The organism is Bacillus sp. 01N42_2, from assembly GCF_056399565.1.
Window position 1 is genome coordinate 1 of sequence record NZ_JBFTRO010000011.1, and the last position, 55,144, is coordinate 55,144.

The window sequence follows — 55,144 nt, forward strand, 5'->3', positions numbered from 1 at the left end:
TATCTAGTTTTGAGAGAACACTCTCAATGGTTTGGTGGCGATAGCGAAGAGGTCACACCCGTTCCCATGCCGAACACGGAAGTTAAGCTCTTCAGCGCCGATGGTAGTCGGGGGTTTCCCCCTGTGAGAGTAGGACGCCGCCAAGCGATATAAAGGTAAAGACAGCTCATCATGAGCTGTCTTTTTTGTGTTTTTCTGCATACGTTATATAATATGAGAAAAGTAACGATATACCTTTTTGTAAAAGCAGGTTTTATGCTTGTGCAAAGTGGAAATAATAGAGATAGAGCGATACAGTTGAAAAATTTTGCGAAACACCTTATAGTAAGATTAAAGTCAAATATAGTCAAAGTCAATAAAGGAGGGGGTTGAGTGGGACATAATATTTCTGACATCATTGAACAGTACTTAAAACAAGTATTAGATCAAAATGGCAAAGAAATTTTAGAGATCAAACGCAGTGAAATTGCTGATAAATTTCAGTGTGTTCCTTCCCAAATAAATTATGTCATCAACACCAGATTCACAAGCGAAAGAGGATATATTGTTGAAAGTAAACGGGGAGGCGGCGGTTATATTCGTATTATCAAAGTTAAAATGAATAACGAAGTCGTCCTCATCAATAATATTATTTCGCAGATTCATACCCACTTGTCCCAGGCAGCCTCTGATGACATTATTCTCAGACTGTTAGAGGACGGGGTTATTTCGGAAAGAGAAGCTAAAATGATGGTGAGTGTAATGGATCGTTCAGTTCTATATATTGATTTGCCTGAACGGGATGAACTAAGAGCCAGAATGATGAAGGCGATGCTCACATCTTTAAAACTAAAGTAAGCGGGTGAAAAGATTGATTTGTCAAGAGTGCAATGAGAGACCGGCCACTTTTCACTTTACGAAAGTTGTTAATGGAGAAAAGCAAGAAGTTCATATTTGTGAACAATGTGCAAAAGAAAATAGTGATTCATACGGTATAAGTGGAAACCAAGGGTTCTCGATTCATAATTTATTATCAGGGCTGCTGAATATGGAGTCTTCATTTCAAAACACGGGTTCTCAAATGTTCGGCTATTCAGAGCAAGGCACGGCCTGTAAGAAATGCGGCATGACGTTTCAACAGCTGAGAAAAACAGGGCGGTTCGGCTGTGCGGAGTGTTACGATACATTTCACAGCCAAATTACGCCGATCTTGCGAAAAGTCCACAGCGGGAATACGGTGCATGCCGGGAAAATTCCGAAACGCATAGGCGGAAACTTGCATGTAAGACGGCAAATGGAAATGTTAAAAAAGGAACTTGAATCTTTAATACACCAGGAAGAGTTTGAAAAGGCGGCGCAGGTCAGGGATCAGATCCGGTCGTTAGAGCAGAAATTAAAAGGCACAGATAGTGAGGAGGAACAAGGGTAATGTCGCTCAAGCATTTTATTCAGGACGCATTAAGCAATTGGATGAAGCAAAAGGGGCCTGAAAGTGACATTGTACTCAGCAGCCGTATACGGTTGGCCAGAAACTTTGAAAATATAAAGTTTCCTGCCCGGTATACGAATGAAGAAGCCTCATCCATTATTCAGCAATTCGAAGATCATTTTTCAGGGAAAGAACTGCCTGATATCGGTCAATTTCATTTAATCAGAATGAGTGAAGCTCAGCCCTTGGAAAAACGGGTGCTGATGGAAAAGCATCTGATCAGCCCGAATTTAACGGAATCACCGTTTGGCGGCTGTCTGCTTTCTGAAAATGAAGAAGTCAGCATTATGTTAAATGAAGAAGATCATATCAGAATTCAATGTCTCTTCCCCGGCTTCCAGCTTCTCAACGCCATAAAAGCGGCAAACCAGGTTGATGACTGGATTGAGGAGAAAGTGGATTACGCTTTTGGGGAGAAGAGAGGATACTTAACAAGCTGTCCTACAAATGTAGGGACGGGACTAAGGGCTTCGGTCATGATGCATTTGCCGGGTCTTGTACTAACTAGGCAATTGAATCGAATTATACCGGCAATTAACCAATTAGGTTTAGTTGTTAGAGGAATTTACGGGGAAGGCAGCGAAGCATTAGGAAATATCTTTCAAATTTCAAATCAAATCACACTTGGAAAATCAGAACAGGATATCGTCGATGATTTGAACAGTGTGGCTGCCCAGCTGATTGAGCAGGAACGCTCAGCCCGAGAAGCGCTTTATCAAACCTCGAAAATTGAATTAGAGGACCGGGTATTCAGATCTTACGGAGTTTTATCCAACTGCCGAATGATTGAATCGAAGGAAACGGCGAAATGCCTTTCTGACGTTCGGCTGGGGATAGACCTGGGGATCATTAAAGGGCTATCAAGCAATATACTTAATGAACTGATGATTTTGACACAGCCCGGTTTTCTCCAGCAATATTCGGGCGGCGCATTACGGCCGAACGAAAGAGACGTGAGAAGAGCGGCTCTTATCAGGGAAAGGCTGCATTTAGAAATGAGTGCAAATAGACAGGAGGATGATTCGATATGATGTTTGGAAGATTTACAGAGCGGGCTCAAAAGGTATTGGCACTGGCACAGGAAGAAGCACTGCGCTTAGGCCATACAAATATCGGAACTGAACATATATTATTGGGGTTAGTCCGTGAAGGTGAAGGGATAGCATTTAAAGCTTTAGAAGCGCTTGGCCTCAATTCAGATAAAATGCAGAAAGAAGTGGAAAGTTTGATTGGCCGAGGGCAGGAAAGCACCACCTCTGTCCCTCATTACACGCCTAGAGCCAAAAAGGTAATAGAACTATCAATGGATGAAGCCAGAAAGCTCGGTCATTCTTATGTAGGAACAGAGCATATACTTCTTGGGCTGATTCGTGAAGGTGAGGGAGTCGCCGCGAGAGTACTGAATAATCTGGGTGTCAGTCTCAATAAGGCGAGACAGCAGGTTCTGCAGCTTCTCGGAAGCAATGAGACAGGGGCATCTGGAGCGGGAACAAATAGCAGCGCAAACACGCCGACGCTTGACAGTCTGGCGCGTGATTTAACCGCGATTGCGAGGGAAGACAGCCTTGATCCGGTTATCGGCCGAAGCAAAGAAATTCAGCGTGTTATTGAGGTATTAAGCCGCAGAACAAAGAATAATCCCGTTCTTATTGGAGAACCGGGTGTAGGTAAAACTGCGATTGCTGAAGGTCTCGCACAGCAGATCATCAATAATGAAGTGCCGGAAATTTTACGTGATAAACGCGTAATGACATTAGACATGGGAACGGTTGTAGCAGGCACGAAATACCGCGGAGAATTTGAAGACCGTTTGAAAAAAGTAATGGATGAAATACGTCAGGCCGGCAATATCATTTTATTCATTGACGAATTGCACACACTGATCGGAGCTGGAGGAGCAGAAGGCGCGATTGACGCGTCGAATATTTTAAAACCTTCACTCGCTCGCGGAGAGCTTCAGTGCATCGGTGCGACAACACTTGATGAATACCGCAAATATATCGAAAAAGACGCAGCTCTGGAGCGCCGCTTCCAGCCGATTCAGGTGGATGAGCCGTCAGTCGATGAAAGCATTCAGATCTTAAAAGGCCTTCGTGACCGCTATGAAGCGCATCACCGCGTATCCATTACCGATGAAGCGATCGAAGCGGCGGTTAAATTGTCTGACCGTTATATTTCTGACCGCTTCCTTCCGGATAAAGCGATCGATTTAATTGATGAAGCCGGTTCAAAAGTGCGTCTCCGTTCCTTCACAACGCCTCCGAACTTAAAAGAGCTTGAGCAGAAACTCGATGAAGTTCGCAAGGAAAAAGACGCTGCCGTTCAAAGCCAGGAGTTTGAAAAAGCGGCTTCTCTTCGTGATACGGAGCAGCGCTTGAGAGAACAGGTGGAAGATACGAAAAAAACGTGGAAAGAAAAACAAGGCCAGGAGAACTCCGAAGTTTCTGTAGAGGATATCGCAATGGTGGTATCCAGCTGGACCGGGGTGCCTGTATCTAAAATTGCGCAAACGGAAACAGATAAGCTTCTCAATATGGAAAGCATTCTGCACTCCCGCGTCATTGGCCAGGATGAAGCCGTTGTAGCCGTTGCGAAGGCTGTCAGACGTGCAAGAGCCGGTTTGAAGGATCCGAAACGTCCGATCGGTTCATTCATCTTCTTAGGCCCTACAGGCGTAGGGAAGACAGAGCTGGCAAGAGCGCTGGCGGAATCCATTTTCGGTGATGAAGAAGCGATGATCAGAGTGGATATGTCCGAATATATGGAGAAACATTCGACTTCACGTCTTGTCGGTTCTCCTCCGGGATATGTCGGCTATGATGAAGGCGGCCAGCTGACGGAAAAAGTGAGAAGAAAACCTTACTCTGTCGTACTGCTTGATGAAATTGAAAAAGCGCATCCTGATGTGTTTAACATTCTCCTGCAAGTGCTTGAAGACGGACGCTTGACTGATTCAAAAGGACGCACTGTTGATTTCCGCAACACGATCCTGATTATGACGTCAAACGTCGGAGCGAGCGAGCTGAAACGCAACAAATATGTGGGTTTCAATGTTCAGGATGAATCACAAAACCATAAAGACATGAAAGACAAAGTCATGGGAGAGCTGAAGCGTGCCTTCAGACCTGAATTTATTAACCGGATTGACGAAATTATCGTCTTCCACTCTCTTGAGAAAAAACATCTTACAGACATCGTGTCGCTTATGTCTGACCAGTTAACAAAACGTCTGAAAGAACAAGATCTCTCTATAGAGCTGACGGATGCTGCAAAAGCAAAAGTAGCAGACGAGGGCGTCGATTTGGAATACGGCGCACGTCCGTTAAGAAGAGCGATTCAAAAGCATGTGGAGGACCGGTTATCAGAAGAGCTTCTCAGAGGCAATATTGATAAGGGCCAGCACATCGTTCTTGATGTTGAAGACGGCGAATTTGTCGTAAAAACAACTGCTAAAACGAACTAATATAGTGACAAACATGAGGCATACGTAAGCAAGTGTATGCCTCACTTTGTTATATAGAGAAATATACGATAAGGAAGAGGTTTTACAGCATATATGGCTAAATCAAAAACAAAATTCATCTGCCACTCATGCGGTTATGAATCCGCAAAATGGATGGGGAAATGCCCTGGCTGCGGGGCTTGGAATACAATGGTGGAAGAAACCATCAAAAAAGCGCCGGCGAATCGGCGGGCGGCTTTCTCCCACTCCGTTCAAACCGTCCAGAAACCATCACCCATTACATCAATTGAAACATCAGAAGAACCCCGTGTTCAAACCAAGCTCGAAGAATTTAACAGAGTGCTTGGCGGCGGCGTTGTAAAGGGCTCGTTAGTATTAATCGGCGGCGACCCCGGCATCGGGAAATCAACGCTCCTTCTTCAAGTATCCGCACAATTAGCAGACACGGCCGGCAGCGTGCTTTACATTTCCGGGGAAGAATCCGTGAAGCAAACGAAGCTGCGCGCTGACAGGCTTGGAATCAACAGCCAATTGTTACATGTTTTATCTGAAACCGATATGGAGTATATTTCGTCTGCTATACAAGAGATGAAACCCGCATTTGTTGTCGTAGACTCCATTCAGACCGTTTACCAAAGCGACATTACCTCAGCTCCCGGCAGTGTATCACAAGTAAGAGAGTGTACGGCTGAATTGATGAAAATCGCGAAAACAAACGGCATTCCGATTTTTATCGTCGGACACGTCACAAAAGAAGGATCGATCGCAGGGCCAAGATTGCTTGAGCATATGGTCGATACCGTTCTATACTTTGAAGGAGAGCGGCACCATACATTCCGTATTTTGCGGGCTGTAAAAAACCGTTTCGGCTCAACAAATGAAATGGGCATCTTTGAAATGCGGGAAGAGGGGCTTACAGAAGTGCTGAACCCTTCGGAAATTTTCTTGGAAGAGCGTTCTGCCGGGGCTTCGGGTTCGAGTATCGTTGCGTCAATGGAAGGAACGAGACCGATCCTGGTTGAAATTCAGGCGCTCATATCACCGACCAGCTTTGGAAACCCGCGCCGCATGGCTACAGGGATTGACCACAACAGGGTGTCGTTAATCATGGCTGTGCTTGAGAAGCGGGTGGGGCTATTGCTTCAAAATCAAGATGCGTACTTGAAAGTCGCCGGCGGGGTCAAACTGGATGAACCGGCGATTGATTTGGCAGTAGCCGTCAGCATTGCTTCAAGCTTCAGAGATACACCGCCGAATCCTGCAGATTGCTTTATCGGTGAAGTGGGTCTGACAGGAGAAGTCCGCAGGGTGTCAAGAATCGAACAGCGCGTAAAAGAAGCGGCAAAACTCGGCTTCAAGCGTATGGTCATACCTGAGGCGAATGCAGGCGGATGGACAATACCAAAAGGGATTGAGGTTGTCGGAGTAGCAAATGTTGCAGAAGCGCTTCGTACTTCATTAGGAGGATCATAATAGATGGAAAAAGAGAAAAAAGGGGCGAAACAAGAGCTTGACCTGTCTGCAATTCTGCAGTTCGTTGCACCGGGCACGCCGCTCAGAGCCGGGATAGAGAATGTACTTCGGGCAAATACAGGCGGCCTGATTGTTGTCGGATACAATGATAAGGTAAAGCAAGTCGTGGATGGCGGTTTTCATATTAATACATCATTTGCGCCCGCTCACCTATACGAGCTGGCCAAAATGGACGGTGCCATTATTTTAAGCGATTCCGGCCAGAAAATTCTTTATGCGAATACACAGCTTATGCCGGAAGCGACCATTTCTTCTTCAGAAACGGGAATGAGGCACCGTACGGCGGAACGGGTGGCGAAGCAGACCGGCTGTCTCGTCATCGCCATTTCTGAACGCAGAAATGTTATTACGTTATACCAGGACAGCATGAAATACACACTGAAGGACATAGGATTTATTTTAACAAAAGCAAACCAGGCCATTCAAACGCTTGAGAAGTATAAAACCATTTTAGACAAAACGATTACGGCTTTAAACGCTTTAGAGTTTGAGGAGCTCGTGACATTCAGTGACGTGCTGTCCGTCATGCACCGCTATGAAATGGTGCTCCGTATAAAAAATGAAATCAACATGTATATTAAAGAACTCGGAACGGAAGGCCACTTAATCCGTCTGCAGGTGATTGAGCTGATTACGGATATGGAAGAAGAAGCGGCTCTTTTCATCAAAGACTATGTGAAAGAAAAAATCAAAGATCCGTTCGTGCTGTTAAAAGAGCTTCAGGATATGTCCAGCTATGATCTGCTTGATGATTCCATTCTGTTTAAGCTGCTTGGATATCCCGCTTCTACCAACCTTGATGATTATGTGCTGCCGAGAGGGTACAGACTGCTGAATAAAATTCCGCGTCTGCCGATGCCGATTGTTGAAAATGTGGTTGAGGCCTTCGGATTTTTGCCAAGCATAACGGAAGCCACTGTTGAAGAGCTGGATGATGTTGAAGGCATCGGCGAGGTGCGCGCCCAAAAAATCAAAAAAGGTTTAAAACGTCTTCAAGAAAAACACTATATAGATAGACAGCTTTAAGTATCGCTTAAACCTGTCAGAATCCGGGTATATTATTGTTAGTTTTTGTTTATTCTGATATTTGTAGGCTTTGACAGTCTGCTGAAAAATGTTACTTAAAAGGAGGTGGAGGTATGTTAAAACGAATAGTTCAGGCGTTCTTCATTATTGTGGGCGGCGTTGTCGGTATCTTTTTAATACCTGAATTGTTTGTACTGTCAAATATACAGGACATACCTTTAATAACAAACGCATATACGTCTGCTGCAATTGGTGCTATTATCTTTTTTCTCATCAGTATATGGACGACAGAATATGTGATTAATTGGGTGAAATGGATTGAAGATTCTTTGCTGAGAGCTCCGGTGCCGGATCTGTTATTCGGAAGTCTCGGATTGGTTTTTGGACTTATCATCGCATATCTCATTGTAAACGTGATTCCGCTGGACAATATTCCGTACCGTATATTTAGCACCATCATCCCGGTCTTTCTGGCTTTCTTTCTCGGTTACCTAGGCTTCCAGGTCGGATTTAAGAAAAAGGATGAACTGATCGGTCTGTTCTCCATTTCTGCAAGAATGCAGAAGAAAAAAGGAAGTGCCGATGAGGAGCAGGAGGAACAGGAGAAAAGGCTGAAAATCTTGGATACAAGTGTTATTATTGATGGGAGAATTGCAGATATTTGTCAGACGGGCTTTTTAGAAGGAGTCATTGTCATTCCTCAATTTGTGCTTGAGGAATTACAGCATATCGCTGATTCTTCAGATGTTTTAAAACGCAACAGAGGACGCCGCGGACTGGATATTTTGAATCGCATTCAAAAGGAACTGGATATTACGGTTGAAATTTATGAAGGCGACTTCGAAGACATTCAAGAGGTTGACAGCAAGCTTGTCAAACTTGCGAAGCTGACATCCGGTGTCGTTGTGACGAATGATTTTAATTTAAATAAAGTATGTGAGCTTCAGAAGGTTGCGGTACTGAATATTAATGACCTTGCAAACGCGGTGAAGCCGGTTGTGCTCCCGGGTGAAGAAATGAATGTGCAGGTGATTAAGGACGGGAAAGAGCATAATCAAGGTGTGGCTTACTTGGATGACGGAACAATGATCGTTGTGGAAGAAGGCCGCAATTATATAGGGAAACATATTGATGTGCTCGTAACCAGCGTGCTGCAGACAGCGGCGGGGCGAATGATTTTTGCCAAGCCTAAGCTGCTTGAGAAGGCTCTTTAAGAGGGAGTTAATGATGGAGTATGTCGTAGTCATTCCGGCTGCCGGACAAGGGAAACGGATGAAAGCCGGGAAAAATAAGCTGTTCATCGGCTTAAAGGGTGCGCCTGTTATTATACACACACTGCGGGTTTTTGAAAGCCACGCGCCTTGTCAGAAAATAATCCTGGTGATAAACGAGAGTGAACGGGAAGATTTTCGCCAGCTGTTTGCCCAGTTTCCGGTTAAAGCGGAAATTGAGCTTGTCATCGGCGGAGCGGAGCGTCAGCATAGTGTATACGAAGGATTGAAAGTGATTGATGAGGAGTCCGTCGTCCTTGTTCATGACGGGGCGCGCCCGTTTGTCACGCATCAGCATATCGATAAACTCGTTGAAACAGCAGAAGAGACGGGAGCGGCTGTCCTGGCTGTTCCTGTGAAAGACACGATAAAACGGGCGGAAGGCTCCCGGGTTGCGGAGACCTTTGACCGTTCAAGCTTGTGGGCCGTTCAAACGCCGCAGGCTTTTCGTCTTTCTTTATTGAAAAAGGCGCATAGGGAAGCGGAAAACAAAGGCTTCTTAGGTACAGATGACGCCAGTCTCGTTGAGCGTCTTGATGGCTATCAGGTGAGTATCGTTGAAGGCAGCTATACCAATATTAAGCTGACAACGCCGGATGATCTGATATCAGCGGAAGCAATCATGAAAGCGGAAAGTGGGAATCATAATGTTTAGAATCGGACAAGGATTTGACGTGCATCAACTAACGGAAGGCCGTCCTCTTATCATCGGCGGAATTGAAATTCCTTATGAAAAAGGGCTGCTCGGGCATTCCGATGCGGATGTATTGCTGCACACGGTTGCAGATGCGTGCCTCGGAGCGGTGGGTGAAGGAGATATCGGCAAGCATTTCCCGGATACTGATCCGGAATTCAAGGATGCGGATTCTTTTAAGCTGCTTCAGCATGTCTGGAACATTGTCAAAGAAAAAGGGTACGTACTCGGAAATATAGACTGCACGATTATTGCGCAAAAGCCGAAAATGGCGCCGCATATTGATGCGATGAGAAAACGAATAGCGGAAGGCCTTGAGGCTGACGTCTCTCAAGTAAATGTAAAAGCAACAACGACAGAAAAGCTCGGGTTTACCGGAAGAGCCGAAGGAATTGCCGCTCAGGCGACCGTTCTGATCCAAAAAGCCTGATCATTATTTTGATGCCCGGTCTATTTGGTGGTAGAATAGATACATATATTCGGCTAAAGGCTACAGACGAGATGAAAGGAAGTATTTGAACATGGGAAATGAAGTACGCGTCCGCTATGCACCGAGTCCGACCGGACATTTGCATATCGGTAACGCCAGAACGGCGCTTTTTAACTATTTATTTGCCCGCAGCCAAGGCGGAAAGTTTATTATCCGGATTGAGGATACGGACAAAAAGCGAAATATTGAAGGCGGAGAGCAAAGCCAGCTTAACTATCTGAAATGGCTCGGCATAGACTGGGATGAAAGTGTGGATGTCGGCGGAGAATACGGCCCGTACCGCCAGTCTGAACGGAATGACATTTACAAAGAGTACTATGAAGCGCTGCTTGAAAAAGGGCTTGCTTATAAATGTTTCTGTACGGAAGAAGAACTTGAGAAAGAACGTGAAGAGCAGATCGCCCGCGGGGAAATGCCGCGCTATTCAGGCAAACACAGAAACCTGACTCAGGAAGAGCAGGAGCAGTTTTTAGCCGAAGGAAGACAGCCGAGCATCCGTTTCCGCGTGCCGGAAGGAAAAATCATCACTTTTAACGATATCGTAAAAGGCGAGATTTCTTTTGAATCAGACGGTATCGGCGACTTCGTCATCGTTAAAAAAGACGGTACACCGACGTATAACTTTGCCGTCGCAATTGACGATTACCTAATGAAAATGACGCACGTGCTCCGCGGTGAGGACCATATTTCAAATACACCGAAACAAATCATGATTTTCCAGGCGTTCGGCTGGGATATTCCTGAATTCGGACATATGACGCTTATCGTGAATGAAAGCCGCAAAAAATTAAGTAAACGTGATGAATCAATTATTCAGTTTATTGAGCAGTATGATGAGCTGGGTTACCTGCCTGAAGCGCTGTTTAACTTTATCGGACTTCTCGGCTGGTCTCCTGTCGGTGAAGAAGAGCTCTTCACAAGAGAACAATTTATTGAAATTTTTGATGTGAATCGTTTATCTAAGTCACCGGCTCTGTTTGATATGCATAAACTGAAATGGGTCAACAACCAATATGTCAAAGCGCTGGATCTTGATCAAGTTGTTGAACTGACCCTGCCTCACCTGCAAAAAGCAGGAAAAGTCGGCACTGAGCTTTCTGCCGAAGAGCGGGAATGGGTGCGTAAGTTAATCTCTCTTTACCATGAGCAATTGAGCTACGGTGCTGAAATTGTCGAGCTGACTGATTTGTTCTTTAATGATGAAATCGAGTATAATCAAGAGGCAAAAGCCGTTCTGGCGGAAGAACAGGTGCCTGAAGTGCTCAGCGCATTTGCTGCGAAGCTTGAAGAGCTTGAAGAATTCACGCCAGAGCAGATCAAAGCCTCAATTAAAGCCGTTCAGAAAGAAACAGGCCATAAAGGCAAAAAGCTATTCATGCCGATTCGTGTAGCAGTTACCGGCCAGACGCACGGTCCGGAGCTTCCGCAGGCTATTGAGCTGATCGGCAGAGAAACAGCCGTAAAACGCCTGAAAAGCATTTAAATATACGATTGTTGACAGGGAAGAGTATAAAACAATGACCATTACAGAAAGAATCTTCATCGGCTGAGAGAGATTCATGCGTTATGTTTTAGAAGTGCGCCCTTAAGACCTTTGAAGAACATTTCTGCGGAAATCAGTATTTAAAGGCGGCCGCCGCCGTTACCGGCTTTAAAGTTGGGAAAACAGCGTTTTGTTTTTCAAACAGAGTGGAACCGCGCGGTAAAAGCGTCTCTGTCATGTTTACATGCAGAGGCGCTTTTTTTATAGGCGGAAAAACAGACTGGAGCGGGGAGAGAATGGGGGGAAGCATGTGTTTTTTAAAATGCTAAAAGAAGACATAGATACAGTGTTCGATCAAGATCCGGCAGCAAGAAGCTATTTTGAAGTTGTTTTAACTTATTCTGGTTTACATGCTATATGGGCGCATCGGATTGCACATGCTTTATATAAACGGAGATTTTTCTTCCTTGCGCGCCTGATATCACAGATTGCCCGTTTCTTTACCGGAATCGAAATCCATCCCGGCGCGACCATCGGGAGAAGGTTTTTCATTGATCACGGTATGGGGGTCGTCATAGGGGAAACATGTGAAATCGGCAATAACGTGACGGTATTCCAAGGTGTCACTCTCGGGGGAACGGGAAAAGAAAAGGGAAAGCGGCATCCGACCATTAAAGATGATGCTTTAATTGCAACGGGGGCGAAGGTGCTCGGCTCTATAACAGTCGGGCAAGGCTCTAAAGTAGGGGCCGGCTCCGTTGTGCTGCGTGATGTTCCCGACTTTTCAACCGTTGTCGGCATACCTGGAAAAGTCGTCATTCAGAACGGAAGAAAGATCAAACGCGATCTCAATCACCAAGACTTGCCCGATCCGGTTGCTGACCGGTTAAGAGCATTGGAGCAGCAGATTTTTGAGCTGCAGGCTGAACTGGAAGATAAAAAAGAAAGGATCAACCAAAAATGACCATTACACTTTATAATACATTGACACGGAAAAAGGAAACATTCGTTCCTCTTGAGGAAGGAAAAGTAAAAATGTACGTGTGCGGACCGACTGTATACAACTATATTCATATCGGAAATGCCCGTCCGGCGATTGTGTATGATACCGTACGCAACTATTTGGAGTATAAAGGATACGATGTTCAATACGTATCGAATTTCACTGATGTTGATGACAAATTGATTAAGGCGGCCAATGAGCTCGGTGAGGACGTTCCGACCGTTTCTGAACGGTTTATTAAAGCTTATTTTGAAGATGTGGGCGCCCTCGGATGCCGGAAAGCGGATCTTCACCCTAGAGTCATGGAGAACATGGACGCCATTATTGAATTTGTCAGCGAGCTGATTAAAAAAGGCTACGCTTATGAATCGGAAGGCGACGTCTATTTCAAAACAAGAGCCTTCGAAGGCTACGGCAAGCTTTCACAGCAATCAATTGATGAACTCAGATCGGGCGCTCGTATCCGTGTCGGTGAGAAGAAAGAGGATGCGCTGGACTTTGCTCTTTGGAAAGCCGCCAAAGACGGAGAAATTTCATGGGATAGCCCTTGGGGAAAAGGCCGCCCGGGCTGGCACATTGAATGCTCCGCAATGGTGAAAAAATATTTGGGTGACGAAATCGATATTCATGCCGGCGGTCAGGACCTGACATTCCCGCACCATGAGAACGAAATCGCCCAATCTGAAGCATTAACAGGCAAGACATTCGCAAAATACTGGCTTCACAACGGTTACATCAATATAGATAATGAAAAAATGTCAAAATCGCTCGGCAACTTTGTTTTGGTGCACGATATCATTAAGCAGTATGACCCGCAGCTTTTGAGATTTTTCATGCTGTCCGTTCATTACCGCCACCCGATCAACTATTCGGAAGAGCTGCTTGAGAAAACAAAAAACGCGTTTAACCGCCTGAAGACGGCCTACAGTAATTTAAACCATCGTTTGATTAGCAGCACGAATCTGACTGACAATGATGATGAATGGCTCGCTAAAATCGAAGAGCACCGCGCTGCATTTGAAGAAGCGATGGATGATGATTTTAATACGGCGAATGCGATTTCCGTTTGGTTTGATTTGGCGAAGCTTGCCAACTACTACATGCAGGAGGACAATACGGCGGATCACGTCATTAAAGCCTTCATCAGCATGTTTGACCGAATCGGATCCGTTCTCGGACTTACGCTCGGCGAAGAAGAGCTTGTCGATGAAGAGATTGAAGAATTGATCGAGAAGAGAAATGAAGCCCGCCGCAATCGCGATTTTGCTTTGTCAGACCTAATTCGCGATCAGCTGAAAAGCATGAATATCATTCTTGAAGATACGGCTCAGGGAACTCGCTGGAAGCGGGGAGAGTAAGCGGATGCTTCAATTTGAACAAATCAAAGATTCAAAGCAGTTAAACGGTCTTGCGCTCGCTTATATGGGTGATGCCATTTTTGAAATATATGTCCGGCATCACCTGCTTAAGCAGGGCCATACGAAACCGAATGACCTTCATAAGAAGGCGAGCCGGATCGTATCGGCAAAATCACAGGCAGACATTCTGTTCCGCCTTCAGGAAGAATCCTTTTTCACGGAGGAAGAGGAAGCCGTGGTGAGAAGGGGAAGAAACGCGAAATCAGGGACGACGCCTAAAAACACAGATGTACAGACGTACCGCCATAGTACAGCTTTTGAGGCTTTGCTCGGATATCTTTTTCTTGAGAAAAGAGAAGAAAGACTGAATCAGCTGATTACAGAAGCTATACAAGTCGGGACGTCAGGGAGGAAAACAAATGAGTCAGCAACATGATTACGTCATAGGAAAAAACGCGGTAATTGAGACGTTAAAGTCGGATCGCAAACTCTATAAGTTATGGATGGCGGAAAACACAGTAAAAGGACAGGCGCAGCAAGTTATGGAGCTTGCTAAAAAGCGCGGCGTCACCATTCAATTTGTGCCGAGAAAAAAACTCGATCAGATGGTGGAGGGGCAGCATCAGGGAGTTGTCGCTCAGGTGGCGGCATATGAATATGCACAATTAGACGAATTATATAAAAGAGCGGAACAGAGAAACGAACAGCCTTTCTTTCTCATATTGGACGAGCTGGAAGACCCTCATAATCTCGGTTCCATCATGAGAACGGCTGACGCTGTCGGCGCGCACGGCATCGTGATTCCGAAACGCAGAGCGGTCGGACTGACTTCGACGGTCGCAAAAGCATCGACCGGTGCCATTGAACATATTCCCGTCGTGAAGGTGACCAATCTTGCCCGGACACTTGATGAAATGAAGGAGCGGGGCATTTGGGTCGTGGGAACGGATGCATCCGCCCGGGAAGACTACCGCTCTATGGACGGCAACATGCCTTTGGCGCTCGTTATCGGAAGCGAAGGCAAAGGAATGGGCCGTCTTGTGAAAGAGAAATGTGATTTTCTCATTAAACTTCCGATGGCCGGAAAAGTCACGTCTCTGAATGCATCGGTAGCGGCCGGCCTTCTGATGTATGAAGTCTATCGGAAACGCAATCCTTTAGGGGAATAAAGACAAATGGACATCCTATTAGTAGACGGATACAACATGATAGGAGCTTGGCCGCAGCTAAAGGATTTAAAAGCGAACAGTTTTGAAGAAGCGAGAGATGTGCTGATTCAGAAGATGGCGGAGTATCAGTCGTACACGGGAATTAAAGTCATTGTGGTGTTTGACGCACATCTGGTAAAAGGCATAGAGAAAAAACACACGAATCACAGAGTCGAAGTGATTTTCACACGGGAGAATGAAACGGCGGATGAGCGGATTGAGAAGCTTGCACAGGCGCTGAATAATATTGCGACACAGATTCATGTCGCAACCTCTGATTACACGGAGCAGTGGGCGATTTTCGGACAAGGGGCTCTACGTAAATCCGCCCGGGAGCTGCTGAGGGAAGTGGATGCGATAGAACGCCGGATTCAAAGACGGGTTTCAAAGATCACTTCCGAAAAACCCCCGGGTAAAATCGAGCTGTCCGAAGAGGTTTTGAAAACGTTTGAAAAGTGGCGGCGCGGCGGCCTGGATTAGGTTGACGCTTTTTCGCCCATTAATGTATAATATTTCTATCTACGTGCGCCGGGGGGATCGCAGTGAATCTACAGAACAGCAAGGGAAAATTCAACAAAGTGCAGTTTTGCCAGTTGGAGGACGAGCAGGTCATTGAAAAGGTTCATGTTGGGGATAGTGATGCGTTAGATTACTTGATTACGAAGTACCGTAATTTTGTACGGGCGAAAGCCAGGTCTTATTTTTTAATAGGGGCCGACAGAGAAGATATTGTACAGGAAGGGATGATAGGCTTATATAAGTCTATCCGAGACTTTAGGGAGGACAAGCTTACTTCATTCAAAGCTTTTGCAGAATTATGCATTACCCGCCAGATTATTACCGCAATAAAGACAGCTACCCGTCAGAAACACATTCCTTTAAATTCTTATGTTTCTTTAGACAAGCCAATTTTTGATGAAGAATCAGACAGAACACTGCTTGATGTCATTTCAGGCGCAAAAACGTTAAACCCTGAAGAAATGATTATTAATCAGGAAGAATTCGATGATATTGAGATGAAAATGGGAGAACTGCTTAGCGATCTGGAGAGAAAGGTGCTTGTTTTGTACTTGGACGGAAGAAGTTACCAAGAAATTTCAGATGACTTAAACCGACACGTAAAATCAATTGATAATGCCCTGCAGCGCGTGAAGCGCAAGCTTGAGAAGTATTTAGAAATAAGAGAAATCAGCCTGTAGCGGGTTTCTATGTCATATTGACAGAATTTTTCTGACTGTGCTATTTTATTAAGATAAATGAATGTCTATTTAGGAAAAGGTGTATCGACATGAGAAAAAAGATTACGCTGGCATGCAAAACATGCGGAAATCGTAATTATACGACAATGAAAAGCTCTGCATCAGCGGCTGAGCGGTTAGAAGTTAAGAAGTACTGCAGCACTTGCAATTCACATACAGCTCATTTAGAAACAAAATAGTGTTCGCTTTTTAAATTGTGGAGGTCTTTTACATGCGCATGATGAGTTTCTTTAAAGATGTTGGGAAAGAAATGAAAAAGGTTAGCTGGCCTAAAGGCAAAGAGTTAACGCGCTATACGATCACGGTGATTTCAACGGTTATCTTTTTTGTTATCTTTTTTGCCCTCCTTGATACAGGAATTTCTCAATTAATTCGTTTAATAGTTGAATAATGATCAGCAATACGTGCTATAATAGATCATAATATCGTTTGCCAAAACCCGTTCAGCGGGTTTTTTATTGTGTTGAAAAAAGGATTCATAGGCTCTGAGCCTATTTTTTGTTTTACACTTCATTTTTAAATGCGGGGAGGGAAGGACTGCAGAGTCCTGATAGAATGGAAAAGAATTGGTATGTTGTTCATACGTATTCCGGTTATGAAAACAAAGTAAAAGCAAACCTTGAAAAACGTGTGGAATCAATGGGAATGCAGGATAAAATTTTCCGCGTGGTCGTTCCTGAAGAAGAAGAGACTGATATTAAGAACGGCAAGAAAAAAGTAGTCAAAAAGAAAGTGTTCCCGGGTTATGTGCTTGTTGAAATCGTCATGACTGATGATTCTTGGTATGTAGTCCGCAACACGCCGGGCGTTACCGGTTTCGTCGGATCAGCCGGTTCAGGCTCAAAGCCGACTCCGCTTCTTCCTGGCGAAGCGGAAACCATTTTAAAACGGATGGGCATGGATGAGCGGAAAACCGACATTGATTTTGAATTGAATGAGACAGTCAAAGTCATAGACGGGCCATTCGCCAACTTTACAGGATCAATTGAAGAGATTGATTATGATAAGAGCAAAGTGAAGGTATTCGTTAACATGTTCGGCCGTGAAACGCCGGTTGAACTGGAATTTACCCAGATCGACAAATTGTAATGTGAAAAAACTTGAAATTGCTATATATTAATGATAATATAGCAAAGGTACGTCTTGGACTAATCCAAGGCAGCTAGCTTGATATTTCGTCATTCATATAAAGAATGAAACCTTGAGTGGGAGGGTTTACCCTATTACCACATCACGGACTTAAGGAGGTGTGTCTCGTGGCTAAAAAAGTAGTAAAAGTTGTAAAATTGCAAATTCCTGCTGGAAAAGCTAACCCAGCGCCGCCAGTTGGACCTGCACTAGGTCAAGCCGGTGTAAATATCATGGGATTCTGTAAGGAGTTTAACGCTCGTACAGCTGACCAAGCTGGTTTAATCATTCCTGTTGAAATTTCGGTTTACGAAGACCGTTCATTTACATTTATTACAAAAACTCCGCCTGCTGCAGTATTGCTTAAAAAAGCAGCTGGAATTGAGTCTGGTTCTGGTGAACCAAACCGTAATAAAGTGGCAACCGTTAAGCGCGATAAGGTTCGCGAAATCGCTGAAACGAAAATGCCTGACTTAAACGCAGCAGACGTTGAAGCGGCAATGCGCATGGTTGAAGGTACTGCCCGCAGTATGGGTATCGTTATCGAGGATTAATTTGTTTCTTGTCGGGTTGCGAGTTTTCACAAGTTCGCAACCCTTATTCGTGGGAGGTTATTCCGCTATAACCACATAAGGAGGAAATTTTAAAATGGCTAAAAAAGGTAAAAAGTACGTTGAAGCTGCGAAGCTTGTAGACCGTGCAAAAGCTTACGACGTCGCTGAAGCAGTGGCGCTTACTAAAAAAACAAACACAGCTAAATTCGACGCTACAGTTGAAGTTGCTTTCCGTTTAGGGGTTGACACTCGTAAAAACGATCAGCAAATCCGCGGAGCAGTCGTGCTTCCAAACGGAACTGGTAAAACTCAGCGCGTGCTTGTATTCGCTAAAGGCGAAAAAGCAAAAGAAGCTGAAGCTGCTGGTGCAGATTTCGTTGGCGATACTGACTACATCAACAAAATTCAACAAGGCTGGTTCGATTTCGATGTAATCGTAGCTACACCTGACATGATGGGTGAGGTTGGTAAAATCGGTCGTGTACTTGGACCAAAAGGTTTAATGCCAAACCCTAAAACTGGTACAGTTACTTTCGAAGTTGAAAAAGCAATCGGCGAAATCAAAGCTGGTAAAGTTGAATACCGTGCTGATAAAGCTGGCAACATTCATGTTCCTATCGGTAAAGTTTCTTTCGAGGATGAAAAACTTGTTGAGAACTTCACAACAATGTACGATACAATCCTGAAAGCTAAACCTGCTGCAGCTAAAGGCGTTTACGTGAAAAACGTTGCTGTAACATCTACTATGGGACCTGGTGTCAAAGTAGACGCTTCAACTTTCAACGTAAAATAATATTTGACTTTAGATCAGCATTCTGATATGATTCAAAATGTTGTAAAATATAATATGTCATTTATACCGTAGACAGCAGGGGCCGCTGAGGCTTAATATCCTGCCGAGGTGTATATATATCACAGCTATTACGTTACGTATGCTTGTATATACAGCCTCCATGTCCACATGGAGGCTTTTTATATGAAATCGTCGTCACAGTCGTGATCACCTAGCGGTATAAGTGTTACACAAAATCTACAGGAGGTGTAACCATGAGCAGCGCAATTGATACAAAAAAAGTTGTTGTTGAAGAGATTGCTTCTAAACTGAAAGAAAGCAAATCAACGATCATCGTTGACTACCGCGGACTTAACGTTTCTGAAGTAACTGAACTCCGTAAACAGCTTCGCGAAGCTAACGTAGAGTTCAAAGTGTACAAAAACACAATGACTCGCCGTGCGGTTGAACAAGCTGAACTTGATGGTTTGAATGATGTCTTAACTGGACCGAATGCGATCGCATTCAGTACTGAAGATGTTGTCGCTCCGGCGAAAGTTCTTAACGAGTTCGCGAAAAACCACGAAGCTCTGGAAATCAAAGCGGGCGTTATCGAAGGTAAAGTATCTTCTGTTGAAGAAGTGAAAGCTCTTGCTGAACTTCCTTCACGCGATGGCTTACTTTCTATGTTGCTTAGCGTACTTCAAGCTCCAGTTCGCAACCTTGCACTTGCAGCTAAAGCAGTTGCAGACCAAAAGGAAGAACAAGGCGCTTAATCTGATTTTACCCTAAAATAAAACAAATGGAGGAATTTCAAATGGCTTTAAATATCGAAGAAATCATTGCTTCCGTTAAAGAAGCAACTGTACTTGAATTGAACGACCTAGTAAAAGCAATCGAAGAAGAATTTGGCGTAACTGCTGCTGCTCCTGTAGCTGTAGCTGGCGGAGCTGCTGCTGGCGGCGCTGCTGAAGAGCAAAGCGAATTCGACCTTATCCTTGCTGGTGCAGGTGCTCAGAAAATCAAAGTTATCAAAGTTGTTCGTGAAATCACTGGTCTTGGCTTGAAAGAAGCTAAAGAACTTGTTGACAACACTCCAAAACCACTTAAAGAAGGTATTGCGAAAGAAGAAGCTGAAGAGCTTAAAGCTAAACTTGAAGAAGTTGGCGCTTCTGTAGAAGTTAAGTAATCTTCACTTGCCTGTAGGGGAAGCTCGCTTTTATGAGGCGGGCTTTTTCTTTGCTTTTCTTTAAGCGCCATTAAAAAAGGAGGTTCTAATAATGAGTGAACACTATTATTCAGAAAAACCTTCAGTCAAAAGCGATAAACAGACATGGTCATTTACACTGCGGAACAGATCTTATACATTCACAAGTGACAGCGGCGTTTTCTCAAAAAAGGAAGTTGATTTCGGTTCGCGTGTCTTAATTGAAGCGTTTGAAGAGCCTGAGGTTGATGGTGACTTCCTGGATGCAGGCTGCGGCTACGGCCCGATCGGTCTGTCGCTCGCCGGTGAATTTACAGACCGGACCGTGCACATGATTGACGTGAATGAAAGAGCCGTAGAGCTGTCAAATGAAAATGCAGAAAAAAACGGAATAAAAAACGTTCGGATTTATCAGAGTGATTTATTTTCAAATATTGATTCTGCTCAAACATTTGCTTCTATTATTACAAACCCCCCAATCCGCGCCGGAAAAAAAGTTGTCCATGCCATTTTTGAAAAAAGCGCTGAGCATTTAAGGGCTTCAGGTGAGTTGTGGATCGTTATACAGAAAAAACAGGGCGGGCCTTCTGCCATTGAAAAACTGAAGGAGCTTTTTGACGAAGTTTCCATCGTTCAAAAAAAGAAAGGCTATTATATCATAAAAGCAAAAAAAGTTTGACTTGAATTTTCAGCTATGTTAATATTGTAAAATGCCAATGTATATATTTTGCATGATATGCTGAATAATCATAGTGCATGTATAAATTATACAAACATGGAAATGCTAATAAAATCGGTATTTGTTTTTGGATGTGGTTTTCTTAATTAGAAACCCTTTTTTCTTTTGTCTTGTAAAAGTATTTCTTCATCGTAAGGAATGCTTATTACACATATAATACGCATGATTTGAGGGGTGAATCAGTTGACAGGTCAACTAGTTCAGTATGGACGACACCGCCAGCGCAGAAGCTATGCTCGCATTAGCGAAGTGTTAGAATTACCAAATCTCATTGAAATTCAAACCTCTTCTTATCAGTGGTTTCTTGATGAGGGTCTTAGAGAGATGTTTCAAGACATATCACCAATTGAGGATTTCACTGGTAACCTCTCTCTTGAGTTCATTGACTACAGTTTAGGAGATCCTAAGTATCCCGTTGAAGAGTCAAAAGAACGTGATGTGACTTACTCAGCTCCGCTAAGAGTGAAGGTTCGTTTAATTAACAAAGAAACTGGAGAGGTAAAAGACCAGGATGTCTTCATGGGTGATTTCCCTATTATGACAGATACCGGTACTTTTATCATCAACGGTGCAGAACGTGTTATCGTATCTCAGCTTGTTCGGTCTCCAAGTGTATATTTCAGTGGTAAAGTAGACAAAAACGGTAAGAAAGGTTTTACCGCGACTGTCATTCCAAACCGTGGCGCATGGTTAGAATACGAAACTGATGCGAAAGATGTTGTGTATGTCCGCATTGATCGCACACGTAAGTTGCCGGTTACGGTTCTTTTGCGTGCTCTCGGCTTCGGTTCCGACCAAGAGATTCTCGATCTCATTGGTGAGAACGAATATCTCCGCAATACACTGGATAAGGACAACACTGAAAACAGTGACAAAGCGCTTCTTGAAATCTATGAGCGCCTTCGTCCGGGAGAGCCGCCTACAGTAGAAAACGCAAAAAGTTTGCTGGATTCCCGTTTCTTTGATCCTAAGCGATACGACCTTGCGAATGTAGGACGCTATAAAATTAATAAAAAGCTTCATATCAAGAACCGTCTGTTTAACCAGCGCCTTGCAGAAACACTGGTGGATCCTGAAACAGGTGAAATCCTCGCTGAAAAAGGGCAGATTCTTGACAGAAGAACACTTGATAAAGTATTGCCATACTTAGAAAATGGAATCGGCTTCAGAAAACTTTATCCTAACGGCGGCGTTGTCGAGGATGAAGTGATGCTTCAATCCATTAAAATCTATGCTCCTACTGATGCAGAAGGAGAGCAGACGATCAATGTGATCGGCAATGCTTACATTGAAGAGGCGATTAAAAACATTACGCCTGCTGATATTATTTCTTCTATCAGCTACTTCTTCAACCTGCTGCACGGAGTGGGCGACACTGATGATATCGACCATCTCGGAAACCGCCGCCTGCGTTCTGTAGGTGAGCTCCTGCAAAACCAATTCCGTATCGGTTTAAGCCGGATGGAACGTGTCGTACGTGAAAGAATGTCTATTCAAGACACAAATACAATCACGCCGCAGCAGCTGATTAACATCAGACCTGTTATTGCGTCTATTAAAGAGTTCTTCGGAAGCTCACAGCTTTCTCAATTCATGGACCAGACGAACCCGCTTGCTGAATTGACGCACAAACGCCGTCTGTCAGCTCTCGGACCGGGCGGTTTGACGCGTGAGCGTGCAGGTATGGAAGTACGTGACGTTCACTACTCTCACTATGGCCGTATGTGTCCGATCGAAACGCCTGAGGGCCCGAACATCGGTTTGATCAACTCATTGTCATCATTTGCGAAAGTAAACCGCTTTGGTTTCATTGAGACGCCATACCGCCGCGTTGATCCTGAAACAGGAAAAGTAACGCCTAGAATCGACTACCTGACTGCTGATGAAGAGGATAACTATGTCGTAGCCCAAGCGAACGCTAAGCTGAGCGATGACGGTTCTTTCTTGGATGACAGCATCGTAGCCCGTTTCAGAGGGGAAAACACCGTTGTAGCCCGCAACCGCGTGGATTACATGGACGTATCTCCTAAACAGGTTGTATCTGCTGCGACAGCATGTATTCCGTTCTTGGAAAACGATGACTCGAACCGTGCCCTTATGGGAGCGAACATGCAGCGTCAGGCTGTGCCTTTGATGCAGCCGGAAGCTCCGATCGTCGGAACGGGTATGGAATACGTATCCGGTAAAGACTCCGGTGCAGCCGTTATTTGTAAACACCCTGGTATCGTTGAACGGGTGGAAGCGAAAAACGTATGGGTGCGCCGCTATGAAGAAATTGACGGGCAAAAAGTAAAAGGCAACCTGGATAAGTACAGCTTGCTGAAATTTGTCCGCTCCAACCAAGGTACGTGCTACAACCAGCGTCCGATCGTCAGTGTCGGCGATGAAGTAGTAAAAGGAGAAATCCTTGCTGACGGCCCTTCAATGGAGCTTGGTGAACTTGCTCTCGGCCGCAACGTAATGGTCGGCTTCATGACATGGGATGGCTACAACTATGAGGATGCCATCATCATGAGTGAACGCCTTGTGAAAGATGATGTATACACATCTATTCACATTGAAGAATATGAATCAGAAGCACGTGATACAAAGCTTGGACCGGAAGAGATCACCCGCGATATTCCAAACGTAGGGGAAGACGCGCTTCGCAACCTTGATGACCGCGGAATTATCCGTATCGGCGCGGAAGTCAACGACGGAGACCTTCTCGTGGGTAAAGTAACGCCTAAAGGTGTAACTGAGCTTACGGCTGAAGAACGCCTTCTGCACGCAATCTTTGGAGAAAAAGCGCGTGAAGTCCGTGATACTTCCCTCCGTGTGCCTCATGGCGGCGGCGGAATTATCCACGACGTAAAAGTCTTCAACCGTGAAGACGGAGACGAACTTCCTCCGGGAGTGAACCAGCTTGTACGCGTATATATCGTTCAGAAACGTAAGATTTCTGAAGGTGATAAAATGGCCGGACGTCACGGAAACAAAGGGGTTATCTCGAAGATTCTTCCTGAAGAAGATATGCCTTACCTTCCTGACGGCACGCCGATCGATATCATGCTTAACCCGCTGGGTGTACCATCACGTATGAATATCGGTCAGGTATTAGAACTTCACATGGGTATGGCTGCCCGCTACCTCGGCATTCACATCGCGTCACCTGTATTTGACGGCGCGCGTGAAGAAGATGTGTGGGAAACACTTGAAGAAGCAGGCATGTCAAGAGACGCTAAAACAGTCCTTTATGACGGCCGTACGGGAGAACCGTTCGACAACCGTGTATCTGTCGGAATCATGTACATGATCAAACTGGCACACATGGTTGATGATAAACTTCATGCCCGTTCTACAGGTCCTTACTCACTTGTTACGCAGCAGCCTCTCGGCGGTAAAGCCCAATTCGGCGGACAGCGTTTCGGTGAGATGGAGGTTTGGGCGCTTGAAGCTTACGGCGCAGCTTACACGCTTCAAGAAATCCTGACTGTGAAGTCCGATGACGTGGTCGGACGTGTGAAAACATATGAAGCCATCGTCAAAGGCGACAATGTTCCAGAGCCTGGTGTTCCGGAATCATTCAAAGTATTGATCAAAGAGCTTCAAAGCTTAGGTATGGACGTGAAAATCCTTTCAGGCGATGAAGAAGAAATAGAAATGAGAGATCTAGAAGACGAGGAAGATGCGAAACAAGCTGACGGCCTTGCATTATCAGGTGATGAAGCGCCGGAAGAAACAGCATCTCCAGACGTTGAACGTGACGCAGTAACGAAAGAATAGTCTGTGATTGATAAAGGCAAGTGACATCGGTTAATCCGAAGATAAAAAGGGAGGTAGGCCCCTTGCTAGATGTGAACAATTTTGAGTATATGAACATCGGTCTTGCTTCACCGGATAAAATCCGTTCATGGTCTTTTGGTGAAGTGAAAAAGCCTGAAACGATAAACTATCGTACATTGAAACCTGAAAAGGACGGCCTGTTCTGCGAACGCATTTTCGGACCGACTAAGGACTGGGAATGTCATTGCGGCAAGTACAAGCGGGTTCGTTATAAAGGCGTAGTTTGTGACCGTTGCGGAGTTGAAGTAACGCGGGCTAAAGTCCGTCGTGAGAGAATGGGGCATATTGAACTGGCTGCCCCGGTTTCTCACATTTGGTATTTCAAAGGTATTCCGAGCCGTATGGGTCTTGTATTGGATATGTCACCGCGTGCGCTGGAAGAAGTCATCTACTTTGCTTCTTACGTCGTAACTGACCCGGCCAATACACCGCTCGAAAAGAAACAGCTTTTATCCGAAAAGGAATACCGTGCGTATCTGGATAAGTACGGAAACAAATTCCAAGCCTCTATGGGTGCGGAAGCCATTAATAAACTTCTGCAGGACATCGACCTTGTCAAAGAAGTTGATATGTTAAAAGAAGAGCTGAAAACTTCTCAAGGCCAGCGCCGCACACGTGCGATCAAACGCCTTGAAGTGCTTGAAGCCTTCCGTAATTCAGGAAACAAGCCGTCTTGGATGATTCTCGACGTGCTTCCGGTTATTCCGCCTGAATTAAGACCGATGGTTCAGCTTGACGGCGGACGTTTCGCAACGTCTGACCTGAATGACCTTTACCGTCGTGTCATCAACCGTAACAACCGTTTGAAACGCCTTTTGGACCTTGGTGCGCCAAGCATCATCGTTCAGAACGAGAAACGTATGCTTCAAGAGGCTGTCGATGCTTTAATTGACAACGGCCGCCGCGGACGTCCTGTAACAGGTCCTGGTAACAGACCGTTAAAATCTCTTTCTCACATGCTGAAAGGGAAACAAGGGCGTTTCCGTCAGAACCTTCTTGGTAAACGTGTAGACTACTCAGGACGTTCCGTTATCGTCGTAGGTCCGCATCTGAAAATGTATCAGTGTGGATTGCCGAAGGAAATGGCGCTTGAGCTCTTCAAGCCATTCGTTATGAAAGAGCTTGTTGAAAAAGGTCTCGCTCACAACATCAAGAGCGCAAAACGCAAAATTGAACGTGTGCAGCCAGAAGTATGGGATGTACTTGAATCTGTCATTAAGGAGCATCCGGTCTTACTGAACCGTGCCCCTACGCTTCACAGATTAGGTATCCAGGCTTTCGAACCTACGCTTGTTGAAGGACGCGCCATCCGTCTTCACCCGTTAGTATGTACAGCTTATAACGCTGACTTTGACGGTGACCAAATGGCGGTTCACGTACCTTTATCAGCTGAGGCTCAAGCTGAGGCCCGCATTCTGATGCTTGCGGCCCAAAACATCTTGAACCCTAAAGATGGTAAACCGGTTGTTACGCCGTCTCAGGATATGGTATTAGGAAACTACTACCTGACACTTGAGCGCGCCGGAGCAGTCGGCGAGGGTATGGTCTTCAAAAATACGGACGAAGCGCTTCTTGCTTATCAAAACGGTTATGTCCACCTTCATACGAGAGTAGCTGTTGCAGCGAACTCCCTGAAGAATGTGACATTTACGGATGAGCAGCGTTCAAAACTGTTAATTACAACAGTCGGTAAGTTGGTCTTCAATGAAATTCTTCCTGAGTCATTCCCTTACATGAATGAACCTACGAAGAGCAACATTGAAGAGAAAACGCCTGACCGTTTCTTCTTAGATAAAGGTGCTGACGTAAAAGCTGTGATTGCAGAGCAGCCGATCAACGCACCGTTTAAAAAAGGCATTTTGGGTAAAATCATCGCGGAAATCTTTAAACGATTCCATATCACGGAAACGTCTAAGATGCTTGACCGCATGAAAAACCTCGGTTTCAGATATTCAACGAAAGCCGGTATCACGGTAGGGGTTTCTGATATCGTCGTTCTCGATGATAAGCAGGAAATCCTCGAAGAAGCACAAAGCAAAGTTGATAATGTCTTGAAACAGTTCAGACGCGGTTTAATCACCGAAGAAGAACGATATGAAAGAGTCATTTCAATTTGGAGTTCAGCGAAAGATGTTATCCAAGGCAAACTGATGAAATCATTAGACGAAGTCAACCCGATCTACATGATGAGTGACTCAGGAGCCCGTGGTAACGCATCTAACTTTACGCAGCTTGCGGGTATGCGCGGTCTGATGGCCAACCCGGCTGGACGAATCATTGAATTGCCTATCAAATCAAGTTTCCGTGAAGGTCTGACGGTATTGGAGTACTTTATCTCCACTCACGGTGCGCGTAAAGGTCTTGCCGATACCGCCCTGAAAACAGCTGACTCAGGTTACCTTACACGCCGTCTTGTTGATGTTGCGCAGGATGTTATCATTCGTGAAACAGATTGCGGAACTGACCGCGGTATTCTTGCAAAACCGCTTAAAGAAGGTACGGAAATCATCGAGCGTCTGGAAGAGCGTCTGATCGGACGTTTCGCCAGAAAACAGATCAAACATCCTGAAACGGGTGCTGTGCTCATTAACGAAAACGAATTGATCGATGAAGATAAAGCGCTGGAAATCGTTGAAGCCGGAATCGAAGAAGTGTGGATCCGTTCCGCGTTCACATGTAACACTCCTCATGGTGTATGTAAACGATGCTACGGACGAAACCTTGCAACCGGAACTGATGTTGAAGTCGGCGAAGCAGTAGGTATTATCGCCGCCCAATCTATCGGTGAGCCTGGAACACAGTTAACAATGCGTACGTTCCACACAGGCGGGGTTGCCGGAGACGATATCACACAAGGTCTTCCGCGTATCCAAGAGCTTTTCGAAGCGCGTAATCCTAAAGGTCAAGCGACGATTTCTGAGATTGACGGTACAATTGCCGAAATCAATGAAGTCCGCGACAAACAGCAGGAAATTGTTGTTCAAGGCGCTGTTGAGACACGTTCATACACAGCACCTTACAACTCACGCCTGAAAGTGGCTGAGGGTGATCAGATTACCCGCGGTCAAGTGCTGACAGAAGGTTCTATCGATCCGAAAGAACTTCTGAAAGTCACTGACCTGACAACGGTTCAAGAATATCTTCTGCACGAGGTTCAGAAGGTTTACCGTATGCAGGGGGTTGAAATCGGCGATAAACACGTAGAAGTAATGGTTCGCCAGATGCTTCGCAAAGTCCGTGTGATCGATGCCGGAGATACTGATGTTCTTCCTGGCACATTGCTTGATATTCACCAATTCACAGAAGCGAACAAAAAAGTGCTGCTTGAAGGCAACCGGCCTGCTACAGGGCGTCCTGTCCTTCTCGGTATCACGAAAGCTTCACTCGAGACAGATTCATTCTTGTCTGCCGCATCATTCCAAGAAACAACACGCGTTCTTACGGATGCTGCGATTAAAGGCAAGCGCGATGAGCTTCTCGGCCTGAAAGAAAATGTTATCATCGGTAAACTGGTTCCGGCCGGTACCGGTATGATGAATTACAGAAAAGTAAAACCTGTTTCAAACGTTCAGCCTTCGGAAGATATGGTTCCGGCTGAATAATGGAAACTGCTGCAGGAAAGGCTGTCTCGACAGCTTTTCCTCAGTATTACAATTATTCTGGCGGCGGACCGCACTAAAAAATGTCATACGATGTTGACATCCGTTCCGCGGAGTGATAATATAACCAAGGTGCTCGAAATAAAACCTGTTACTTTGGAGGATATGTTTATGTCTTATGATAAAGTATCACAGGCCAAATCAATTATTATTGGTACGAAGCAAACAGTGAAAGCTCTGAAACGAGGTTCAGTAAAGGAAGTCGTCGTGGCAAAAGACGCGGATACAGTTCTTACGGCTAGCGTTATCCAGCTTGCAAAGAACCGGGACATCGACGTCTGTATGGTAGATTCCATGAAAAAGCTCGGCAAAGCCTGCGGAATTGAAGTGGGAGCAGCAGCTGTTGCCATTATGTTATAGCGTACTTTTTGTTTTTATATAAGATTTCAATCTTGTGTAAAGACATTGTTTTTTGCCTAATGATGAACCACCTGGGTATGTGGGTTATAAAACGTAATGAAGGGAGGAACACAACATGCCTACAATTAATCAGCTAATTCGCAAGGGACGCGTGAGCAAAGTTGAAAACTCTAAGTCACCTGCACTAAACAAAGGATACAACAGCTTTAAAAAAGAGCACACTAACGTATCTTCTCCACAAAAACGCGGGGTATGTACTCGTGTGGGTACAATGACACCGAAAAAACCGAACTCAGCACTTCGTAAATATGCTCGTGTTCGTTTGACTAACGGAATCGAGGTTACTGCCTACATTCCTGGTATCGGTCACAACCTGCAAGAGCACAGCGTTGTACTGATCCGCGGCGGACGTGTAAAAGACTTACCGGGGGTACGCTACCACATCGTTCGTGGTGCGCTTGATACTGCCGGAGTTGAAAACCGTGCGCAAGGCCGTTCTAAGTACGGTACGAAACGCCCTAAAGCAAAGTAATTAAATAAATCATTAAAACTATGAAGGGAGGATATTCAGATGCCACGTAAAGGTCCTGTAGCAAAAAGAGATGTTTTACCTGATCCGCTTTACAACTCTAAGCTGGTATCCCGCCTGATCAACAAAATGATGATCGACGGTAAAAAAGGTAAATCTCAAACAATCCTATACAAGTCATTCGATATCATTAAAGAACGCACTGGCAATGATGCAATGGAGGTTTTCGAACAAGCATTGAAAAACATCATGCCTGTACTTGAAGTAAAAGCACGCCGTGTAGGTGGAGCTAACTACCAAGTGCCTGTAGAAGTTCGTCCAGAACGCCGTACAACTCTTGGTCTTCGCTGGTTGGTTAACTATGCGCGTCTTCGCGGAGAAAAAACAATGGAAGAGCGCCTGGCTAACGAAATTCTTGATGCAGCTAACAACACTGGTGCTGCCGTTAAGAAACGTGAAGACACTCACAAGATGGCAGAAGCGAACAAAGCATTTGCTCACTACCGCTGGTAGGATTCATATAATCAAAATAATAATTCCCTAATAAGGAAGGAGAAATTACCCAATGGCAAGAGAGTTCTCCTTAGAAAAAACTCGTAATATCGGGATCATGGCTCACATCGATGCCGGTAAAACGACGACTACAGAACGGATCTTGTTCTACACAGGCCGTATCCACAAAATTGGCGAAACTCACGAAGGTGCTTCGCAAATGGACTGGATGGAGCAGGAACAAGAACGCGGTATCACAATCACTTCTGCAGCAACAACTGCACAGTGGAAAGGTTACCGTGTAAACATCATCGATACACCGGGACACGTGGACTTCACAGTTGAAGTTGAACGTTCACTCCGTGTACTTGATGGTGCGGTTGCTGTACTTGATGCTCAATCAGGTGTTGAGCCTCAGACAGAAACTGTATGGCGCCAAGCAACAACTTACGGAGTGCCGCGTGTTGTATTTGTCAACAAAATGGACAAAATCGGCGCAGACTTCCTTTACTCTGTAGGAACTTTAAGAGACCGTCTTCAAGCTAACGCTCACGCAATTCAATTGCCGATCGGTGCTGAAGACAACTTCGAAGGTATCATCGACTTAGTAGAAAACGTTGCGTATTTCTACGAAGATGACCTTGGAACTCGTTCAGATGCGAAAGAAATCCCTGAAGAGTACAAAGAACAAGCTGAAGAGCTTCGCAACAGCCTGATTGAAGCTGTAGCTGAGCTTGATGAAGAGCTTATGGAAAAGTACCTTGAAGGTGAAGAAATCACTATCCCTGAACTGAAAGCTGCAATCCGTAAAGGTACACTGAATGTTGAATTCTACCCTGTACTTGTTGGTTCTGCTTTCAAAAACAAAGGTGTTCAGCTTGTACTTGATGCTGTTCTTGACTACCTTCCTGCGCCAACTGATGTTGCTGCAATCAAAGGTGTACGTCCTGATACAGATGAAGAGATCGTTCGTCATTCTTCTGATGAAGAGCCATTCTCTGCACTTGCATTTAAAGTTATGACTGACCCTTATGTCGGTAAGCTGACGTTCTTCCGCGTATATTCCGGTACACTTGATTCCGGTTCATATGTAAAGAACTCTACAAAAGGCAAGCGTGAGCGCGTAGGACGTATCCTTCAAATGCACGCTAACAGCCGTGAAGAGATCTCTACTGTTTACGCTGGAGACATCGCAGCTGCTGTAGGTCTAAAAGATACTTCTACTGGAGATACTCTTTGTGATGAGAAGGATCTTGTAATCCTTGAATCCATGGAATTCCCAGAGCCAGTTATCGACGTAGCGATTGAGCCTAAATCAAAAGCTGACCAAGATAAAATGGGTATCGCTTTAGCAAAACTTGCTGAAGAAGATCCTACATTCCGCACACAAACAAACCCTGAAACGGGTCAAACAATCATCTCTGGTATGGGTGAGCTTCACCTTGATATCATTGTTGATCGTATGAAGCGTGAGTTCAAAGTTGAAGCTAACGTTGGTGCTCCTCAAGTTGCGTACCGTGAGACATTCCGTACCGGTGCAAAAGTTGAAGGTAAATTCGTACGTCAATCAGGCGGACGCGGTCAGTTCGGTCACGTTTGGATCGAATTTGAACCGAACGAAGAAGGCGCAGGCTTTGAATTCGAAAACGCAATCGTCGGTGGTGTTGTTCCTCGTGAATACATCCCAGCCGTACAAGCTGGTCTTGAAGACTCTCTTGAAAATGGTGTCCTAGCAGGATTCCCGCTAATCGACATCAAGGCGAAACTTTTTGATGGATCTTACCATGATGTTGACTCAAACGAAATGGCGTTTAAAGTCGCTGCTTCTATGGCATTGAAAAATGCAGTCAGCAAATGTAACCCAGTTCTTCTTGAACCAGTCATGAAAGTTGAAGTGGTTATTCCTGAAGAATACATGGGAGACATCATGGGCGATATTACTTCTCGCCGCGGACGCGTAGAAGGTATGGAAGCGCGCGGTAACGCTCAAGTTGTGCGTGCGATGGTACCTCTTGCTGAAATGTTCGGTTACGCTACTGCACTTCGTTCTAACACGCAAGGTCGCGGTACGTTCACTATGTTCATGGATCACTACGAAGAAGTGCCGAAGAGCATTGCTGAAGAAATTATCAAAAAAAATAAAGGCGAATAATTGATTTTGCCACTTAACTCAAGTATAACTACTATTGTAAGATGAGGAAGTGAAAGCTTGCTTTCACTTTCTATCACTCTATACATCACTAATTAAAAGCTCTTAAGGAGGATTTTAGAATGGCTAAAGAAAAATTCGACCGTTCCAAATCACATGCCAATATCGGTACAATTGGACACGTTGACCATGGTAAAACAACATTAACTGCTGCTATCTCAACAGTACTTCATAAGAAATCTGGTAAAGGTACAGCTATGGCGTACGATCAAATTGATGGTGCTCCAGAAGAACGTGAGCGCGGTATCACAATCTCTACTGCACACGTTGAGTACGAAACTGACACTCGTCACTATGCACACGTTGACTGCCCAGGACACGCTGACTATGTTAAAAACATGATCACTGGTGCTGCGCAAATGGATGGAGCTATCCTTGTAGTATCTGCTGCTGATGGCCCAATGCCACAAACTCGTGAGCACATCCTTCTTTCTAAAAACGTTGGTGTACCATACATCGTTGTATTCCTTAACAAATGCGACATGGTAGACGACGAAGAGCTTCTTGAGCTTGTTGAAATGGAAGTTCGCGATCTTCTTAGCGAATACGACTTCCCTGGTGACGATGTACCAGTTGTTAAAGGTTCTGCTCTTAAAGCTCTTGAAGGCGACGCTGAGTACGAAGAAAAAATTCTTGAACTTATGGCTGCAGTTGACGAGTACATCCCAACTCCAGAACGCGACACTGAAAAACCATTCATGATGCCAGTTGAGGACGTATTCTCAATCACTGGTCGTGGTACAGTTGCTACTGGCCGTGTAGAACGCGGACAAGTTAAAGTCGGTGACGAAGTTGAAATCATCGGTCTTCAAGAAGAAAACAGCAAAACAACTGTTACAGGTGTTGAAATGTTCCGTAAGCTTCTTGATTACGCTGAAGCTGGAGACAACATCGGTGCACTTCTTCGCGGTGTAGCTCGTGAAGACATCCAACGTGGGCAAGTACTTGCTAAACCAGGTACAATCACTCCACACAGCAAATTCAAAGCTGAAGTTTACGTTCTTTCTAAAGAAGAGGGTGGACGTCATACTCCATTCTTCTCTAACTACCGTCCTCAGTTCTACTTCCGTACAACTGACGTAACTGGTATCATCAATCTTCCAGAAGGCGTAGAAATGGTTATGCCTGGAGATAACACTGAAATGATCGTTGAACTTATCTCTACAATCGCTATCGAAGAAGGAACTCGTTTCTCTATTCGTGAAGGCGGACGTACAGTTGGTTCAGGCGTTGTTTCTACAATCACTGAGTAATCGACTCGTTCATACATGCGGGGTCCCTTATGGGGCCTCGTTTTTTTGTTTCCCGGCTGATTCAATGTATAATAGAGATTATACAAATTTTAGGAGCAGAGCGATGAATGATAACTTCAAGACAAACAAACGGATTTCAATGCTTCAGCAATTACTGATTAACGACAGCGAACAGACCATTATGATTAATGGCGACGACAGGGATAATCCGCTGCTTCTGTTTTTGCACGGCGGCCCCGGCACCCCTCAAATCGGCTATGCGAGAAAATACCAAAACAAGCTGGAAAAGCATTTCACTGTTATGAACTGGGATCAGAGAGGGGCGGGACTCTCGTATTCAAAAGATATTCCGGAATCATCTATGACTTTGGATCAGCTGACGGCCGACACCATTCATTTGACCGAACGTTTATGTAAGCAATTCGGCAGGCAAAAAGTATATATCGCAGGCTACTCGTGGGGATCAGTTTTGGCGCTTCACGCTCTCCAAAAGAGATCTGATTTGTATTATGCGTATATCGGTATCAGTCAAGTGGTTAATATTCAAAAAGAGGAAGCAGAAGCTTACCGGCAGCTGACAGCATGGAGCAGGGAGCGTAAACACCGCCTGCTGCAAAAGACGCTGGATTTTATCGGTGCACCTCCATGGAACGGACAGCTGCAGCGGTCGCTGTTTCTGCTTTGTATCGAGATGAAGGGAGGAGGCTTCACCCACAATCCGATCGGCGCTCTAAAAGCAGGCGGACGAATGCTGTTTGGGGAACCGTACGGTGTGAGAGGGAGCTTTTTGGCTGCGCGGGGACAAATGTTCAGCCTGAAACATCTGTGGGAGGATCTCATTTTCTTTGATGCCAGGGAATCAGTTTCTTCTATTGAAATACCATGCTGTTTTATGTCAGGCAAATTCGATTTGACGGTTCCGGGAACGACATCTTACGAATATTATCAGATGGTTGAAGCGCCGTATAAAGAATGGCACTGGTTTGAAAACTCAGCCCATTCGCCTCACTTGGAGGAGCCTGACCGCTTTGCCGAAGTTCTCAGCCGGTTCGCATCTTTCCATCTCTGAAAGAAAACAGGCATATCCTTGATTAATCAAGACATCACCTGTATAATAATCAAAGTGTGAAAACCACAAGGTTCTTCAAATAAACCTTGCAACATACGTCTATTTTCTGTATAATAGTGTATGTTGGTCTTTGACTGCGATGAAGTGAGAGGTTGCTGACACACCCGGCCGCTTTGCCATGGCAAGGTGATCAGGTTTTTCTCACGGAGAACTGTCTAACGTGATGTAGGCGAAAAGGAGGGAAAATAATGGCAAAACAAAAAATTCGTATTCGTTTAAAAGCATATGATCATAGAATCCTTGATCAATCTGCAGAGAAGATTGTTGAAACGGCAAAACGTTCTGGTGCCAGCGTATCTGGTCCGATTCCGTTGCCAACTGAAAAATCAGTTTACACAATCCTTCGTGCGGTGCACAAATACAAAGATTCTCGTGAGCAATTTGAAATGCGTACACATAAACGTTTAATCGACATTGTGAACCCAACACCACAAACTGTTGATGCTCTCATGCGATTAGACTTACCATCTGGTGTCGATATCGAAATCAAACTTTAATTCAAAAATATAGAATGATCTTAATAGGAGGTGTGACGAATGACCAAAGGAATCTTAGGAAGAAAAATTGGTATGACGCAAGTATTCGCAGAGAACGGTGATCTTATCCCGGTAACTGTTATTGAAGCAGCTCCAAACGTTGTTCTTCAAAAGAAAACAGCTGAAAACGATGGCTATGAAGCGATCCAGCTTGGTTTTGACGATAAGCGTGAAAAGCTTTCAAACAAACCGGAAAAAGGACACGTTGCAAAAGCGGAAACTGCTCCTAAGCGCTTCGTTAAAGAATTACGCGGCGTGGATATGGATGCGTATGAAATTGGTCAGGAAGTCAAGGTTGAAATTTTCTCTGCAGGAGAAGTCGTAGATGTAACAGGAGTATCTAAAGGTAAAGGTTTCCAAGGTGCAATCAAACGCCACGGACAATCTCGCGGACCTATGTCTCACGGTTCACGCTACCACCGTCGTCCTGGTTCAATGGGACCTGTAGATCCTAACCGTGTATTCAAAGGTAAACTATTACCTGGACGCATGGGCGGAGATCAAATCACTGTCCAAAACCTTGAAATCGTAAAAGTTGATGCTGAGCGCAATCTTCTTTTGATTAAAGGTAACGTACCTGGTGCGAGAAAAACTTTAATCACTGTAAAAAGTGCTGTTAAATCTAAATAAGTCTCTTAGGAAAGGAGGAAATTGATCATGCCAAAAGTAGCATTATACAACCAAAACGGTTCTACTGCTGGTGATATCGAATTAAACGCTTCTGTATTTGGAATTGAGCCAAATGAGAGCGTAGTATTCGACGCTATTCTTATGCAAAGAGCTTCCTTACGTCAAGGATCTCACAAAGTAAAAAATCGTTCTGAAGTACGCGGCGGAGGTCGCAAACCATGGCGTCAAAAAGGTACAGGTCGTGCCCGTCAAGGTTCAATCCGTTCACCGCAATGGCGCGGAGGTGGTGTCGTATTCGGCCCAACACCACGCAGCTATTCTTACAAATTACCTAAAAAAGTTCGCCGCTTGGCAATCAAATCAGTATTGTCTTCTAAAGTGAACGACAACAACATTATTGTTCTTGAAGATCTTACTCTTGATACGGTTAAAACAAAAGAAATGACAGCTATCCTTAAAGGATTGTCTGTTGAGAAAAAAGCTTTAATCGTAACTGCGGATGCAAACGAAGCAGTATCTCTTTCTGCACGCAACATCCCTGGAGTTACAGTTGTTCAAGCTAACGGAATCAACGTGTTAGACGTTGTCAACCACGAGAAGCTTCTGATTACAAAAGCTGCGGTTGAAAAAGTAGAGGAGGTGCTTGCATAATGAAAGATCCTCGTGATGTTCTTAAGCGCCCCGTCATTACTGAACGTTCTGCTGATTTAATGACTGAAAAGAAATATACTTTTGAAGTTGATGTAAGAGCTAATAAAACAGAAGTGAAAGATGCAGTTGAAAGTATCTTTGGAGTGAAAGTTGACAAAGTCAACATCATGAACTACAAAGGGAAATCAAAACGTGTCGGCCGCTATACTGGTATGACTAGCCGTCGCAGAAAAGCGATCGTAAAACTTACTGCAGACAGCAAAGAAATCGAAATTTTTGAAGCTTAATTATCTGTAAAAAGAAGGAGGGAAATTCAAAATGGCGATTAAAAAGTATAAACCGACCTCTAACGGACGTCGTGGCATGACAACTTCAGATTTTGCTGAAATCACGACTGACCAGCCGGAAAAATCCTTGCTTGCTCCCCTTCACAAAAAAGGCGGACGTAACAACCAAGGTAAATTGACTGTACGTCACCAAGGTGGCGGACACAAACGCCAATACCGTGTTATCGACTTCAAACGCGATAAAGATGGTATACCTGGACGCGTTGCTACAGTTGAATACGATCCAAACCGTTCAGCTAACATCGCACTAATCAACTATGTAGACGGAGAAAAACGTTACATTCTTGCACCAAAAGGAATTCAAGTAGGTACTGAAATCATGTCCGGCCCTGAAGCTGACATCAAAGTAGGTAACGCACTTCCACTTATCAACATCCCTGTTGGTACTGTTGTGCATAACATTGAATTAAAACCTGGCAAAGGCGGACAGCTTGTACGTTCAGCTGGTACATCTGCTCAGGTTCTTGGTAAAGAAGGCAAATACGTTCTTGTACGTCTTAACTCTGGTGAAGTTCGCATGATCCTTTCTGCTTGCCGTGCTTCTATCGGTCAAGTAGGTAACGAGCAGCACGAACTTATCAACGTTGGTAAAGCAGGACGCTCTCGCTGGAAAGGCATCCGCCCTACAGTCCGCGGTTCTGTAATGAACCCTAACGATCACCCGCACGGTGGTGGTGAAGGTCGCGCGCCAATCGGACGTAAATCACCAATGTCTCCTTGGGGCAAACCGACTCTTGGATTCAAGACACGTAAGAAAAAGAACAAATCTGATAAATTTATCGTACGTCGTCGTAAAAATAAATAACGGGGTTGTCTACGGTTCATTTCGGACCGTAGTGCAATCACGAAGGGAGGTTCCAAAATGGCTCGCAGCTTGAAAAAAGGACCATTTGTCGATGGACACTTGATGACAAAAATCGAGAAATTAAATGAAACGGACAAGAAACAAGTTGTAAAAACTTGGTCTCGCCGTTCAACTATTTTCCCGCAATTTATCGGTCACACAATCGCAGTATATGACGGACGTAAACACGTGCCTGTATTCATTTCTGAAGACATGGTAGGCCACAAGTTGGGCGAATTCGCACCGACTCGTACTTACAAAGGCCACGCCAGTGACGATAAAAAAACAAGACGCTAAGAGAGGAGGCTTTTAAATGCAAGCTAAAGCTGTTGCAAGAACAGTCCGTATTGCTCCTCGTAAAGCACGTCTAGTAATGGACCTGATTCGAGGTAAGCAAGTAGGCGAAGCAGTATCTATCTTGAACCTAACTCCGAGAGCTGCTTCTCCAATCATCGAAAAAGTTTTAAAATCTGCTATCGCAAATGCTGAGCACAACTACGAGATGGACGCTAACAATCTGGTTATTTCTCAGGCATTTGTTGACGAAGGCCCAACGTTAAAAAGATTCCGCCCGCGTGCTATGGGACGTGCGAGCCAAATCAACAAACGTACGAGCCACATTACAATCGTTGTATCAGAAAAGAAGGAGGGATAAGTAGTGGGTCAAAAGGTAAATCCAGTCGGTCTTCGTATCGGAGTCATTCGTGATTGGGAATCTAAGTGGTACGCTGGTAAAGATTACGCTGACTTCCTGCACGAAGATTTAAAAATTCGTGAATTCATTAGCAAACGCCTTTCTGACGCTTCTGTTTCTAAAGTAGAAATCGAGCGCGCAGCAAACCGCGTTAACATTACGATCCACACTGCTAAGCCTGGTATGGTAATCGGTAAAGGCGGATCTGAAGTTGAAGCACTTCGTAAAGCCCTTAACAGCCTTACTGGCAAGCGTGTACACATTAACATTCTTGAAATCAAAAGAGCAGATCTTGATGCTCAGCTTGTAGCTGACAACATCGCTCGTCAACTAGAAAACCGTATTTCTTTCCGCCGTGCGCAGAAACAACAAATCCAACGCACTATGCGTGCTGGAGCACAAGGTGTGAAAACAATGGTTTCCGGCCGTCTTGGCGGAGCTGACATCGCTCGTTCTGAATACTACAGTGAAGGAACTGTTCCATTGCACACTTTACGTGCTGACATCGACTATGCAACATCTGAAGCTGACACAACTTACGGTAAGCTCGGTGTAAAAGTCTGGATCTATCGTGGAGAGGTTCTTCCTACTAAGAAGAAAACTGAGGAAGGAGGAAAATAATATGTTATTACCAAAACGCGTTAAATATCGCAGAGAGCATCGCGGAAAAATGCGCGGTCGCGCTAAAGGCGGTACTGAAGTACATTTTGGTGAGTACGGTATCCAGGCTCTTGAAGCTTCTTGGATCACGAACCGCCAAATCGAAGCTGCACGTATTGCGATGACTCGTTACATGAAACGTGGCGGTAAAGTTTGGATTAAAATTTTCCCTTCAAAACCTTACACTGCTAAACCGCTTGAGGTACGGATGGGTTCCGGTAAAGGGGCTCCTGAAGGCTGGGTAGCTGTTGTAAAACCGGGCAAAGTTTTATTTGAGATTTCTGGTGTGTCTGAAGAGGTAGCTCGTGAAGCGCTTCGTCTTGCATCTCACAAATTGCCAATTAAAACGAAGTTCGTAAAACGTGAAGAAATTGGTGGTGAATCAAATGAAAGCTAATGAAATTCGTGACCTTACCACTGCTGAAATTGAACAAAAAGTAAAGTCTCTTAAAGAAGAACTTTTCAATCTTCGCTTTCAATTAGCGACAGGACAACTTGAAAATACTGCTCGCATTCGTGAAGTGCGCAAAGCTATCGCGCGCATGAAAACTGTGATTCGTGAAAGAGAAATTGCTGCTAACAAATAATCACTGAGGGGAGGTCGTGAGCATGAGCGAACGTAACCAACGCAAGGTTTACCAAGGCCGTGTTGTTTCTGACAAAATGGATAAAACCATCACTGTTGTTGTTGAAACATACAAAAAGGATCCTATTTACGGTAAACGCGTAAAATACTCAAAGAAATTAAAAGCACATGATGAAAATAATCAAGCTAAAATCGGAGACATCGTAAAGATCATGGAAACTCGTCCATTATCTGCAACTAAACGTTTTCGTCTAGTAGAAGTTGTCGAAGAAGCTGTTATTATCTAATAAAGTTCGGAATTCTTTTTCCGAAGGGAGGTAACAAATAATGATTCAACAAGAGACTCGTTTAAAAGTTGCTGACAACTCCGGTGCGCGTGAGGTACTTACTATTAAAGTTCTTGGCGGTTCTGGACGTAAAACGGCTAACATTGGTGATGTAATTGTTTGCACGGTTAAACAAGCAACACCAGGAGGCGTTGTCAAAAAAGGTGAAGTCGTAAGAGCTGTTATCGTTCGCACAAAAAGCGGAGCACGCAGAACTGACGGATCATACATCAGCTTCGATGAGAATGCATGTGTTATCATCCGTGACGACAAGAGCCCGCGTGGAACTCGTATCTTCGGACCGGTTGCTCGTGAATTACGTGAAAACAACTTCATGAAAATTGTTTCTCTGGCTCCAGAAGTTATCTAATGAAATAAATGCCTTACTCAAGGAGGTGCGATCAGGATGCATGTGAAAAAAGGCGATAAAGTTATGGTTATCTCTGGTAAAGATAAAGGCAAACAAGGTACGATCCTTGCTGCTTTCCCTAAAAAGGACCGCGTTCTAGTTGAGGGCGTAAACATGGTGAAGAAACACTCTAAACCGACTCAAACAAACCCTCAAGGCGGTATTTCTAATCAAGAGGCGCCAATTCATGTATCAAACGTTATGCCGCTCGATCCTAAAACAGGTGAAGTGACTCGCGTAGGATACAAAGTGGAAGATGGCAAAAAAGTTCGTATTGCTAAAAAATCTGGGCAAGTTTTAGATAAATAGTAATTAAAGGAAGGGAGGTCTATCTCATGAACCGCCTTAAAGAAAAGTACAATAAAGAAATTTCACCTGCTTTAATGACGAAGTTCAACTACGACTCTGTTATGCAGGTGCCGAAAATCGAAAAAATCGTAATCAACATGGGTGTTGGTGATGCTGTTCAAAATGCGAAAGCAATTGACAGTGCTGTTGAAGAATTAACGTTTATCGCAGGTCAAAAACCTGTCGTTACTCGTGCGAAGAAATCAATTGCTGGATTCCGTCTTCGTGAGGGAATGCCTATCGGTGCGAAAGTAACTCTTCGCGGAGAGCGCATGTATGATTTCCTTGATAAACTTATTTCTGTATCTTTACCGCGTGTACGTGACTTCCGCGGGATTTCTAAGAAATCTTTCGACGGTCGCGGAAACTACACTCTTGGTATCAAAGAACAGTTAATCTTCCCTGAAATTGACTACGATAAAGTAACAAAGGTTCGCGGCATGGACATCGTTATCGTAACGACTGCTAACTCTGACGAAGAGGCTCGTGAGCTATTAACTCAAGTAGGTATGCCGTTCCAGAAATAATCAATGAAAGGGAGGCGAAATCGTGGCTAAAAAGTCAATGATTGCGAAACAACAACGTACACCAAAGTTTAAAGTGCAAGAGTACACTCGCTGTGAACGCTGCGGACGTCCGCACTCAGTCATTCGTAAATTTAAACTTTGCCGTATTTGTTTCCGTGAGCTTGCATATAAAGGACAAATTCCTGGCGTGAAAAAAGCCAGCTGGTAATCCCCAAGAATGGGAAGGAGGTAATTATATAATGGTTATGACAGATCCAATTGCAGATATGCTGACTCGTATTCGCAATGCAAACATGGTACGTCATGAGAAGCTTGAAATTCCTGCTTCTAAATTGAAAAGAGAAATTGCTGACATTTTAAAGCGTGAAGGTTTCATTCGTGACGTTGAGTTCGTAGAAGACAGCAAACAAGGTATCATCCGCGTTTTCTTGAAATACGGACAAAACAACGAGCGCGTTATCACTGGTCTTAAAAGAATCAGCAAACCAGGTTTGCGTGTATACGCTAAATCAAATGAAGTACCTCGCGTACTTAACGGTCTTGGAATCGCGATTATTTCTACATCACAAGGTGTTTTAACGGACAAAGAAGCCCGTGCAAAACAAGCTGGTGGAGAAGTTCTAGCATACGTTTGGTAAGAAGTTTAACAAGAATGGAGGTGTTTTAGTATGTCTCGTGTAGGTAAAAAACTGCTTGAGATTCCTTCTGGAGTTACAGTAACGCTGAACGAAGGCAACACTGTATCTGTAAAAGGACCAAAAGGAGAATTAACTCGTACTTTCCATCCTGATATGGAAATCAAAATTGAGGACAACGTGCTTACAGTCACTCGTCCATCTGATCATAAAGAGCACCGTGCATTGCATGGTACGACTCGCAGTCTGCTTGGAAACATGGTTGAAGGCGTATCTAAAGGATTTGAAAGAGGTTTGGAATTAGTCGGTGTCGGTTATCGTGCGGCTAAATCCGGTAACAAACTTGTTTTAAACGTTGGATACTCTCACCCTGTTGAGATGGTTCCTGAAGAGGGCATCGAAATCGAAGTTCCTTCTCAAACGAAAGTAGTTGTAAAAGGTACAGACAAAGAGCGTGTAGGAGCTACTGCTGCTAACATCCGCGCTGTACGTTCTCCAGAGCCTTACAAAGGTAAAGGAATCCGCTACGAAGGTGAAGTTGTTCGCCGTAAAGAAGGTAAATCTGCTAAGTAAGACCGCTTAAAGTGAAGAAAGGAGTGACCAAGGATGATTACGAAAACTAGCAAAAATGCTGCTCGTCAAAAAAGACATGCTCGTGTTCGTGCTAAACTTTCAGGCACAGCTGAAAGACCTCGTCTGAATGTGTTCCGTTCAAACAAACACATTTATGCTCAAATCATCGATGATGTAAATGGCGTTACACTTGTTAGTGCCTCTACTCTCGACAAAGATTTGAACGTGGAAAGCACTGGTGACAGCGCTGCTGCTGCTAAAGTCGGTGAACTCGTTGCGAAACGCGCTTCTGAGAAAGGTGTTTCTGACGTAGTATTTGACCGCGGCGGATACTTATACCATGGACGTGTAAAAGCTCTGGCCGATGCAGCTCGTGAAGCCGGACTGAAATTTTAATAAAAAAAGGAGGGACACATGATTATGCGTCGTATTGACCCAAGCAAATTAGAGTTAGAAGAACGCTTAGTTACGGTTAACCGCGTAGCGAAAGTTGTTAAAGGTGGTCGTCGTTTCCGTTTCGCAGCTCTAGTCGTTGTCGGTGACAAAAACGGTCACGTAGGTTTCGGTACTGGTAAAGCACAAGAAGTACCTGAAGCAATCCGCAAAGCTGTTGAAGATGCGAAAAAGAATTTGATTGAAGTACCAATGGTTGGAACTACGATTCCACACGAAATCATCGGACGTTTCGGTGCAGGCAATATCTTGTTGAAACCTGCTTCTGAAGGTACTGGAGTTATCGCTGGAGGCCCTGTACGTGCGGTACTTGAGCTTGCTGGCGTTGCTGATATCCTTTCTAAGTCTTTAGGTTCTAACACACCGATCAACATGATCCGTGCAACACTTCAAGGTTTAAGTGAGCTTAAACGTGCCGAAGATGTTGCGAAGCTTCGTGGAAAATCTGTAGAAGAACTGTTAGGATAAGGAGGGAACATTAATGGCTAAATTAGAAATTACCCTCAAACGCAGTGTAATCGGTCGCCCGGAAGATCAGCGCGTTACTGTCAGAACACTTGGTTTAAAGAAAACGAACCAAACTGTTGTTCATGAAGATAACGCTGCGATCCGCGGTATGATTAATAAAGTATCTCATCTAGTTTCTGTTAAAGAACAATAAAAATAAATTATAGGCTAAGGAGGTGTCCTAATGAAACTTCATGAATTAAAGCCTTCAGAAGGTTCACGCAAAGTGCGCAATCGCGTAGGTCGTGGTATTGGTTCTGGTAACGGTAAAACAGCTGGTAAAGGTCACAAAGGTCAAAACGCTCGTTCCGGCGGCGGTGTGCGCCCTGGATTCGAGGGGGGACAAATGCCTTTATTCCAACGTCTTCCTAAGCGTGGTTTTACAAACATCAACCGCAAGGAATACGCTATTGTGAACGTAGAGAAATTAAACGGTTTTGCGGAAGGAACGGAAGTCACTCCTGAACTTCTTCTTGAGACTGGTGTTATTAGCAAACTAAATGCAGGAGTAAAGATTCTTGGCAACGGTAAATTAGAGAAAAAATTAACTGTAAAAGCCAATAAATTCTCTGCTTCTGCGAAAGAAGCTGTTGAAGCTGCTGGCGGTACAGCTGAGGTGATCTAACTTGTTTAAGACAATCTCCAACTTTATGCGTGTGAGTGATATTCGGAATAAAATCATTTTCACATTACTCATGCTTATCGTCTTTCGCATAGGTGCGTTTATCCCTGTGCCATATGTTAATGCTCAGGCGTTGCAGACACAAAGTTCGATGGGGGTTTTTGATCTCCTTAATACATTTGGCGGCGGTGCGCTTTATCAGTTCTCCATCTTTGCGATGGGAATTACGCCTTACATCACTGCTTCGATCATCATTCAGCTGCTTCAGATGGATGTTGTGCCGAAGTTTACCGAGTGGTCTAAGCAAGGTGAAGTCGGCCGCCGTAAATTAGCTCAGTTCACGAGATATTCTACGATTGTGCTTGGTTTTATCCAGGCATTAGGTATGTCTTATGGGTTTAACAACCTGGCAAATGGTATGCTGATTGAGAAATCCGGCATATCGACATATCTGATTATTGCTTTAGTACTCACTGGAGGAACTGCTTTTTTAATGTGGCTGGGAGAACAAATTACTTCCAATGGAGTAGGAAACGGAATTTCGATCATCATCTTCGCGGGGATTGTGGCTAGTATTCCGAAAACTGTTGGGCAGATTTATGAGACTCAATTTGTCGGCAGCAGCGATCAGCTGTTTATTCATATTGTAAAAATCGCCTTACTGGTGATTGCGATTTTGGCCGTAATTGTTGGTGTTATTTTCATTCAGCAGGCCGTGCGCAAAATTGCGATTCAATATGCAAAAGGGCAAGGTCGTTCACCTGCTGGCGGAGGCCAGTCAACTCACCTTCCGCTTAAAGTGAATCCGGCAGGGGTTATTCCGGTAATCTTTGCGGTTGCGTTTCTTATAACGCCGCGTACTATCGCGTCATTTTTCGGAACAAACGATGTGACAAAGTGGATTCAAGCCAACTTTGACAATACACATCCGGTGGGCATGACGGTTTATGTCGCATTAATTATCGCCTTTACGTACTTCTATGCTTTTGTGCAGGTAAACCCTGAACAAATGGCAGATAACCTTAAAAAACAGGGTGGCTATATCCCGGGGGTTCGTCCAGGGAAAATGACTCAAGATAGAATTACGAGCATTTTGTATCGACTTACGTTTGTGGGTTCTATATTCTTAGCCGTGATTTCCATTCTTCCTATCTTTTTCATTCAATTCGCTGGATTGCCTCAAAGTGCACAGATTGGCGGAACATCTTTGTTAATTGTCGTGGGGGTAGCCTTGGAGACAATGAAGCAGCTGGAGAGCCAGTTAGTGAAACGTAATTACCGAGGATTTATGAAAAATTAGAGGACTGGTTTTAACCATTCCTCTAAATAAGAGAGGACGGGGGAAATCCGAATGAACTTAGTCTTAATGGGACTTCCTGGAGCCGGTAAAGGCACACAGGGAGAACGAATTGTTGAGGATTATGGGATACCTCATATCTCAACGGGAGATATGTTCCGTGCTGCTATGAAAGAAGAAACACCACTCGGACTCGAAGCAAAGTCTTATATCGATAAAGGCGAGCTCGTACCGGACGAAGTCACAATCGGCATTGTCAAAGAAAGACTCGGCAAAGATGATTGTGAAAGAGGTTTTCTTCTGGACGGATTTCCGCGAACAGTCGCTCAGGCTGAAGCTCTTGAAAACATTCTTGAGGAATACGGCAAGCCGATTGATTATGTCATCAACATTAAAGTAGACAAAGACTCTTTAATGGAACGTTTGACTGGACGCAGAATTTGCAGTGTTTGCGGCACAACCTATCATTTGGTTTTCAATCCGCCGAAAACGCCGGGTGTTTGTGATAAAGACGGAGGAGACCTTTATCAACGGGCAGATGATAATGAGGAAACCGTCTCAAAACGGCTTGAGGTCAACATGAAGCAGACTCAGCCTTTACTGGATTTTTATTCCGGGAAAGGATATCTTGTCAACGTCAATGGCCAGCAGGACATTAATGACGTGTACAAAGATGTGAAAGAGCTTCTTGGAGGATTGAGCAAATGATTATCTGTAAGACCCCTCGTGAGCTTAGCATCATGCGGGAAGCAGGGCGAATCGTGGCTTTGACTCATGAAGAGATGAAAAAGCACATTAAACCAGGAATCTCGACAAAAGAATTGGATCAAATTGCCGAACGTTTTATTGAGAAGCAGGGTGCAATCCCATCTTTTAAGGGGTATAATGGGTTTCGCGGGAGCATTTGTGTATCAGTTAATGAAGAACTCGTTCACGGAATTCCCGGTAAAAGGGTTTTGCGTGACGGTGACATTATCAGCATTGATATCGGTGCTAAATTAAATGGTTATCATGGTGACTCTGCTTGGACATATCCGGTAGGAAACATCAGTGATGATGATAAACGACTGCTGGAAGTGACAGAGGAGTCTTTATATAAAGGCTTGAAGGAAGCAAAACCAGGTGAACGTTTGTCGAATATTTCCCACGCAATACAAACGTATGTCGAAAATGAGCAGTTTTCAGTTGTTAGGGAGTATGTCGGACATGGTGTTGGTCAAGACTTGCATGAGGATCCGCAAATTCCTCATTACGGTCCGCCAAACAAAGGACCTAGGCTGAAGCCTGGTATGGTTCTCGCTATAGAACCGATGGTTAACGCTGGCAGCCGGTATGTGAAAACATTGGCTGATAACTGGACGGTTGTAACGGTAGATGGGAAAAAGTGTGCTCATTTTGAACATACGATTGCGATTACGGAAACGGGTTTTGATATCCTGACAAAAGTCTAGATGATGAGATGAATTCCGTGACACATGTTTTTCATTCCGCACCTGGGCAGATTGTAGGTTTACAATTGGTCGGAGGAAGAACCGGCTAGCTGCTGTCATCGGAATGACGATTCATCATCATGTACTAAAGCAGACGGAGAAAAGCGTACATTTCATTCTCCTTAGAAAAAGAATATCAATCATTCACCCTTTATGATTGCGTATCTCCGGAAGTTCAGAACAGTATAAACGAAACAGGGCGTGTGACAAACGGATAACTGAGATTTTCTCTTTTGAAATTTGTCAGAGAGCAAGTTACTGATTTGAAGAAGGGAGAACACTTGAATGGCGAAAGACGATGTAATTGAAGTGGAAGGTACGATAGTCGAAACTCTGCCAAACGCGATGTTCAAAGTTGAACTCGAAAATGGCCATACGGTTTTGGCTCACGTATCTGGTAAAATCCGCATGCACTTCATTCGCATTTTACCTGGAGACAAAGTTACGGTAGAATTATCTCCATATGACTTAACTCGTGGCAGGATTACGTACCGTTACAAATAAAGCACTCCGGAAACTGAAGGAGGTTGGAAACACATGAAAGTGAGACCATCAGTTAAACCAATCTGCGAGAAATGTAAAGTTATTCGCAGAAAAGGAAAAGTAATGGTGATCTGTGAAAATCCAAAGCATAAACAAAAACAAGGATAATTAATAAGGAGGTGCCCAGAGAATGGCTCGTATTGCTGGTGTAGATATCCCACGTGACAAACGTGTTGTTATTTCTTTAACATATGTCTTCGGAATTGGCCGCACAACGGCTCAGCAAGTCTTGAAAGAGGCTGGTGTTTCTGAAGATACTCGTGTGCGTGATCTTACTGAAGAAGAACTTGGTAAAATCCGTGATGTTATTGACAAACTGAAAGTAGAAGGTGACCTTCGCCGTGAAGTTTCTCTTAACATCAAGCGTCTGATCGAAATCGGAAGCTACCGCGGAATCCGCCATCGCAGAGGTTTGCCTGTTCGCGGACAAAACTCTAAAAACAATGCGCGTACTCGTAAAGGTCCGCGTCGTACTGTAGCTAACAAGAAAAAATAAGTAAGTAAGGGAGGTACCTAAACAATGGCTGCTGCTCGTAAACAAAACACGCGTAAACGTCGCGTGAAAAAGAATATTGAGTCAGGAATCGCTCATATTCGTTCAACTTTCAATAACACGATCGTTACGATCACTGATACTCATGGTAATGCTCTTTCTTGGTCAAGTGCCGGAGCTCTAGGATTCAGAGGTTCTCGTAAATCTACTCCTTTTGCTGCGCAAATGGCTGCTGAAACAGCTGCTAAAGGTTCAATCGAACACGGACTTAAAACTCTTGAAGTAACTGTTAAAGGACCAGGTTCTGGCCGTGAAGCTGCAATCCGCGCTTTACAAGCTGCCGGACTTGAAGTTACAGCTATCAGAGACGTAACTCCTGTTCCTCATAATGGATGCCGTCCACCAAAACGTCGCCGCGTGTAATTTGTTTGTATAGATTTTGTGTCCCTGTCAATAATGGGTTATGATACAGTTATTTATGAAACGAATGCACCGACTCGTTGCCTGAGCACATACGGGACTAAACAATGGGGAATTTCGGATGGAATCTCATATGATTCTATTCGAGGTTTCGACGTTTTGAAGGAGGGTTTTAAGTAATGATCGAGATTGAAAAACCAAAAATCGAAACGGTTGAAATCAGCGACGATGCCAAATTTGGTAAGTTTGTCGTAGAGCCGCTTGAGCGTGGATATGGTACAACTCTGGGTAACTCCTTACGTCGTATCCTCTTATCCTCACTCCCTGGTGCCGCTGTAACATCGATCCAGATAGATGGTGTACTGCACGAATTCTCGACAATCGAAGGCGTTGTGGAAGATGTTACAACGATAATCTTGCACATTAAAAAGCTTGCATTGAAAATCTACTCTGATGAAGAGAAGACGCTCGAAATTGATGTACAGGGTGAAGGAACTGTCACAGCAGCTGATATTACACACGACAGCGATGTTGAAATCCTTAATCCGGATCTTCATATCGCGACTCTTGGTGAGAATGCGAGTTTCCGAGTTCGCCTTACTGCACAAAGAGGACGTGGGTATACACCTGCTGATTCGAACAAAAGAGACGATCAGCCAATCGGCGTGATTCCGATCGATTCAATCTTTACGCCAGTTTCTCGTTTATCTTATCAGGTAGAAAACACTCGTGTAGGCCAGGTTGCAAACTATGACAAACTTACACTTGATGTTTGGACTGACGGAAGCACTGGACCGAAGGAAGCAATTGCTCTCGGTTCTAAGATTTTAACTGAACACCTAAATATATTCGTTGGTTTAACTGACGAAGCTCAGCATGCTGAAATCATGGTTGAAAAAGAAGAGGATCAAAAGGAAAAAGTTCTTGAAATGACGATTGAGGAACTTGATCTTTCTGTCCGTTCTTACAACTGCTTGAAGCGTGCGGGCATTAACACGGTTCAAGAACTTGCGAACAAGACGGAAGAAGATATGATGAAAGTTCGCAACCTGGGACGCAAATCACTTGAAGAAGTGAAAGCGAAACTAGAAGAACTTGGACTCGGCCTTCGCAAAGACGATTGATCTAGTTTCCATGTGAACTAGGATTTTCGTGTGTTTTTTATTTAGAAACAGCATTCCATTAAAGGAGGGGACATCACATGTCATACAGAAAACTAGGACGTACGAGTTCACAGCGTAAAGCTATGCTTCGTGATCTTACAACAGATTTGATCATCAACGAAAGAATTGAAACAACTGAAACACGTGCGAAAGAACTTCGCTCTGTTGTTGAAAAGATGATCACTCTTGGTAAGCGCGGTGACTTGCATGCTCGTCGTCAAGCTGCTGCATACATTCGCAACGAGGTTGCAAATGAAGAAAATAACCAAGATGCACTTCAAAAATTATTCTCTGACATTGCAACTCGTTACGAGGAGCGCCAAGGCGGATACACACGTATTATGAAGCTTGGTCCTCGCCGTGGTGACGGTGCACCAATGGCAATCATCGAATTGGTTTAATCACATATTTTTGTGTATCTAAAGAAGGGCGGGACAGTTTCTAACTGGATCTATGCCCTTTTTTTAGATACCAGAACTTTTTATTATGAGACAGAAAAGCAGAGCTATAGCTGAGAGGAGGCCAGGCACCCGTGGATCAAAAACAGCTTATATCCGTAAAAGACATCTTATTTCGATACCGCAAAGATGCAGAAAGACCGGCGCTGGACGGTGTGAGTCTGGAGGTATACGAAGGAGAATGGCTTGCTATCGTAGGCCACAATGGTTCAGGGAAGTCGACTTTGGCCAGAGCGCTGAACGGACTGATTTTGCCTGAGGCCGGAGATATTGAAGTCGGCGGCATCAAACTGACTGAAGATACCGTGTGGGATGTGCGAAAAAAAATAGGGATGGTCTTTCAGAATCCCGATAACCAATTTGTAGGAACAACGGTTCGCGATGATGTGGCTTTTGGTTTAGAAAACAATGGTGTTCCGCGCGAAGAAATGATCGAGAGAGTAGATTGGGCTGTCAAACAAGTCAATATGCAGGATTTTCTTGATCAAGAGCCGCACCATCTCTCCGGAGGTCAAAAACAAAGAGTGGCGATCGCAGGGATTATTGCTGCGCGTCCTGATATTATGATTTTGGATGAAGCGACATCCATGCTTGACCCAATCGGGAGAGAAGAAGTCCTTGATACTGTCAGACGCTTAAAAGATCAGGGCACGGCCACCGTCATTTCGATTACACATGACCTGGAAGAAGCCGCAAGGGCGGACAGAATCATTGTAATGAACGGCGGCAGGAAGTATGCAGAAGGCCCGCCTGAAGAGATCTTTAAATTAAATGAAGACTTGGTTCGCATCGGTCTTGATTTGCCTTTCTCATTCCAGCTCAGCCTGCTTTTAAAAGAAAGCGGACTGGCGTTAACGAAAAACCATCTGACTCAGGAAGGGCTGGTGAATGAGCTGTGGACATTAAAATCAAAGATGTAGAACATCGCTATCAAATGAAGACACCGTTTGAACGGCTTGCTCTGTATGATATCAATGCCGTGATAAAAGAGGGCAGCTATGTGGCCGTCATCGGGCATACAGGGTCGGGCAAATCGACGCTCTTACAGCATTTAAACGGTTTGCTGAGACCTACTAAAGGACAGCTGGAACTCGGCAGCACGATTTTGGCAGCCGGTAAAAAGAATAAAAATCTTAAGACTTTGCGGAAAGAAGTCGGAATCGTTTTCCAATTTCCCGAACATCAGCTGTTTGAGGAGACTGTGCTGAAGGACATCTCATTCGGACCGATGAATTTCGGTGTGAAAAAAGAAGACGCTGAACGAAAGGCGAAAGAGATGCTGGAGCTTGTGGGCCTCCCGGAAGACATTTTGGATCGTTCGCCGTTTGAGCTCAGCGGCGGTCAGATGCGCAGAGTGGCGATTGCCGGCGTTCTCGCGATGGAGCCGGAAGTGCTGGTTTTGGATGAACCGACGGCCGGTCTTGATCCCAGAGGGCGCCAGGACATTATGGACATGTTCTATGCGCTTCATAAGCGCGGGAACCTGACTACCGTTCTCGTCACCCACAGTATGGAGGATGCCGCCCGCTATGCCGACGAGATGATCGTCATGCACAAAGGAACCATTAAAGCGACGGGGAGTCCGCGCGACTTGTTTGCAAAAGGTGAAGAGATGGCCGAAATGGGCCTGGATCTTCCTGAATCGGTGAAGTTTCAGAGACGGCTCGAGACGGCTCTCGGCGTCAAGTGTGAGAAACCCATGCTGACCCTGCAGGATGCCGCCAGCGAAATTAAGGCTTTCTTTCAGGAGGAAAAGGACCAATGATGGACAGCATGATTATCGGAAAGTATGTTCCCGGTTCATCGCTTATTCACCGATTGGACCCGCGAACAAAACTTGTCAGCATCTTTCTTTTTGTATGTATCGTCTTTTTGGCAAACAACGTGCAGACGTACGCTTTGCTCGGTTTATTTACATTCGGGGTGATCGCCTTAACGCAAGTGCCTTTCAGCTTTTTACTGAAGGGGCTTAAGCCGATTATCTGGATTGTGGCGTTTACGTTTTTACTGCACATCTTCATGACGCATGAAGGGTCTGTCATTTTTCAGCTTGGCTGGTTTAAAGTGTATGAGGGCGGACTTGTACAGGGGATTTTTATCTCTCTCCGTTTCGTCTACCTCATCTTTATGACGACGCTGCTGACGCTGACGACAACGCCGATTGAAATAACGGATGGAATGGAGCAGCTCTTGAATCCATTTAAAAAGGTGAAGCTGCCCGTACACGAACTCGCGTTGATGATGTCGATTTCGCTGCGCTTTATTCCGACGCTGATGGAGGAGACGGATAAAATCATGAAGGCGCAAATGGCGAGGGGGGCGGATTTTACAAGCGGCCCGGTGAAAGACAGAATCAAAGCTGTTGTTCCGCTGCTTGTTCCGCTGTTTGTCAGCGCCTTTAAACGCGCGGAAGAGCTCGCGGTCGCCATGGAGGCGAGAGGCTACCAGGGCGGTGAGGGGAGAACGAAATACAGAAAGCTTGTCTGGACCGGCAAGGATACCGGAGCCATTCTGCTCATCATCGTATTAGCCGTATTATTGTTTTTCTTAAGAAGTTAGAGGTGCTGCTGAATGAGAATGAAATGTACCATTGCTTATGACGGGCATTTGTTTAACGGATATCAGGTTCAGCCTGGAAAACGGACCGTTCAAAGTGAATTGGAAAAGGCGCTCGCCGTCATCCACAAAACGGACGGCAGGGTGCCTGTCATCTCATCGGGCCGCACTGACAGCGATGTTCATGCTGCCGGGCAGGTCATTCATTTTGATACGCCGCTATCCATTCCGGCTGAAAAATGGCCGTTTGCGCTCAATGCCCTGCTGCCTGATGATATTGCCGTCAAAACAGCAGAGATTGCGGATGATGGGTTCCATGCACGATTTAGCGCAGTCCAGAAGGAATATCGCTACTTTGTATATACGGAGAAACACCCGGACGTATTTAAACGACATTACGCTTACCATTTTGCATATCAGCTTAATGTGCAGAAAATGAGGGAAGCTTCAATGCACCTTATTGGGACACATGATTTCACAAGTTTTTGTGCGGCTGATACCGCGGTTCAGGATAAAGTCAGAACAGTTTACGAACTGGATTGGACTGAGACCGGAGACGGCCTGCAAATGCGGATCATCGGAAACGGATTTCTGTATAATATGGTCAGAATCATTGCCGGAACGTTATTGGACACAGGAACTGGAAAATTTTCTCCTGATGATGTAAAAGCAATGCTGGAAGCGAAGGATCGCGAAGCCGCGGGGCGCACCGCACCGGGGCACGGGCTGTATTTATGGAGCGTTTGCTATGACAACTAAACCAGGTGTAACATTTTCTTGACAGAGTCTGCATAAAGTTATAAGATATCATATGGTATGTATTTCAACCCCACGATAAGCCCCGGAACTTATTGTGTTGTGAAATAGAACGTAACAGAAGTTTATTGAAAATGACAGATCATTTAGGAGGGAAATTCAATGCGTACAACACCTATGGCTAACGCAAGTACTATTGAACGCAAGTGGTTAGTTGTTGATGCTGCTGGCAAGACTCTAGGACGTCTTTCTACAGAAGTTGCATCTATCCTTCGCGGAAAACACAAACCAACTTACACACCGCACGTTGATACTGGAGATCATGTGATCATCATCAACGCTGAAAAAATCGAGTTAACTGGTAAAAAGTTAACTGATAAAATCTACTACCGTCACACAATGCACCCAGGCGGTCTGAAATCAAGAACTGCTCTTGAAATGCGTACAAACTACCCTGAGAAAATGCTTGAGCTTGCTATCAAAGGCATGCTTCCAAAAGGTTCTCTAGGTCGTCAAATGTTCAAAAAATTGAACGTATACCGTGGTTCTGAGCATCCACACCAAGCACAACAACCTGAAGTTTACGAACTTCGCGGTTAATTAAAAAGGAGGTTACCAATTTGGCACAGGTTCAATATTACGGTACTGGCCGTCGTAAAAGTTCTGTAGCGCGTGTGCGCTTAGTTCCAGGAGAAGGTCGTATCGTCGTTAATAATCGTGAAATCAGCGAGCACATTCCATCTCCAGCTCTAATCGAAGATATCAAACAACCATTAACTTTAACTGAAACAGCTGGTACTTATGATGTTTTAGTAAACGTACATGGAGGCGGCTTATCTGGTCAAGCTGGAGCAATCCGTCATGGTATCGCTCGTGCTTTGCTTGAAGCAGATCCAGAATACCGTGCAACACTTAAACGTGCTGGTCTTCTGACTCGTGACGCTCGTATGAAAGAACGTAAAAAATACGGTCTTAAAGGCGCTCGTCGTGCACCTCAGTTCTCAAAACGTTAATCGGTTTGGATTGCAAAAACCACAACTTCTTGGTTGTGGTTTTTTTGTATTTTTTTCTCATATCGAAGAGGTTATCCAATGTTTTTCTAGAATTGTTTTGTTATACTCTATTCATTACCAATAAGGAGCGCAGTTATAATGAATCAGTTAGCCATACATAACAGCAAGGCATGGGATAAAAAAGTCGAAACGGGCAATGAATGGACGGTTGCGGTTGATTCCCATACGATTGGTGAAGCGAAAAAAGGCAATTGGAGCATCAGAATGACCCCCGCAAAAGACGTGCCGGAGGATTGGTTCCCATCCATAGACGGTTTGAAGGTTCTTTGTCTCGCTTCAGGAGGAGGACAGCAAGGCCCGGTGCTGGCTGCTGCAGGTGCTGATGTCACCGTCTTTGACAATTCGGAAAAGCAGCTTGCGCAAGACAGAATGGTTGCCGAACGGGATCACCTTACACTTCGGACTGTCAAAGGCAGCATGAATGATCTGAGCTGTTTTGATGATGAGTCATTTGATTTTATCGTGCATCCGGTATCGAATTGCTTTGTTGATTCAGTTCTTCCGGTATGGAAAGAAGCCTATCGCGTATTAAAAAAGGGCGGATCGTTAGTCTCCGGTTTTGTAAATCCCGTCGTGTTCTTATTTGATATGGATTTAGAGCAGGAGGGCGTCCTAAAAGTAAAGTATTCCATTCCGTTTTCGGATGAAAAAGATCTGAGCAAGAAAAAAGTAAAGGAACTCATTGAGAATCATGAAGCATTTGAATTCGGCCATACGTTAGAGGATCAAATTAAAGGCCAGATTGACGCAGGCTTCATGGTTGCCGGCTTTTATGAGGACAAGGGCGGCCTCGTTCTGGATGAATACATTAATACATACTCCGTCACAAGAAGCATCAAAATATAAAAACAGCATCCCGTCACCGGTGCTGTTTTTTTGCGGCTTTTTACTGCGGGCGGCTGATCACATTAGCTGAAACCGGTTCTATTCCAATTTCTCTGGCCCAAACCGACAGTTGTCCCATATGGTGAATCTCATGCGCAAGGATGTGGCGGAGAATATCGTCTTTATGAAAGGTTTGGTCCATCCAGCCCGGCTTAACAAGATCCGTTCCTTTGCCGGAGACCGCTTGAATGACATCCTCCCGATACTGTTCAGAGAGCTTCCGGAGATCCTGTATGCTGGCATAATCAGACTCAGCAGGCAAAACATCAGCTTTACCTAAAATGGCACGAGCCCAGCTGATCTCGACATCAATGATATGAAATAAAGTCCGCAAGATGCTCTCCATTCCGCCCGTCCGGGATTTCGTCAGTTCCTCTCGGCTCAGCTTCTCACATATCGCAAACCACTCATCACGCACCGTCCAATTGTATTGAAACAGCTTTTTCATAACGTCACCTCTGCTCTTTATTCTCCCAGTTAACATGAAACCCCTTCATTTGGGAGGATTTCCACTATCAACAAAGCATGCTTTTTCCTTATTCCTTTCAAA

70 protein-coding genes, 1 rRNA gene, 1 pseudogene and 2 other annotated features are annotated in these 55,144 nt (G+C 44.6%); of the genes and pseudogenes, 71 read left to right on the top strand and 1 reads right to left on the bottom strand.

Features of this window, described 5'->3' with window-relative positions; all coding sequences use genetic code 11:
• The first annotated feature begins 30 nt into the window (after positions 1 to 30).
• The 71 genes and pseudogenes from rrf (at position 31) to AC1DN5_RS18335 (ending at position 54,555) form a co-directional block, all read left to right on the top strand.
• Positions 31 to 146, top strand: a 5S ribosomal RNA gene (rrf, locus tag AC1DN5_RS17985).
• A gap of 226 nt (positions 147 to 372) precedes the next feature.
• Positions 373 to 837 carry a transcriptional regulator CtsR gene (ctsR, locus tag AC1DN5_RS17990; RefSeq protein ID WP_016935919.1) on the top strand — a complete coding sequence of 155 codons (465 nt, stop codon included), beginning with the start codon at positions 373 to 375 and terminating at the stop codon, positions 835 to 837.
• A 13-nt stretch (positions 838 to 850) separates the two neighbouring features.
• Entirely contained in the window at positions 851 to 1,408 is a 558-nt protein-coding gene (locus AC1DN5_RS17995; protein ID WP_016935918.1) for a UvrB/UvrC motif-containing protein, read from the top strand.
• Entirely contained in the window at positions 1,408 to 2,499 is a 1,092-nt protein-coding gene (locus tag AC1DN5_RS18000; protein WP_016935917.1) for a protein arginine kinase, read from the top strand. The genes AC1DN5_RS17995 and AC1DN5_RS18000 overlap by 1 nt, the downstream gene beginning before the upstream one ends.
• A complete protein-coding gene (gene clpC / locus AC1DN5_RS18005; protein ID WP_016935916.1) occupies positions 2,496 to 4,931 on the top strand; it encodes an ATP-dependent protease ATP-binding subunit ClpC in 2,436 nt (811 codons plus the stop codon). The genes AC1DN5_RS18000 and clpC overlap by 4 nt, the downstream gene beginning before the upstream one ends.
• Before the next feature lie 93 nt (positions 4,932 to 5,024).
• Positions 5,025 to 6,404 (top strand): DNA repair protein RadA, encoded by a 1,380-nt coding sequence (radA, locus tag AC1DN5_RS18010; RefSeq protein WP_016935915.1) that lies wholly within the window; start codon positions 5,025 to 5,027, stop codon positions 6,402 to 6,404.
• A 3-nt stretch (positions 6,405 to 6,407) separates the two neighbouring features.
• Positions 6,408 to 7,490, top strand: coding sequence for a DNA integrity scanning diadenylate cyclase DisA (disA, locus tag AC1DN5_RS18015; RefSeq protein WP_003156401.1), 1,083 nt, complete (start codon positions 6,408 to 6,410; stop codon positions 7,488 to 7,490).
• Positions 7,491 to 7,603: 113 nt separating this feature from the next.
• On the top strand, positions 7,604 to 8,704 hold the full coding sequence (locus AC1DN5_RS18020; RefSeq protein ID WP_016935914.1) for a PIN/TRAM domain-containing protein: 1,101 nt from the start codon (positions 7,604 to 7,606) through the stop codon (positions 8,702 to 8,704).
• A 13-nt stretch (positions 8,705 to 8,717) separates the two neighbouring features.
• On the top strand, positions 8,718 to 9,416 hold the full coding sequence (gene ispD / locus AC1DN5_RS18025) for a 2-C-methyl-D-erythritol 4-phosphate cytidylyltransferase (protein ID WP_366970189.1): 699 nt from the start codon (positions 8,718 to 8,720) through the stop codon (positions 9,414 to 9,416).
• Complete coding sequence (gene ispF / locus AC1DN5_RS18030) at positions 9,409 to 9,885, top strand: 2-C-methyl-D-erythritol 2,4-cyclodiphosphate synthase (protein WP_016935912.1); 477 nt, start codon at positions 9,409 to 9,411, stop codon at positions 9,883 to 9,885. The genes ispD and ispF overlap by 8 nt, the downstream gene beginning before the upstream one ends.
• 91 nt (positions 9,886 to 9,976) lie before the next feature.
• Positions 9,977 to 11,428: a glutamate--tRNA ligase gene (gene gltX, locus AC1DN5_RS18035; protein ID WP_016935911.1), complete on the top strand. Its 1,452-nt coding sequence runs from the start codon at positions 9,977 to 9,979 to the stop codon at positions 11,426 to 11,428.
• Between the two features lie 2 nt (positions 11,429 to 11,430).
• Positions 11,431 to 11,664, top strand: a binding site (T-box leader).
• A 74-nt stretch (positions 11,665 to 11,738) separates the two neighbouring features.
• Entirely contained in the window at positions 11,739 to 12,392 is a 654-nt protein-coding gene (gene cysE / locus AC1DN5_RS18040) for a serine O-acetyltransferase (protein WP_007410393.1), read from the top strand.
• Positions 12,389 to 13,789, top strand: coding sequence for a cysteine--tRNA ligase (cysS, locus tag AC1DN5_RS18045; protein WP_366970187.1), 1,401 nt, complete (start codon positions 12,389 to 12,391; stop codon positions 13,787 to 13,789). The genes cysE and cysS overlap by 4 nt, the downstream gene beginning before the upstream one ends.
• Positions 13,790 to 13,793: 4 nt before the next feature.
• On the top strand, positions 13,794 to 14,225 hold the full coding sequence (locus AC1DN5_RS18050; RefSeq protein ID WP_016935909.1) for a Mini-ribonuclease 3: 432 nt from the start codon (positions 13,794 to 13,796) through the stop codon (positions 14,223 to 14,225).
• Complete coding sequence (gene rlmB / locus AC1DN5_RS18055; RefSeq protein ID WP_016935908.1) at positions 14,209 to 14,958, top strand: 23S rRNA (guanosine(2251)-2'-O)-methyltransferase RlmB; 750 nt, start codon at positions 14,209 to 14,211, stop codon at positions 14,956 to 14,958. The genes AC1DN5_RS18050 and rlmB overlap by 17 nt, the downstream gene beginning before the upstream one ends.
• A 6-nt stretch (positions 14,959 to 14,964) precedes the next feature.
• A complete protein-coding gene (gene rae1 / locus AC1DN5_RS18060; protein WP_013350802.1) occupies positions 14,965 to 15,477 on the top strand; it encodes a ribosome-dependent mRNA decay endonuclease Rae1/YacP in 513 nt (170 codons plus the stop codon).
• A gap of 62 nt (positions 15,478 to 15,539) precedes the next feature.
• Positions 15,540 to 16,196 carry an RNA polymerase sporulation sigma factor SigH gene (gene sigH / locus AC1DN5_RS18065; protein ID WP_003156415.1) on the top strand — a complete coding sequence of 219 codons (657 nt, stop codon included), beginning with the start codon at positions 15,540 to 15,542 and terminating at the stop codon, positions 16,194 to 16,196.
• Between the two features lie 89 nt (positions 16,197 to 16,285).
• On the top strand, positions 16,286 to 16,435 hold the full coding sequence (gene rpmG, locus AC1DN5_RS18070; RefSeq protein ID WP_003156421.1) for a 50S ribosomal protein L33: 150 nt from the start codon (positions 16,286 to 16,288) through the stop codon (positions 16,433 to 16,435).
• 32 nt (positions 16,436 to 16,467) lie between these two features.
• The gene (secE, locus tag AC1DN5_RS18075; RefSeq protein ID WP_003156422.1) at positions 16,468 to 16,647 is read left to right on the top strand and encodes a preprotein translocase subunit SecE; all 180 of its coding nucleotides are present in this window, start codon (positions 16,468 to 16,470) and stop codon (positions 16,645 to 16,647) included.
• A 164-nt stretch (positions 16,648 to 16,811) separates the two neighbouring features.
• Positions 16,812 to 17,345, top strand: coding sequence for a transcription termination/antitermination protein NusG (gene nusG, locus AC1DN5_RS18080; RefSeq protein WP_003156423.1), 534 nt, complete (start codon positions 16,812 to 16,814; stop codon positions 17,343 to 17,345).
• A gap of 167 nt (positions 17,346 to 17,512) precedes the next feature.
• A complete protein-coding gene (gene rplK / locus AC1DN5_RS18085; protein ID WP_003156430.1) occupies positions 17,513 to 17,938 on the top strand; it encodes a 50S ribosomal protein L11 in 426 nt (141 codons plus the stop codon).
• Between the two features lie 94 nt (positions 17,939 to 18,032).
• Positions 18,033 to 18,731: a 50S ribosomal protein L1 gene (gene rplA / locus AC1DN5_RS18090; RefSeq protein ID WP_016935907.1), complete on the top strand. Its 699-nt coding sequence runs from the start codon at positions 18,033 to 18,035 to the stop codon at positions 18,729 to 18,731.
• A 48-nt stretch (positions 18,732 to 18,779) separates the two neighbouring features.
• Positions 18,780 to 18,922 (top strand) — a sequence feature (ribosomal protein L10 leader region).
• Positions 18,923 to 18,985: 63 nt separating this feature from the next.
• Positions 18,986 to 19,486: a 50S ribosomal protein L10 gene (gene rplJ / locus AC1DN5_RS18095; protein ID WP_003156433.1), complete on the top strand. Its 501-nt coding sequence runs from the start codon at positions 18,986 to 18,988 to the stop codon at positions 19,484 to 19,486.
• Positions 19,487 to 19,527: 41 nt separating this feature from the next.
• Positions 19,528 to 19,899: a 50S ribosomal protein L7/L12 gene (gene rplL, locus AC1DN5_RS18100; RefSeq protein WP_045927006.1), complete on the top strand. Its 372-nt coding sequence runs from the start codon at positions 19,528 to 19,530 to the stop codon at positions 19,897 to 19,899.
• A gap of 91 nt (positions 19,900 to 19,990) precedes the next feature.
• Positions 19,991 to 20,596, top strand: a complete 606-nt coding sequence (locus tag AC1DN5_RS18105; protein WP_327816231.1) for a class I SAM-dependent methyltransferase — start codon at positions 19,991 to 19,993, stop codon at positions 20,594 to 20,596.
• Positions 20,597 to 20,839: 243 nt separating this feature from the next.
• Positions 20,840 to 24,421 (top strand): DNA-directed RNA polymerase subunit beta, encoded by a 3,582-nt coding sequence (gene rpoB / locus AC1DN5_RS18110; protein ID WP_003156440.1) that lies wholly within the window; start codon positions 20,840 to 20,842, stop codon positions 24,419 to 24,421.
• A 62-nt stretch (positions 24,422 to 24,483) separates the two neighbouring features.
• Positions 24,484 to 28,083, top strand: coding sequence for a DNA-directed RNA polymerase subunit beta' (rpoC, locus tag AC1DN5_RS18115; protein WP_016935905.1), 3,600 nt, complete (start codon positions 24,484 to 24,486; stop codon positions 28,081 to 28,083).
• 168 nt (positions 28,084 to 28,251) lie between these two features.
• Positions 28,252 to 28,500, top strand: coding sequence for a 50S ribosomal protein L7ae-like protein (locus tag AC1DN5_RS18120; protein ID WP_366970183.1), 249 nt, complete (start codon positions 28,252 to 28,254; stop codon positions 28,498 to 28,500).
• 115 nt (positions 28,501 to 28,615) lie between these two features.
• A complete protein-coding gene (gene rpsL, locus AC1DN5_RS18125; protein ID WP_003156445.1) occupies positions 28,616 to 29,032 on the top strand; it encodes a 30S ribosomal protein S12 in 417 nt (138 codons plus the stop codon).
• Positions 29,033 to 29,071: 39 nt separating this feature from the next.
• Entirely contained in the window at positions 29,072 to 29,542 is a 471-nt protein-coding gene (gene rpsG / locus AC1DN5_RS18130; protein ID WP_003156447.1) for a 30S ribosomal protein S7, read from the top strand.
• Positions 29,543 to 29,594: 52 nt separating this feature from the next.
• Positions 29,595 to 31,673 (top strand): elongation factor G, encoded by a 2,079-nt coding sequence (fusA, locus tag AC1DN5_RS18135; RefSeq protein ID WP_060963747.1) that lies wholly within the window; start codon positions 29,595 to 29,597, stop codon positions 31,671 to 31,673.
• A gap of 119 nt (positions 31,674 to 31,792) precedes the next feature.
• Complete coding sequence (tuf, locus tag AC1DN5_RS18140; protein WP_003156451.1) at positions 31,793 to 32,983, top strand: elongation factor Tu; 1,191 nt, start codon at positions 31,793 to 31,795, stop codon at positions 32,981 to 32,983.
• Positions 32,984 to 33,086: 103 nt separating this feature from the next.
• On the top strand, positions 33,087 to 34,052 hold the full coding sequence (locus AC1DN5_RS18145; RefSeq protein WP_366970182.1) for an alpha/beta fold hydrolase: 966 nt from the start codon (positions 33,087 to 33,089) through the stop codon (positions 34,050 to 34,052).
• A gap of 248 nt (positions 34,053 to 34,300) precedes the next feature.
• Entirely contained in the window at positions 34,301 to 34,609 is a 309-nt protein-coding gene (gene rpsJ / locus AC1DN5_RS18150) for a 30S ribosomal protein S10 (RefSeq protein ID WP_003156464.1), read from the top strand.
• A gap of 39 nt (positions 34,610 to 34,648) precedes the next feature.
• Positions 34,649 to 35,278, top strand: coding sequence for a 50S ribosomal protein L3 (gene rplC, locus AC1DN5_RS18155; protein ID WP_366970181.1), 630 nt, complete (start codon positions 34,649 to 34,651; stop codon positions 35,276 to 35,278).
• 27 nt (positions 35,279 to 35,305) lie between these two features.
• Positions 35,306 to 35,929 (top strand): 50S ribosomal protein L4, encoded by a 624-nt coding sequence (gene rplD / locus AC1DN5_RS18160; RefSeq protein ID WP_016935901.1) that lies wholly within the window; start codon positions 35,306 to 35,308, stop codon positions 35,927 to 35,929.
• The gene (gene rplW, locus AC1DN5_RS18165) at positions 35,929 to 36,216 is read left to right on the top strand and encodes a 50S ribosomal protein L23 (protein WP_003156467.1); all 288 of its coding nucleotides are present in this window, start codon (positions 35,929 to 35,931) and stop codon (positions 36,214 to 36,216) included. The genes rplD and rplW overlap by 1 nt, the downstream gene beginning before the upstream one ends.
• A 31-nt stretch (positions 36,217 to 36,247) precedes the next feature.
• Positions 36,248 to 37,081, top strand: coding sequence for a 50S ribosomal protein L2 (gene rplB, locus AC1DN5_RS18170; RefSeq protein ID WP_003156470.1), 834 nt, complete (start codon positions 36,248 to 36,250; stop codon positions 37,079 to 37,081).
• A gap of 57 nt (positions 37,082 to 37,138) precedes the next feature.
• Positions 37,139 to 37,417, top strand: coding sequence for a 30S ribosomal protein S19 (rpsS, locus tag AC1DN5_RS18175; RefSeq protein WP_003156472.1), 279 nt, complete (start codon positions 37,139 to 37,141; stop codon positions 37,415 to 37,417).
• 16 nt (positions 37,418 to 37,433) lie between these two features.
• Complete coding sequence (gene rplV / locus AC1DN5_RS18180; protein WP_003156475.1) at positions 37,434 to 37,775, top strand: 50S ribosomal protein L22; 342 nt, start codon at positions 37,434 to 37,436, stop codon at positions 37,773 to 37,775.
• A 3-nt stretch (positions 37,776 to 37,778) separates the two neighbouring features.
• Positions 37,779 to 38,435, top strand: coding sequence for a 30S ribosomal protein S3 (gene rpsC / locus AC1DN5_RS18185; RefSeq protein WP_003156476.1), 657 nt, complete (start codon positions 37,779 to 37,781; stop codon positions 38,433 to 38,435).
• A gap of 1 nt (position 38,436) precedes the next feature.
• A complete protein-coding gene (gene rplP / locus AC1DN5_RS18190; RefSeq protein WP_003156478.1) occupies positions 38,437 to 38,871 on the top strand; it encodes a 50S ribosomal protein L16 in 435 nt (144 codons plus the stop codon).
• Positions 38,861 to 39,061: a 50S ribosomal protein L29 gene (gene rpmC / locus AC1DN5_RS18195; protein ID WP_003156482.1), complete on the top strand. Its 201-nt coding sequence runs from the start codon at positions 38,861 to 38,863 to the stop codon at positions 39,059 to 39,061. Before rplP ends, rpmC begins: the two co-directional genes overlap by 11 nt.
• Positions 39,062 to 39,083: 22 nt before the next feature.
• On the top strand, positions 39,084 to 39,347 hold the full coding sequence (gene rpsQ, locus AC1DN5_RS18200) for a 30S ribosomal protein S17 (protein WP_016935900.1): 264 nt from the start codon (positions 39,084 to 39,086) through the stop codon (positions 39,345 to 39,347).
• A 40-nt stretch (positions 39,348 to 39,387) separates the two neighbouring features.
• Positions 39,388 to 39,756, top strand: coding sequence for a 50S ribosomal protein L14 (gene rplN, locus AC1DN5_RS18205; protein ID WP_007410404.1), 369 nt, complete (start codon positions 39,388 to 39,390; stop codon positions 39,754 to 39,756).
• A gap of 36 nt (positions 39,757 to 39,792) precedes the next feature.
• A complete protein-coding gene (rplX, locus tag AC1DN5_RS18210; RefSeq protein ID WP_014469620.1) occupies positions 39,793 to 40,104 on the top strand; it encodes a 50S ribosomal protein L24 in 312 nt (103 codons plus the stop codon).
• A gap of 26 nt (positions 40,105 to 40,130) precedes the next feature.
• Complete coding sequence (rplE, locus tag AC1DN5_RS18215; RefSeq protein ID WP_003156487.1) at positions 40,131 to 40,670, top strand: 50S ribosomal protein L5; 540 nt, start codon at positions 40,131 to 40,133, stop codon at positions 40,668 to 40,670.
• A gap of 22 nt (positions 40,671 to 40,692) precedes the next feature.
• On the top strand, positions 40,693 to 40,878 hold the full coding sequence (gene rpsN / locus AC1DN5_RS18220) for a 30S ribosomal protein S14 (RefSeq protein WP_003156488.1): 186 nt from the start codon (positions 40,693 to 40,695) through the stop codon (positions 40,876 to 40,878).
• Positions 40,879 to 40,909: 31 nt separating this feature from the next.
• On the top strand, positions 40,910 to 41,308 hold the full coding sequence (rpsH, locus tag AC1DN5_RS18225) for a 30S ribosomal protein S8 (protein ID WP_003156489.1): 399 nt from the start codon (positions 40,910 to 40,912) through the stop codon (positions 41,306 to 41,308).
• Between the two features lie 30 nt (positions 41,309 to 41,338).
• Positions 41,339 to 41,878, top strand: coding sequence for a 50S ribosomal protein L6 (gene rplF, locus AC1DN5_RS18230; RefSeq protein WP_016935899.1), 540 nt, complete (start codon positions 41,339 to 41,341; stop codon positions 41,876 to 41,878).
• Positions 41,879 to 41,911: 33 nt separating this feature from the next.
• Positions 41,912 to 42,274, top strand: a complete 363-nt coding sequence (gene rplR / locus AC1DN5_RS18235; protein ID WP_013350816.1) for a 50S ribosomal protein L18 — start codon at positions 41,912 to 41,914, stop codon at positions 42,272 to 42,274.
• Between the two features lie 24 nt (positions 42,275 to 42,298).
• Positions 42,299 to 42,799, top strand: a complete 501-nt coding sequence (gene rpsE / locus AC1DN5_RS18240) for a 30S ribosomal protein S5 (protein ID WP_003328273.1) — start codon at positions 42,299 to 42,301, stop codon at positions 42,797 to 42,799.
• 13 nt (positions 42,800 to 42,812) lie between these two features.
• Positions 42,813 to 42,992 carry a 50S ribosomal protein L30 gene (rpmD, locus tag AC1DN5_RS18245; RefSeq protein WP_003156497.1) on the top strand — a complete coding sequence of 60 codons (180 nt, stop codon included), beginning with the start codon at positions 42,813 to 42,815 and terminating at the stop codon, positions 42,990 to 42,992.
• Between the two features lie 30 nt (positions 42,993 to 43,022).
• Positions 43,023 to 43,463 carry a 50S ribosomal protein L15 gene (rplO, locus tag AC1DN5_RS18250; RefSeq protein WP_327816230.1) on the top strand — a complete coding sequence of 147 codons (441 nt, stop codon included), beginning with the start codon at positions 43,023 to 43,025 and terminating at the stop codon, positions 43,461 to 43,463.
• A 1-nt stretch (position 43,464) separates the two neighbouring features.
• Entirely contained in the window at positions 43,465 to 44,760 is a 1,296-nt protein-coding gene (gene secY, locus AC1DN5_RS18255) for a preprotein translocase subunit SecY (RefSeq protein WP_016935898.1), read from the top strand.
• 51 nt (positions 44,761 to 44,811) lie between these two features.
• Complete coding sequence (locus tag AC1DN5_RS18260) at positions 44,812 to 45,465, top strand: adenylate kinase (RefSeq protein WP_045927001.1); 654 nt, start codon at positions 44,812 to 44,814, stop codon at positions 45,463 to 45,465.
• Positions 45,462 to 46,208, top strand: a complete 747-nt coding sequence (map, locus tag AC1DN5_RS18265; protein WP_003156505.1) for a type I methionyl aminopeptidase — start codon at positions 45,462 to 45,464, stop codon at positions 46,206 to 46,208. The genes AC1DN5_RS18260 and map overlap by 4 nt, the downstream gene beginning before the upstream one ends.
• 64 nt (positions 46,209 to 46,272) lie before the next feature.
• Positions 46,273 to 46,555, top strand: a pseudogene (locus tag AC1DN5_RS18270) (KOW domain-containing RNA-binding protein).
• Positions 46,533 to 46,751 (top strand): translation initiation factor IF-1, encoded by a 219-nt coding sequence (gene infA, locus AC1DN5_RS18275; protein ID WP_003156508.1) that lies wholly within the window; start codon positions 46,533 to 46,535, stop codon positions 46,749 to 46,751. Before AC1DN5_RS18270 ends, infA begins: the two are co-directional and overlap by 23 nt.
• A gap of 33 nt (positions 46,752 to 46,784) precedes the next feature.
• A complete protein-coding gene (rpmJ, locus tag AC1DN5_RS18280; RefSeq protein ID WP_003156543.1) occupies positions 46,785 to 46,898 on the top strand; it encodes a 50S ribosomal protein L36 in 114 nt (37 codons plus the stop codon).
• Between the two features lie 22 nt (positions 46,899 to 46,920).
• The gene (rpsM, locus tag AC1DN5_RS18285) at positions 46,921 to 47,286 is read left to right on the top strand and encodes a 30S ribosomal protein S13 (protein WP_003156545.1); all 366 of its coding nucleotides are present in this window, start codon (positions 46,921 to 46,923) and stop codon (positions 47,284 to 47,286) included.
• A 24-nt stretch (positions 47,287 to 47,310) separates the two neighbouring features.
• On the top strand, positions 47,311 to 47,706 hold the full coding sequence (rpsK, locus tag AC1DN5_RS18290; protein WP_007410409.1) for a 30S ribosomal protein S11: 396 nt from the start codon (positions 47,311 to 47,313) through the stop codon (positions 47,704 to 47,706).
• A gap of 176 nt (positions 47,707 to 47,882) precedes the next feature.
• Positions 47,883 to 48,827 (top strand): DNA-directed RNA polymerase subunit alpha, encoded by a 945-nt coding sequence (locus tag AC1DN5_RS18295; RefSeq protein ID WP_003156549.1) that lies wholly within the window; start codon positions 47,883 to 47,885, stop codon positions 48,825 to 48,827.
• A 77-nt stretch (positions 48,828 to 48,904) separates the two neighbouring features.
• The gene (gene rplQ / locus AC1DN5_RS18300; protein ID WP_003156550.1) at positions 48,905 to 49,267 is read left to right on the top strand and encodes a 50S ribosomal protein L17; all 363 of its coding nucleotides are present in this window, start codon (positions 48,905 to 48,907) and stop codon (positions 49,265 to 49,267) included.
• A 131-nt stretch (positions 49,268 to 49,398) separates the two neighbouring features.
• A complete protein-coding gene (locus tag AC1DN5_RS18305) occupies positions 49,399 to 50,244 on the top strand; it encodes an energy-coupling factor ABC transporter ATP-binding protein (RefSeq protein ID WP_016935896.1) in 846 nt (281 codons plus the stop codon).
• Complete coding sequence (locus tag AC1DN5_RS18310) at positions 50,220 to 51,089, top strand: energy-coupling factor ABC transporter ATP-binding protein (RefSeq protein WP_366970179.1); 870 nt, start codon at positions 50,220 to 50,222, stop codon at positions 51,087 to 51,089. Before AC1DN5_RS18305 ends, AC1DN5_RS18310 begins: the two co-directional genes overlap by 25 nt.
• Positions 51,086 to 51,883: an energy-coupling factor transporter transmembrane component T family protein gene (locus tag AC1DN5_RS18315; RefSeq protein ID WP_095242180.1), complete on the top strand. Its 798-nt coding sequence runs from the start codon at positions 51,086 to 51,088 to the stop codon at positions 51,881 to 51,883. Before AC1DN5_RS18310 ends, AC1DN5_RS18315 begins: the two co-directional genes overlap by 4 nt.
• Positions 51,884 to 51,895: 12 nt before the next feature.
• Positions 51,896 to 52,639, top strand: coding sequence for a tRNA pseudouridine(38-40) synthase TruA (truA, locus tag AC1DN5_RS18320; RefSeq protein ID WP_095242179.1), 744 nt, complete (start codon positions 51,896 to 51,898; stop codon positions 52,637 to 52,639).
• Between the two features lie 159 nt (positions 52,640 to 52,798).
• Positions 52,799 to 53,236 carry a 50S ribosomal protein L13 gene (rplM, locus tag AC1DN5_RS18325; protein WP_013350824.1) on the top strand — a complete coding sequence of 146 codons (438 nt, stop codon included), beginning with the start codon at positions 52,799 to 52,801 and terminating at the stop codon, positions 53,234 to 53,236.
• A 20-nt stretch (positions 53,237 to 53,256) separates the two neighbouring features.
• Positions 53,257 to 53,649 carry a 30S ribosomal protein S9 gene (gene rpsI, locus AC1DN5_RS18330; protein ID WP_003225846.1) on the top strand — a complete coding sequence of 131 codons (393 nt, stop codon included), beginning with the start codon at positions 53,257 to 53,259 and terminating at the stop codon, positions 53,647 to 53,649.
• A 138-nt stretch (positions 53,650 to 53,787) separates the two neighbouring features.
• Entirely contained in the window at positions 53,788 to 54,555 is a 768-nt protein-coding gene (locus tag AC1DN5_RS18335; RefSeq protein WP_016935892.1) for a class I SAM-dependent methyltransferase, read from the top strand.
• A gap of 40 nt (positions 54,556 to 54,595) precedes the next feature.
• Here the strand turns inward: AC1DN5_RS18335 and AC1DN5_RS18340 are convergent, their stop codons facing one another.
• Positions 54,596 to 55,042, bottom strand: a complete 447-nt coding sequence (locus AC1DN5_RS18340) for a DinB family protein (RefSeq protein WP_049627787.1) — start codon at positions 55,040 to 55,042, stop codon at positions 54,596 to 54,598.
• Positions 55,043 to 55,144 lie beyond the last annotated feature (102 nt).

Bases quoted from the DNA above. Each gene is read 5' to 3' on its own strand.
- AC1DN5_RS18000 (WP_016935917.1), top strand. From the start codon at position 1,408: ATGTCGCTCAAGCATTTTATTCAGGACGCATTAAGCAATTGGATGAAG.
- clpC (WP_016935916.1), top strand. From the start codon at position 2,496: ATGATGTTTGGAAGATTTACAGAGCGGGCTCAAAAGGTATTGGCACTG.
- radA (WP_016935915.1), top strand. From the start codon at position 5,025: ATGGCTAAATCAAAAACAAAATTCATCTGCCACTCATGCGGTTATGAA.
- disA (WP_003156401.1), top strand. From the start codon at position 6,408: ATGGAAAAAGAGAAAAAAGGGGCGAAACAAGAGCTTGACCTGTCTGCA.
- AC1DN5_RS18020 (WP_016935914.1), top strand. From the start codon at position 7,604: ATGTTAAAACGAATAGTTCAGGCGTTCTTCATTATTGTGGGCGGCGTT.
- ispD (WP_366970189.1), top strand. From the start codon at position 8,718: ATGGAGTATGTCGTAGTCATTCCGGCTGCCGGACAAGGGAAACGGATG.
- ispF (WP_016935912.1), top strand. From the start codon at position 9,409: ATGTTTAGAATCGGACAAGGATTTGACGTGCATCAACTAACGGAAGGC.
- gltX (WP_016935911.1), top strand. From the start codon at position 9,977: ATGGGAAATGAAGTACGCGTCCGCTATGCACCGAGTCCGACCGGACAT.
- cysS (WP_366970187.1), top strand. From the start codon at position 12,389: ATGACCATTACACTTTATAATACATTGACACGGAAAAAGGAAACATTC.
- AC1DN5_RS18050 (WP_016935909.1), top strand. From the start codon at position 13,794: ATGCTTCAATTTGAACAAATCAAAGATTCAAAGCAGTTAAACGGTCTT.
- rlmB (WP_016935908.1), top strand. From the start codon at position 14,209: ATGAGTCAGCAACATGATTACGTCATAGGAAAAAACGCGGTAATTGAG.
- rae1 (WP_013350802.1), top strand. From the start codon at position 14,965: ATGGACATCCTATTAGTAGACGGATACAACATGATAGGAGCTTGGCCG.
- rpmG (WP_003156421.1), top strand. From the start codon at position 16,286: ATGAGAAAAAAGATTACGCTGGCATGCAAAACATGCGGAAATCGTAAT.
- secE (WP_003156422.1), top strand. From the start codon at position 16,468: ATGCGCATGATGAGTTTCTTTAAAGATGTTGGGAAAGAAATGAAAAAG.
- nusG (WP_003156423.1), top strand. From the start codon at position 16,812: ATGGAAAAGAATTGGTATGTTGTTCATACGTATTCCGGTTATGAAAAC.
- rplA (WP_016935907.1), top strand. From the start codon at position 18,033: ATGGCTAAAAAAGGTAAAAAGTACGTTGAAGCTGCGAAGCTTGTAGAC.
- rplJ (WP_003156433.1), top strand. From the start codon at position 18,986: ATGAGCAGCGCAATTGATACAAAAAAAGTTGTTGTTGAAGAGATTGCT.
- rplL (WP_045927006.1), top strand. From the start codon at position 19,528: ATGGCTTTAAATATCGAAGAAATCATTGCTTCCGTTAAAGAAGCAACT.
- AC1DN5_RS18105 (WP_327816231.1), top strand. From the start codon at position 19,991: ATGAGTGAACACTATTATTCAGAAAAACCTTCAGTCAAAAGCGATAAA.
- AC1DN5_RS18120 (WP_366970183.1), top strand. From the start codon at position 28,252: ATGTCTTATGATAAAGTATCACAGGCCAAATCAATTATTATTGGTACG.
- rpsL (WP_003156445.1), top strand. From the start codon at position 28,616: ATGCCTACAATTAATCAGCTAATTCGCAAGGGACGCGTGAGCAAAGTT.
- rpsG (WP_003156447.1), top strand. From the start codon at position 29,072: ATGCCACGTAAAGGTCCTGTAGCAAAAAGAGATGTTTTACCTGATCCG.
- fusA (WP_060963747.1), top strand. From the start codon at position 29,595: ATGGCAAGAGAGTTCTCCTTAGAAAAAACTCGTAATATCGGGATCATG.
- tuf (WP_003156451.1), top strand. From the start codon at position 31,793: ATGGCTAAAGAAAAATTCGACCGTTCCAAATCACATGCCAATATCGGT.
- AC1DN5_RS18145 (WP_366970182.1), top strand. From the start codon at position 33,087: ATGAATGATAACTTCAAGACAAACAAACGGATTTCAATGCTTCAGCAA.
- rpsJ (WP_003156464.1), top strand. From the start codon at position 34,301: ATGGCAAAACAAAAAATTCGTATTCGTTTAAAAGCATATGATCATAGA.
- rplC (WP_366970181.1), top strand. From the start codon at position 34,649: ATGACCAAAGGAATCTTAGGAAGAAAAATTGGTATGACGCAAGTATTC.
- rplD (WP_016935901.1), top strand. From the start codon at position 35,306: ATGCCAAAAGTAGCATTATACAACCAAAACGGTTCTACTGCTGGTGAT.
- rplW (WP_003156467.1), top strand. From the start codon at position 35,929: ATGAAAGATCCTCGTGATGTTCTTAAGCGCCCCGTCATTACTGAACGT.
- rplB (WP_003156470.1), top strand. From the start codon at position 36,248: ATGGCGATTAAAAAGTATAAACCGACCTCTAACGGACGTCGTGGCATG.
- rpsS (WP_003156472.1), top strand. From the start codon at position 37,139: ATGGCTCGCAGCTTGAAAAAAGGACCATTTGTCGATGGACACTTGATG.
- rplV (WP_003156475.1), top strand. From the start codon at position 37,434: ATGCAAGCTAAAGCTGTTGCAAGAACAGTCCGTATTGCTCCTCGTAAA.
- rplP (WP_003156478.1), top strand. From the start codon at position 38,437: ATGTTATTACCAAAACGCGTTAAATATCGCAGAGAGCATCGCGGAAAA.
- rpmC (WP_003156482.1), top strand. From the start codon at position 38,861: ATGAAAGCTAATGAAATTCGTGACCTTACCACTGCTGAAATTGAACAA.
- rpsQ (WP_016935900.1), top strand. From the start codon at position 39,084: ATGAGCGAACGTAACCAACGCAAGGTTTACCAAGGCCGTGTTGTTTCT.
- rplN (WP_007410404.1), top strand. From the start codon at position 39,388: ATGATTCAACAAGAGACTCGTTTAAAAGTTGCTGACAACTCCGGTGCG.
- rplX (WP_014469620.1), top strand. From the start codon at position 39,793: ATGCATGTGAAAAAAGGCGATAAAGTTATGGTTATCTCTGGTAAAGAT.
- rplE (WP_003156487.1), top strand. From the start codon at position 40,131: ATGAACCGCCTTAAAGAAAAGTACAATAAAGAAATTTCACCTGCTTTA.
- rpsH (WP_003156489.1), top strand. From the start codon at position 40,910: ATGGTTATGACAGATCCAATTGCAGATATGCTGACTCGTATTCGCAAT.
- rplF (WP_016935899.1), top strand. From the start codon at position 41,339: ATGTCTCGTGTAGGTAAAAAACTGCTTGAGATTCCTTCTGGAGTTACA.
- rplR (WP_013350816.1), top strand. From the start codon at position 41,912: ATGATTACGAAAACTAGCAAAAATGCTGCTCGTCAAAAAAGACATGCT.
- rpsE (WP_003328273.1), top strand. From the start codon at position 42,299: ATGCGTCGTATTGACCCAAGCAAATTAGAGTTAGAAGAACGCTTAGTT.
- rpmD (WP_003156497.1), top strand. From the start codon at position 42,813: ATGGCTAAATTAGAAATTACCCTCAAACGCAGTGTAATCGGTCGCCCG.
- rplO (WP_327816230.1), top strand. From the start codon at position 43,023: ATGAAACTTCATGAATTAAAGCCTTCAGAAGGTTCACGCAAAGTGCGC.
- AC1DN5_RS18260 (WP_045927001.1), top strand. From the start codon at position 44,812: ATGAACTTAGTCTTAATGGGACTTCCTGGAGCCGGTAAAGGCACACAG.
- map (WP_003156505.1), top strand. From the start codon at position 45,462: ATGATTATCTGTAAGACCCCTCGTGAGCTTAGCATCATGCGGGAAGCA.
- infA (WP_003156508.1), top strand. From the start codon at position 46,533: ATGGCGAAAGACGATGTAATTGAAGTGGAAGGTACGATAGTCGAAACT.
- rpmJ (WP_003156543.1), top strand. From the start codon at position 46,785: ATGAAAGTGAGACCATCAGTTAAACCAATCTGCGAGAAATGTAAAGTT.
- rpsM (WP_003156545.1), top strand. From the start codon at position 46,921: ATGGCTCGTATTGCTGGTGTAGATATCCCACGTGACAAACGTGTTGTT.
- rpsK (WP_007410409.1), top strand. From the start codon at position 47,311: ATGGCTGCTGCTCGTAAACAAAACACGCGTAAACGTCGCGTGAAAAAG.
- AC1DN5_RS18295 (WP_003156549.1), top strand. From the start codon at position 47,883: ATGATCGAGATTGAAAAACCAAAAATCGAAACGGTTGAAATCAGCGAC.
- rplQ (WP_003156550.1), top strand. From the start codon at position 48,905: ATGTCATACAGAAAACTAGGACGTACGAGTTCACAGCGTAAAGCTATG.
- AC1DN5_RS18315 (WP_095242180.1), top strand. From the start codon at position 51,086: ATGATGGACAGCATGATTATCGGAAAGTATGTTCCCGGTTCATCGCTT.
- truA (WP_095242179.1), top strand. From the start codon at position 51,896: ATGAGAATGAAATGTACCATTGCTTATGACGGGCATTTGTTTAACGGA.
- rplM (WP_013350824.1), top strand. From the start codon at position 52,799: ATGCGTACAACACCTATGGCTAACGCAAGTACTATTGAACGCAAGTGG.
- AC1DN5_RS18335 (WP_016935892.1), top strand. From the start codon at position 53,788: ATGAATCAGTTAGCCATACATAACAGCAAGGCATGGGATAAAAAAGTC.
- AC1DN5_RS18340 (WP_049627787.1), bottom strand. From the start codon at position 55,042: ATGAAAAAGCTGTTTCAATACAATTGGACGGTGCGTGATGAGTGGTTT.